Origin of the sequence: Variovorax paradoxus, assembly GCF_040544635.1 — a bacterium.
Lineage (GTDB): Bacteria > Pseudomonadota > Gammaproteobacteria > Burkholderiales > Burkholderiaceae_C > Variovorax > Variovorax paradoxus_R.
Window position 1 is genome coordinate 110167 of sequence record NZ_JBEPKJ010000009.1, and the last position, 57035, is coordinate 167201.

General features: G+C 67.7%; 46 protein-coding genes (2 of these 46 only partly in view). 24 read left to right on the forward strand and 22 right to left on the reverse strand.

The features are described from left to right. The 5 genes in view from mnmH to ABIC94_RS16435 are tightly spaced (at most 31 nt apart) and all read right to left on the reverse strand, a layout consistent with a single transcriptional unit that may run on beyond the window. A protein-coding gene (gene mnmH / locus ABIC94_RS16415; RefSeq protein WP_354374066.1) for a tRNA 2-selenouridine(34) synthase MnmH crosses the window boundary here: on the reverse strand, positions 1-43 show its 5' portion. The gene continues 1037 nt to the left of window position 1, outside the view; 43 of the gene's 1080 nt are visible here — the first part of the coding sequence; its start codon is at positions 41-43; its stop codon lies beyond the left edge, outside the window. Next, on the reverse strand, positions 30-836 hold the full coding sequence (gene phnE, locus ABIC94_RS16420) for a phosphonate ABC transporter, permease protein PhnE (protein ID WP_354374067.1): 807 nt from the start codon (positions 834-836) through the stop codon (positions 30-32). Before phnE ends, mnmH begins: the two co-directional genes overlap by 14 nt. Beyond that, complete coding sequence (locus tag ABIC94_RS16425; protein ID WP_354374068.1) at positions 833-1684, reverse strand: PhnE/PtxC family ABC transporter permease; 852 nt, start codon at positions 1682-1684, stop codon at positions 833-835. The genes phnE and ABIC94_RS16425 overlap by 4 nt, the downstream gene beginning before the upstream one ends. Beyond that, the gene (locus ABIC94_RS16430) at positions 1681-2520 is read right to left on the reverse strand and encodes a phosphonate ABC transporter ATP-binding protein (RefSeq protein ID WP_354374069.1); all 840 of its coding nucleotides are present in this window, start codon (positions 2518-2520) and stop codon (positions 1681-1683) included. The genes ABIC94_RS16425 and ABIC94_RS16430 overlap by 4 nt, the downstream gene beginning before the upstream one ends. Positions 2521-2551: 31 nt before the next feature. Beyond that, positions 2552-3409 (reverse strand): putative selenate ABC transporter substrate-binding protein, encoded by an 858-nt coding sequence (locus ABIC94_RS16435; protein WP_354374070.1) that lies wholly within the window; start codon positions 3407-3409, stop codon positions 2552-2554. Positions 3410-3534: 125 nt separating this feature from the next. Here ABIC94_RS16435 and selD point away from each other — a divergent pair, with 125 nt between their 5' ends. The 7 genes from selD (at position 3535) to ABIC94_RS16470 (ending at position 8322) form a co-directional block, all read left to right on the forward strand. Next, positions 3535-4623, forward strand: coding sequence for a selenide, water dikinase SelD (gene selD / locus ABIC94_RS16440; protein WP_354374071.1), 1089 nt, complete (start codon positions 3535-3537; stop codon positions 4621-4623). A gap of 97 nt (positions 4624-4720) precedes the next feature. Next, positions 4721-5197, forward strand: coding sequence for a hypothetical protein (locus tag ABIC94_RS16445; protein ID WP_354374072.1), 477 nt, complete (start codon positions 4721-4723; stop codon positions 5195-5197). Between the two features lie 13 nt (positions 5198-5210). After that, entirely contained in the window at positions 5211-5654 is a 444-nt protein-coding gene (locus tag ABIC94_RS16450; RefSeq protein WP_354374073.1) for a ribonuclease HI family protein, read from the forward strand. 40 nt (positions 5655-5694) lie between these two features. After that, on the forward strand, positions 5695-5943 hold the full coding sequence (locus ABIC94_RS16455) for a DUF3297 family protein (RefSeq protein WP_021006088.1): 249 nt from the start codon (positions 5695-5697) through the stop codon (positions 5941-5943). A gap of 59 nt (positions 5944-6002) precedes the next feature. Beyond that, positions 6003-6350, forward strand: a complete 348-nt coding sequence (locus ABIC94_RS16460; protein ID WP_354374074.1) for a metalloregulator ArsR/SmtB family transcription factor — start codon at positions 6003-6005, stop codon at positions 6348-6350. A 12-nt stretch (positions 6351-6362) separates the two neighbouring features. Then, complete coding sequence (locus ABIC94_RS16465; protein WP_354374075.1) at positions 6363-7784, forward strand: DUF2867 domain-containing protein; 1422 nt, start codon at positions 6363-6365, stop codon at positions 7782-7784. Between the two features lie 16 nt (positions 7785-7800). Next, entirely contained in the window at positions 7801-8322 is a 522-nt protein-coding gene (locus ABIC94_RS16470; protein ID WP_354374076.1) for an O-acetyl-ADP-ribose deacetylase, read from the forward strand. Between the two features lie 19 nt (positions 8323-8341). On the opposite strand, the gene ABIC94_RS16475 is transcribed toward ABIC94_RS16470, so the two are convergent. Further along, positions 8342-14377, reverse strand: a complete 6036-nt coding sequence (locus tag ABIC94_RS16475; RefSeq protein WP_354374077.1) for an alpha-2-macroglobulin family protein — start codon at positions 14375-14377, stop codon at positions 8342-8344. A 151-nt stretch (positions 14378-14528) separates the two neighbouring features. Here ABIC94_RS16475 and opgC point away from each other — a divergent pair, with 151 nt between their 5' ends. Next, entirely contained in the window at positions 14529-15671 is a 1143-nt protein-coding gene (gene opgC, locus ABIC94_RS16480) for an OpgC domain-containing protein (RefSeq protein WP_354374078.1), read from the forward strand. A gap of 6 nt (positions 15672-15677) precedes the next feature. On the opposite strand, the gene ABIC94_RS16485 is transcribed toward opgC, so the two are convergent. The 3 genes from ABIC94_RS16485 to ABIC94_RS16495 are packed head-to-tail and all read right to left on the reverse strand — an operon-like array spanning position 15678 to position 17884. Beyond that, on the reverse strand, positions 15678-16484 hold the full coding sequence (locus ABIC94_RS16485; RefSeq protein WP_354374218.1) for an SGNH/GDSL hydrolase family protein: 807 nt from the start codon (positions 16482-16484) through the stop codon (positions 15678-15680). A gap of 31 nt (positions 16485-16515) precedes the next feature. Next, positions 16516-17265 (reverse strand): anti-sigma factor, encoded by a 750-nt coding sequence (locus ABIC94_RS16490; RefSeq protein ID WP_354374079.1) that lies wholly within the window; start codon positions 17263-17265, stop codon positions 16516-16518. Positions 17266-17290: 25 nt separating this feature from the next. After that, positions 17291-17884 carry an RNA polymerase sigma factor gene (locus ABIC94_RS16495; RefSeq protein WP_436318031.1) on the reverse strand — a complete coding sequence of 198 codons (594 nt, stop codon included), beginning with the start codon at positions 17882-17884 and terminating at the stop codon, positions 17291-17293. A 147-nt stretch (positions 17885-18031) separates the two neighbouring features. On the opposite strand from ABIC94_RS16495, the gene ABIC94_RS16500 reads away from it, so the two are divergent. The 3 genes from ABIC94_RS16500 (at position 18032) to ABIC94_RS16510 (ending at position 20526) form a co-directional block, all read left to right on the forward strand. Further along, complete coding sequence (locus ABIC94_RS16500; protein ID WP_354374081.1) at positions 18032-18577, forward strand: DUF3455 domain-containing protein; 546 nt, start codon at positions 18032-18034, stop codon at positions 18575-18577. 95 nt (positions 18578-18672) lie between these two features. Then, on the forward strand, positions 18673-19209 hold the full coding sequence (locus tag ABIC94_RS16505) for a hypothetical protein (protein ID WP_354374082.1): 537 nt from the start codon (positions 18673-18675) through the stop codon (positions 19207-19209). A 15-nt stretch (positions 19210-19224) separates the two neighbouring features. Beyond that, a complete protein-coding gene (locus ABIC94_RS16510; protein ID WP_354374083.1) occupies positions 19225-20526 on the forward strand; it encodes a tetratricopeptide repeat protein in 1302 nt (433 codons plus the stop codon). Positions 20527-20539: 13 nt separating this feature from the next. Here ABIC94_RS16510 and ABIC94_RS16515 read toward each other — a convergent pair whose 3' ends face one another. After that, the gene (locus ABIC94_RS16515) at positions 20540-22018 is read right to left on the reverse strand and encodes a rhomboid family intramembrane serine protease (RefSeq protein ID WP_354374084.1); all 1479 of its coding nucleotides are present in this window, start codon (positions 22016-22018) and stop codon (positions 20540-20542) included. Between the two features lie 12 nt (positions 22019-22030). Beyond that, on the reverse strand, positions 22031-23428 hold the full coding sequence (gene argH / locus ABIC94_RS16520) for an argininosuccinate lyase (protein WP_354374085.1): 1398 nt from the start codon (positions 23426-23428) through the stop codon (positions 22031-22033). Positions 23429-23450: 22 nt separating this feature from the next. On the opposite strand from argH, the gene ABIC94_RS16525 reads away from it, so the two are divergent. The 3 genes from ABIC94_RS16525 to ABIC94_RS16535 are packed head-to-tail and all read left to right on the forward strand — an operon-like array spanning position 23451 to position 26538. After that, positions 23451-24551: a sensor histidine kinase gene (locus ABIC94_RS16525; protein ID WP_354374086.1), complete on the forward strand. Its 1101-nt coding sequence runs from the start codon at positions 23451-23453 to the stop codon at positions 24549-24551. After that, positions 24548-25294, forward strand: coding sequence for a LytR/AlgR family response regulator transcription factor (locus ABIC94_RS16530; protein ID WP_354374087.1), 747 nt, complete (start codon positions 24548-24550; stop codon positions 25292-25294). The genes ABIC94_RS16525 and ABIC94_RS16530 overlap by 4 nt, the downstream gene beginning before the upstream one ends. Next, complete coding sequence (locus ABIC94_RS16535) at positions 25291-26538, forward strand: AI-2E family transporter (protein WP_354374088.1); 1248 nt, start codon at positions 25291-25293, stop codon at positions 26536-26538. The genes ABIC94_RS16530 and ABIC94_RS16535 overlap by 4 nt, the downstream gene beginning before the upstream one ends. A gap of 31 nt (positions 26539-26569) precedes the next feature. On the opposite strand, the gene ABIC94_RS16540 is transcribed toward ABIC94_RS16535, so the two are convergent. Both ABIC94_RS16540 and ABIC94_RS16545 read right to left on the reverse strand, forming a co-directional pair. Further along, entirely contained in the window at positions 26570-27826 is a 1257-nt protein-coding gene (locus ABIC94_RS16540; protein WP_354374089.1) for an MFS transporter, read from the reverse strand. Beyond that, positions 27813-28340: a GNAT family N-acetyltransferase gene (locus ABIC94_RS16545; RefSeq protein WP_354374090.1), complete on the reverse strand. Its 528-nt coding sequence runs from the start codon at positions 28338-28340 to the stop codon at positions 27813-27815. The genes ABIC94_RS16540 and ABIC94_RS16545 overlap by 14 nt, the downstream gene beginning before the upstream one ends. 49 nt (positions 28341-28389) lie before the next feature. Between ABIC94_RS16545 and ABIC94_RS16550 the strand changes: the two genes are divergently transcribed. Continuing rightward, positions 28390-29355: a LysR family transcriptional regulator gene (locus ABIC94_RS16550; protein WP_354374091.1), complete on the forward strand. Its 966-nt coding sequence runs from the start codon at positions 28390-28392 to the stop codon at positions 29353-29355. Here ABIC94_RS16550 and ABIC94_RS16555 read toward each other — a convergent pair. The 5 genes from ABIC94_RS16555 to ppc form a co-directional block, all read right to left on the reverse strand. After that, entirely contained in the window at positions 29315-30574 is a 1260-nt protein-coding gene (locus tag ABIC94_RS16555; RefSeq protein WP_354374092.1) for an MFS transporter, read from the reverse strand. The genes ABIC94_RS16550 and ABIC94_RS16555 overlap by 41 nt on opposite strands. 157 nt (positions 30575-30731) lie before the next feature. Continuing rightward, positions 30732-31271, reverse strand: coding sequence for a hypothetical protein (locus ABIC94_RS16560; RefSeq protein WP_354374093.1), 540 nt, complete (start codon positions 31269-31271; stop codon positions 30732-30734). A 48-nt stretch (positions 31272-31319) separates the two neighbouring features. Next, positions 31320-39530 carry a GH36-type glycosyl hydrolase domain-containing protein gene (locus ABIC94_RS16565; RefSeq protein ID WP_354374094.1) on the reverse strand — a complete coding sequence of 2737 codons (8211 nt, stop codon included), beginning with the start codon at positions 39528-39530 and terminating at the stop codon, positions 31320-31322. A 94-nt stretch (positions 39531-39624) separates the two neighbouring features. Next, positions 39625-39843 (reverse strand): hypothetical protein, encoded by a 219-nt coding sequence (locus ABIC94_RS16570; RefSeq protein WP_354374095.1) that lies wholly within the window; start codon positions 39841-39843, stop codon positions 39625-39627. A gap of 183 nt (positions 39844-40026) precedes the next feature. Further along, positions 40027-42873, reverse strand: a complete 2847-nt coding sequence (gene ppc, locus ABIC94_RS16575; RefSeq protein ID WP_354374096.1) for a phosphoenolpyruvate carboxylase — start codon at positions 42871-42873, stop codon at positions 40027-40029. A gap of 81 nt (positions 42874-42954) precedes the next feature. Between ppc and hemC the strand changes: the two genes are divergently transcribed. The 4 genes from hemC to ABIC94_RS16595 are packed head-to-tail and all read left to right on the forward strand — an operon-like array spanning position 42955 to position 47049. Next, the gene (gene hemC / locus ABIC94_RS16580; RefSeq protein WP_354374097.1) at positions 42955-43881 is read left to right on the forward strand and encodes a hydroxymethylbilane synthase; all 927 of its coding nucleotides are present in this window, start codon (positions 42955-42957) and stop codon (positions 43879-43881) included. A 17-nt stretch (positions 43882-43898) separates the two neighbouring features. Then, positions 43899-44675 (forward strand): uroporphyrinogen-III synthase, encoded by a 777-nt coding sequence (locus ABIC94_RS16585; protein ID WP_354374098.1) that lies wholly within the window; start codon positions 43899-43901, stop codon positions 44673-44675. Beyond that, positions 44672-45763, forward strand: coding sequence for a uroporphyrinogen-III C-methyltransferase (locus ABIC94_RS16590; protein WP_354374099.1), 1092 nt, complete (start codon positions 44672-44674; stop codon positions 45761-45763). Before ABIC94_RS16585 ends, ABIC94_RS16590 begins: the two co-directional genes overlap by 4 nt. A gap of 2 nt (positions 45764-45765) precedes the next feature. Then, the gene (locus ABIC94_RS16595) at positions 45766-47049 is read left to right on the forward strand and encodes a heme biosynthesis HemY N-terminal domain-containing protein (protein WP_354374100.1); all 1284 of its coding nucleotides are present in this window, start codon (positions 45766-45768) and stop codon (positions 47047-47049) included. A gap of 200 nt (positions 47050-47249) precedes the next feature. Here the strand turns inward: ABIC94_RS16595 and ABIC94_RS16600 are convergent, their stop codons facing one another. Next, positions 47250-50477, reverse strand: a complete 3228-nt coding sequence (locus ABIC94_RS16600; protein ID WP_354374101.1) for an Rne/Rng family ribonuclease — start codon at positions 50475-50477, stop codon at positions 47250-47252. A 559-nt stretch (positions 50478-51036) separates the two neighbouring features. Between ABIC94_RS16600 and ABIC94_RS16605 the strand changes: the two genes are divergently transcribed. From ABIC94_RS16605 to ABIC94_RS16620, 4 genes are read left to right on the forward strand one after another with little or no spacing between them, the layout of a single operon-like run. Then, positions 51037-52149 (forward strand): RluA family pseudouridine synthase, encoded by a 1113-nt coding sequence (locus ABIC94_RS16605; protein ID WP_354374102.1) that lies wholly within the window; start codon positions 51037-51039, stop codon positions 52147-52149. Beyond that, entirely contained in the window at positions 52142-52813 is a 672-nt protein-coding gene (locus ABIC94_RS16610) for an HAD family hydrolase (RefSeq protein ID WP_354374103.1), read from the forward strand. Before ABIC94_RS16605 ends, ABIC94_RS16610 begins: the two co-directional genes overlap by 8 nt. A 14-nt stretch (positions 52814-52827) precedes the next feature. Continuing rightward, entirely contained in the window at positions 52828-53199 is a 372-nt protein-coding gene (locus ABIC94_RS16615; protein WP_354374104.1) for a Rieske (2Fe-2S) protein, read from the forward strand. Between the two features lie 2 nt (positions 53200-53201). Beyond that, positions 53202-54245, forward strand: a complete 1044-nt coding sequence (locus ABIC94_RS16620) for a S49 family peptidase (RefSeq protein WP_354374105.1) — start codon at positions 53202-53204, stop codon at positions 54243-54245. Between the two features lie 16 nt (positions 54246-54261). On the opposite strand, the gene ABIC94_RS16625 is transcribed toward ABIC94_RS16620, so the two are convergent. From ABIC94_RS16625 to ABIC94_RS16635, 3 genes are read right to left on the reverse strand one after another with little or no spacing between them, the layout of a single operon-like run. Then, positions 54262-55413 carry an MFS transporter gene (locus ABIC94_RS16625; protein WP_354374106.1) on the reverse strand — a complete coding sequence of 384 codons (1152 nt, stop codon included), beginning with the start codon at positions 55411-55413 and terminating at the stop codon, positions 54262-54264. Between the two features lie 2 nt (positions 55414-55415). After that, positions 55416-56177 carry an SAM-dependent methyltransferase gene (locus ABIC94_RS16630; protein WP_354374107.1) on the reverse strand — a complete coding sequence of 254 codons (762 nt, stop codon included), beginning with the start codon at positions 56175-56177 and terminating at the stop codon, positions 55416-55418. After that, positions 56174-56755 (reverse strand): Maf family protein, encoded by a 582-nt coding sequence (locus ABIC94_RS16635; RefSeq protein WP_354374108.1) that lies wholly within the window; start codon positions 56753-56755, stop codon positions 56174-56176. Before ABIC94_RS16635 ends, ABIC94_RS16630 begins: the two co-directional genes overlap by 4 nt. Before the next feature lie 82 nt (positions 56756-56837). Here ABIC94_RS16635 and ABIC94_RS16640 point away from each other — a divergent pair, with 82 nt between their 5' ends. After that, positions 56838-57035, forward strand: partial view of a YceD family protein gene (locus ABIC94_RS16640; protein ID WP_354374219.1) — the start only. The gene runs 360 nt beyond the window's last position; only the first 198 of its 558 coding nucleotides appear in the window; it begins with the start codon at positions 56838-56840; the stop codon falls past the right edge of the window.

Here is a 57035-nt window from a genome sequence, read left to right on the forward strand (position 1 = left end):
GCGTGGGCTGGTGGCGCGGGTTGTCGTGTTCACGCATGGGCATGCCCCAGGTTGCGCCGCAGCCGCCCGCTTGCCAGGTCGACAAGGGCCACCAGAACGAACATTGCAATCAATACGGTCATGGCCTGCTGCTGTTGAAAGATCGACAAGTGAAAATAGAGAAGCTGCCCCAGGCCGCCGCCGCCGACGAAGCCCAGCACCGCGGCCATCCGGATGTTCATTTCCCAACGATACAGCGCATAGGCCACCCATTGCGGCAGCACGAGCGGCAGGCTGCCGTAGCCGAAGGCCACCGCCGCGCCGGCGCCGCTGAGCGCCAGCGCCTGCTCGGGCTCGCGCGGCGCGTTCTCCAGGCTTTCGGCGAACAGGCGGCCCAGCACGCCCGTGGTGTGCAGTGCGAGTGCCAGCGCGCCGGCAAACGGGCCGATGCCCGCGGCCAGCACCATGAGCGCGGCCCACACCAGCTCGGGCACGCTGCGCAGAAAGTTGAGGACAAAACGGCAGCCCTGCCGTACCAGCAGGCCTGACCTGCCCGAGGCCGGCAATGCCAGCGCGGCAGCGCCCGCGGCCGCCAGCAGCGTGCCGAGCGCCGACACGGCCAGGGTTTGCAGTGCGCCCCACGCCGTCTTGGCAAGAAAGGCGCTCGACAAATCGGGCGGAAAGAACTCGGCGATGAACTTGCCCATGAAGCCTATCGACTCCGCTGTGAACAGCGCGCGGTAGTCGATGGCCAGGTAGGCGAAGCTCGCCACCACGGCCGCCAGCACCAGTGCCGATGCCATCCAGCAGCGGATGCAGCGCGGCGGCTGGGAAAATTGCGCGGTGCTGTTCGTCATGCCAGCAACCGCCGCAATGCATTGCTCAGCGCATCGGCGAGCAACACCAGCACCAGGAACACCAGCAGGATGCTGCTGGCTTCGCCGCCGTTGAGCATCTTCATCGACTGGTCCATGAGCTGGCCCAGGCCGCCCGCGCCCACGAAGCCCATCACGACGGAAGCCCTGACGGCGCATTCCCACCGGTACACCGTGTACGAGATGAGCTCCTGCGCGCAGTTGGGCAACAGGCCGTACACCAGCGCGGCCAAGCGGCCGCTGCCGCTTTCCAACAACGCGCGGGCGGGCCGCGTGTCGGTCGATTCGAGCACCTCGGCGTACACCTTGCCGAGCATGCCGCCATAGGTGATGGCGAGCGCCAGCACGCCGGCTGCGGGGCCCAGGCCCAGCGCGCGCACGAAGACCAGCGCCCAGACGATTTCGGGAATGGCGCGCAGCACCATCAGCACGGAGCGCCCGGCCTGCCGCACCATGCCGGCCCGCGCACGGCCCGGGCCGGGCCCGATGCGCGACACAGAGAGTGCGCGCGTGGTCACGAAAGCCAGCGGCGCGCCGATGACGAACGCCAGCGCTGTGCCCGCAGTGGCCATCGCCAGCGTCTCCAGCGTGGCCTTGCCCAGCATCGCGAGAAAGTCCGGTGCGGTTTCGGGCGGCAGAAAGCCGGCCAGGAAACCGCCGATCACCTGCAGGTTGCCGGGCGCGAACAGGGCCGAGGGCGCAAAGCCCGACAGCTGCAGCATGGGCCACGCAATGATGAGCGCGGCCAATAGCCACACCAGGCGGCGCCGCGCCAAAGGGTCGCGCAGCGCGGGCGGCGTATGCGGCGGCAAAGGCTGCGCGGTGCTCACAGGCAGTCCGGCCGTTCGATGGCGTTCACGGCGCCCGGAGCGAGCGCCCCGGATGCGATGTCGAGAGGCCGTTCCCGTGCCTGCATCGGCAGTCCGCCTTCGCTCGCATAAAGCGCGGTGAGCATCGACTCGGTCACATTGCCCACGGGCTCGTCGAACACCACCTGTCCGTCGCGCATGCCCACGATGCGCGGAAACCAGCGCAGCGCCAGGTCGACCGCATGCAAGGAGGCCACGAGGGTGGCGCCGGTGGATTCGCTCTGGGCCACCAGCTGCTGCAGCGTGGCATCGGCCAGCGTCGGGTCGAGCGCGGACACCGGCTCGTCGGCCAGCATCAGCGCGGGCCGCTGGTAGAGCACGCGCGCAATGCCCACGCGCTGCAGCTGGCCGCCGGAGAGGCGGTCGCAGCGGTCGAACAACCGGTCTTCGAGCGAGAGGCGCGACAGCACCTCGTGCGCGCCCTCGAGGTCCGAGGGGCGCAGCAGCGAGGCCAGCGCGCGCATCGCGGTCCATTGGCCGAGCCGGCCCGAGAGCACGGCGGTGACCACGCGCAGGCGCGGCGCAATCGGAGGGCTCTGGTGCACGGTGCCGATGCGCGATCGCAGCCGGCGCAATGCCGGCGCGGCCAGCCGCCATGGCGCTTCGCCGAGCAGCTGCACCGTGCCTTCGCCGGGCCGCAGCGCGGCGCCGAGCACACGCAGCAGCGTGGTCTTGCCCGCGCCCGAGGGCCCGATCACGGCCACCCGGTCGCCGGCGCGCGCGGCGAACGACACGCCTTGCAGCGCGCGATGGCCGTTCGGGTGAACCAGCCCGACTTTGTCGAGCGAAAAACTCACGCGACGGCTCCTGTGGCGCGCCGCAACGGCTTCACTTGACCAGGCCCGCCGCCTTGGCGGCAGCTTCGATGCCGTCGTAGTTCGACGACTTGGTTGCAATGAACTTGCTCGCGCGCTGCAGGTTCATGATGTCCTTCATGGCGGGGTTGGCCGGGTCCAGCTTGAGGAAGGCTTCGGTGAGCTTCTTCGTCAGTGCCGGGTCGAGGCCGGGGCGCACCGTCCAGTTGTAGTCGTAATAGGTGGGGGTGGTGGCCAGCACGCGCACCTTGGCGGCGTTCGGGTTCTTGCTTTCGACCAGCTTCTCCCACACCGACGCGTTCAGCACGCCGGCTTCGGCGCGCGAGGCGGCCACGAAAGCCACGGTGGCATCGTGCGCACCGGAAAAAGCCACCGTCTTGAAGTCCTTTTCAGGATCGATGCCGGCCTGCATCAGGAAATAACGCGGCATCAGGCTGCCCGAGGTGGACGAAGGCGCACCGAACGCGAAGGTCTTGCCCTTCAGGTCGGCCAGCGTCTTGGCGGTGCTGTCCTGCGGCACGATGAACTTGCTGGTGAACACCTCGTCTTCGGCGCGCTGCACGATCGGCACCGCGCCGCCGTTGGTGCGAATGCGGGCCTGCACGAAGGTGAAGCCGCCGAGCCACGCCAGGTCGATCTTGTTCGTGGCCAGGCCTTCGACCACCGCGGCGTAGTCGGTCACGGGCGTGAACTGCACGTCCATGCCGGTTTCCTTCTTCAGGTAGTCGCCCAGCGGCGTGAACTTGCGCTGCAACTCGGTGGGCGCTTCGTCGGGAATGGCGGACACGCGCAGCACCTTGTCCTGTGCCGAGGCACCCAGGGCGAAGGCGGACAGCGAAAGTGCAAGGGCGATGCGAAGGAGGGTTTTCATAGGTGGCGCGGCGTGGCGCTGGGAAGAGGGAAAGAGGGACAACCTTCGATTGTAGAAACCCGCGTCGCGGCGCCGTTTTGGGCCTGGCTTCGATAATGGGCAACTGCCCGATCCGAATTGCCCCCATGACCGACACCCCGACGATTTCCCCGCTTTCCGTGCTCAATCCGCTGGCACCGCTGCGGCTCACCAGCTTCTCGCACGGCGGCGGGTGCGGCTGCAAGATCGCGCCCGGCGTGCTCTCTGAAATTCTGAAGAACAGCGGCGGCGGGCTGATTCCGCCCGAGCTGATGGTGGGCATCGAAACCGCCGACGACGCGGCCGTGTACCGCCTGAACGACAAGCAGGCGCTGATCGCGACCACCGACTTCTTCATGCCGATCGTCGACGATCCGTACGAGTTCGGCCGCATTGCAGCCACCAACGCCATCAGCGACGTCTACGCGATGGGCGGCAAGCCGATCATGGCGCTGGCGCTGGTGGCCATGCCGGTCAACCAGTTGCCGGTGGAAGTCATCGGCGACATCGTGCGCGGCGGGCAGGACGTGTGCCGCGCGGCCGGCATTCCGATTGCCGGTGGCCACACCATCGATTCGGTCGAGCCGATCTACGGGCTCGTGGTGATGGGCCTGGTCGATCCGGCCCACGTCAAGCGCAACGCCGAGGCGCGCGCGGGCGATGTGCTGGTGCTCGGCAAACCGCTGGGCGTGGGCGTGCTCTCGGCCGCGCTCAAGAAAGAAAAGCTCTCGCTCGCGGGCTACCGGCAGCTCATCGAGAACACCACGCGGCTCAACACGCCGGGCATTGCGCTGGCCACCATGCCGGGCGTGCACGCGCTGACCGATGTCACCGGCTTCGGGCTGGCCGGCCATGCGCTGGAACTTGCGCGCGGCGCGAAGCTCACGGCCACCATCGAGTGGCCGCGCGTGCCGCTGCTGGACGGCGTGGCCGAGATGGTGGCGGATGGTTTCGTGACCGGGGCCTCCGGCCGCAACTGGGCCGGGTACGGCGCGGACATCGAGCTTGCGGACGGCCTGCCCGCCACGGCGCAGGCACTGCTGAGCGACCCGCAAACATCGGGCGGGCTGCTCGTGAGCTGCGCTGCCGACTCGGCCGACGCCGTGCTGCAGGTTTTCCGGAACGAAGGCTTCGCGCATGCCGCGGTGGTCGGCCGCATGGAGCAAGGCCCGGCGCGCCTGCGCGTCTTGCTTTGAAGGCCGCAGGGGTGCTGCCGCAAGTCCCGAGTTCGGGCCAGAATGCTGCCAAGGGGAAACGCTGCAAAAGACTTCGGCAGCGAACAACGAGGGTCGCATGATGCGCACAACGGTTCTTTTCATTTCGGTCTTTGCTGCCGCGGCCATGGGCGCCCATGCCGCGGACGTGGTTCGCTGCACCGACGCCAGTGGCGGCATCGTCTACACGAACGGCCAGTGCCCGCCCGGGAGCAAGCTCTCGCGCCAGGTGCCCATTTCCGAGCCGCTGACGGTGGTACCGCCTGCTTCGTCGGAAGAAGCGCGCCGCCCGGCCTACACGCCGCCGCCGAGCGCGGCGTTGCCGCAGCCCCCCGTCAGCAATGTGCCGCAGGGCCCCGCCATCATTCCGCGCAACGTCGAAGAGCCGCGCGTGGCCGCCGAGCCACCGCCGGTCTACAGCTGGGGGCCCGATCCGTACTACGACGGTGGCCGCCCGGTCATTCGCCCACGGCCTCCGCGCCCGCAGGACCAGGGGCCGCCTCCGGGCCAACGGCCTTGCCAGAACCTGGCGGGCATCAAGCGCAGCAACTGCTGAGCCGACGGAGCCGATGCAACTTCGCCACTGGACCGTGTATTGCGACGGAAGCGCCATGCCGAACCCTGGCCGCATGGGCGCCGGCGCGGTCATCACCGAGCCCGACGGCACCCGCCACACCCTGTCGCTGGCCAGCCATGCCACCGGCTGCAACAACGAAGCCGAGCTGAGGGCGCTGACCCTCGCGCTCGAGGAACTGAAGGCCAGGGGCGCGACCTCGGTGCTGGCTTATACGGACAACAGCATCCTCGTCGAGCAGCTCGGCGAGCCGGCGGCCAAGCCCATCGCCCGCATGGCCGGCTTGTTCGAAGATGCCCGCGCATTGCTCGGCTCGTTCGAAGAAGCGAGCCTGCGGTGGGTGCCGCGGCACCGCAACCACGAGGCCGATGCGCTCGCGCGCGCCTCGCTGGGGTTTGCGCCCAAGGCGCCTGCCAAACCAACAAAAAAGCGGCGTTAAGCTGCGCGGTTCAGTTTTCAGATAGATAACCGTTTATTCCATGACCGAAGCCAATTCCCTTCCGCCTCTTCCCGATCACCTCTCCACGGACCCGCGCAGCCCGCACCATGTGGCAGCCGTTTTCGAGCACGACATCGGCATCCGCTTCAACGACAAGGAACGCCTCGACGTCGAGGAATACTGCATCAGCGAAGGCTGGATCAAGGTGCCCGCGGGCAAGACGGTGGACCGCAAGGGCAAGCCGCTGCTGATCAAGCTCAAGGGCAGGGTCGAGGCGTTTTATCGATAAGAAAAGTTGAGCCGACAGGAGTGCTTGTATTTAGCTAATTAGCTAAATACAATGCACCAATGAAAGAAGAAAACGTCTTCGCAGCGCTCGCTTCGACGCCCCGCCGAAAAATCCTCTCGTATCTCTCGGAGACGTCGCTGACGGCGGGGGAGATTGCCGATCGCTTCGAGATGACGAAGCCCTCTCTTTCCAAGCATTTGCAGATCCTGGAGCATGCAGGCTTGGTAAAGAGCGAAAAACGCGGTCAGTTCGTTCACTACAGCCTGGCCGACGACAACCTGCTCGGCACTTTGCACAACTACCTCGCGGCGTTCTGCCCCGTCGGCGGTCCGCTCAAGAAGGAAAGCGCCGAGCTGGCAAAGACCAGAAAGCAAGCCATGGCTGGCGGCAATCTCAAGAAGAACTGAGGGATCGATTCCATGACACCCTCCCTTTCGGTGCCTTCGATCCCCGCCACCCAGGTGACCCGCCGAACCGCGACCTTCCCGTTCGTGGCATTGCCCACGCGGCCGGACTGCGTACCCGTCGAAGTGAGCCTGGTTGCCCGCCTGAGCCACGGTTCGGGGACCCAGCTGTTCCACGACGCGCTCGCGCGGCAACGGGCGCACAGCCGGTTTGTCGACGAACTCGACGAGCCCTCTGCAAAGCTTGGCGGCAGCGATTTCTCCAGGGGAGATGCAACCGCTCTTTATTCATTCGGGGTCGGCCGTGGAGGCCACCCTTTCCATCGGCATGCGGGCCATCGCGTCTTCACCGCCATCTCGGGAAGCGGCGGCTCGCAACTGCGCTTTTCGAGCGCGACACCGCAAGAGATCGAGGCAGACCCGGCCAGCTTCGTTCGTGCACTCCGACATGTCGATGTACCACCGGATTGCATCTTCACCGTTCGCTTTTCCGGTGAAACCTGGCATCAGTTCGCACCGTTGGAGCCGGGTTCGCTCCACCCCGCATTCTTTGCGCTGTCGACCCACACCAATGAGCTCGGGGGGCAGCTCAGCGACGAGTTGCGCCTGCAGGTCCTGCAAGACAAGGGAGACATCCCTTCTCTCACGCAACTGCTGCCCCAGGCGGTCATTGATTTGCTGAAGACGTCACCGGTCGAGCGGCGCCAGGTACCGACCACCCAACTGTCGTTGGGCGACCGGCCTGGCGGACTCATGGAGGCCGCCTGCAAGCACTACCGCTCGGCGGCCGGCCATCTTCGCGGCATGCTGGCGCGCGTTCGCGTCCGTCCCGGCTTTATCAGCGAGCCAAGTCCGGCGGCTGTTCTGGAGCAAAGCGAACTTCCCGCGCATTCATTGTTGCGGGCTGAACTGAACGACCGAACGATTCATCACCAGGACCGTTTCTCGACCATCGTGCCTACCGCCGCGCTCGGCGTGCCGGCGGAGGCTGATGCTGCCGGGCTGCTCGCCGGTCTGCTTGGCAGCTTCCTGGCGCATCGGCACCACGGCGTTTCGCTTCTCATGGGTTTCAGGAACCTGGTCGTGCGTCCGTTCAAGCTCCGCACTTCGCCGCTCGCCTGTCCGGTCTCGTCGCTTCTCTCGGAGGCTTCAGGCAGTGTCTTTGCTGGCCGGTATCCGGTGCACTCGTACCGGGTGTCGGAAGACGGGCGTACTGCCCAGGTCATCCTGGGCGCCGACGACAGGCACCTCGTGTTTCGTTCATGCGTGGAGGCGGCCTGCCTGCCGGGCGGACGCGTCGAGTTTTCTCTGTCCACACGTGTCGCTTGCAAAAACCTGTTCGGCCGCGTGTACATGGCGCTCATTTCCGCGGCCCACCGCAAGTACATCGCACCGAGGCTTCTGAGGGTGGCGGTGGAGTCCATGCTCCGGCATTGACGGAAGCAACATGGTCATGCACACATCGCTTCGCGCCGTACGCGGCGACATCACCAAGCTGCAGGTCGACGCCATCGTCAACGCGGCCAATTCGTCGCTGCTCGGCGGCGGCGGTGTCGACGGTGCCATTCACCGCGCGGCGGGGCCCGAGCTTCTGCATGAATGCCGCCTGCTGGCGGGTTGCAAGACCGGCGAAGCCAAGCTGACCAAAGGCTACCGGTTGCCGGCCAGGTTCATCGTTCACACCGTGGGGCCGGTCTGGCGCGGGGGCTCGAACGGCGAGCCGGAACTGCTTGCATCGTGCTATCGAAAGTCGATGGAAATCGCCGGGCAGCAAGGCGTCCGGACCATCGCATTCCCGTCGATCAGCACGGGCATCTACGGCTATCCGATCGAACTCGCGGCGCCCCTTGCGGTAGCCACGGTCCGGTCGGCACTGGCGGAGAGCGCCAGTGTGGAGGAGGTCACGTTCTGCTCCTTCTCGGACGCGGACCTGGCCGTGTACGAAGCGGCGCTTGCGGCAGCGGGGCCTGCCTAGAACAGCAGGCCCGCCGCGCCTACTTCGCCGCTTCTACCTTCACCCGCGCATTCGGCGTTTCGCCGAACATCTCCGGCGCATACATCGCTTCGACGCGGCTCGGAGGCAGCGCGAAGTCGCCGACGTTGTTGAGCCGTACGGTGTATTCCATCTTCACCACGCCCTTGGGCAGGTACTCGTAGTAGCTGCGGAAGGCTTCGAAGCTGCGCTCTTCGAAAGCCGGCCAGCCGGCGCCCGACTTCTTCTCGCCCTGCGTGGCAATCTGCGAATCGCGGCCCAGGCCGGTGCCCAGGATGGTGGCGCCGCCGGGAATCGGGTCGCTGATCACGACCCAGGTCATGTCGGCGCTGGCGTTCACCTCGATGGTCACGCGCAGCACGTCGCCGCGCGTGTACTTGCCCGCGGTGGCTTGCTCGACGGGCGTGATGGTCTTCTTGAGCGCATAGCCGGCGGCGAACGGCGCCTTCAATTGCACGGCGGCAATCGACTGCATCGTGAGCCACGGCTTGCCGGTGCCTTGCTGCGTGACCAGCAGTGTGTCGCGCACCGGCGCGCCGGAAGGCGACGCCGCCCAGGGCAGGAACATGGTGTTGTTCTTCAGGTTGCCCGGCGAGGCGGGAGCGCCGAAGAAGGTGCTCTGGTTGGGCGCGCCGGCCGCATCGGTGGTCTTCACGCGCTCGACCTTGCTCCAGTCGACTTGGGCTTTGGCTGCGCCGAGCGTGGCGGCGGTGACGCCGGCCACCGGCGTGCTTTCGAACACCTTGGAGAACTTCTCGAGCGCGAGCCCGCCCCACAGGTTGGCGGTGGTGGTGTGCCAGGCGCCGTTCTGCTGGCGGCCGATGAAGCCGTTGGCAAGCTTGCCGATGTCGTCCTTCCACGCCGGGTCGTCCATCACGCTGAGCAGCAGCCGCGCGGTGTTGACGTCGCCGTTGGTCATGAGCCACCACCAGTAGTCGTCCTGTTCGGTGCTGAAGATGAGCTTGGTGCCCTGGTACGAGAGGCGCGCCTTCAGCACGTTGTTGGCCTCGTCCAGCCGCTGCTGGCGCTGCGGCACGTCCTGCACGCGCTTGAGGATGTTGAGCCAGTCGATCACGGCGCTGGTGGGCCACTGGTTCGGCGCGATGGTGATGCTGCCGAGCATGCTGCCCTTGGCCGTGCCGTAGCGCGACAGGGCTTCGAGCGCGGCAAGCTTGCGCACGTCCAGGTCCTTGCGCGGGCTCCAGAACTCGCGCTGGATGCGGCCTTCGACAAAAGCGACGAGGCCCGACTCCATCGGCGCGCGCACGTCGTCAGGCAGCGCGAAGGCGGGGTTCAGCGCCGCGGCCTCGTGCGTTGCCGCCAGCAGGTACGACGTGAGAATGTCGCTGCCGCGATTGGCTTCGCCGTCGCGCGGCGGAAAGTAGTTGGCCAAGCCGTCGCTGTCCAGGTAGGTCGGCAGCTGGGCCAGCACGCCTTGCCACATCTTCGCGTCGCGCAGGCCGACCGATTTGCTGGTCTTCTGTTCGAGGCAGATGAACGGGTAGTTCGCAAACCAGTCGCGCACGCCGGGCAGGCCTTCGGCGAGCTTGGGCTGCAAGGCGAGCTTGAGGCCGCCGCGGCCGGGCAGGGCATCGGCGGGCGGTGCCACGTCGATGGTGAAGGGCCCGTCGAGCTGCACCAGCGTGGCCTGCTGCACCGTGAGAGGCACAGAGGGCACGATGCGTTGGCGAACCTTGAGCGCATCGCGTGCGCCGCCCAGTGTGTCCTTGGCTTCGATCTCCCACAGGATGGCTTCGGCGCGCGTTTGCGCAAGCTGCGCGGGAGCGGTCACGGTCCATGCCACTTCACGTGCCTCACCGGCCGGAATGTCCACCGTCTGCGTCTCCAGCGTGAGCAGCGTGGCGCGCGGCGTGGCTTCCACCTTCATCGGCTTCTGCGTCGTGTTGCGGAGCGTGATCTGGGCGCGGAACTGGTCGTCCTCGCGCACCAGCGGCGGCAGGCCGCTGATGATCTGCAGGTCTTGCGTGGCCTGGATGCTGGCCTGGCCCGTGCCGAAGAGGCTGGTGCCCGAATCGGCCACGGCCACGATCTTGAAGGTGGTGAGCGCGTCGTTGAGCGGCACCGTCACCACGGCCTGGCCGTTGGCATCGAGCACCACCTTCGGGTTCCACAGCAACAGGGTGTCGAGCAGTTCGCGCGTCTGGCCCTTGCCGCCGCCGCCGCCCGCGGGCACGGCCTTGCGCCCGTAGTGGCGCCGTCCGACGATTTCCATCTGCGCGGTGGAGGTGGAGACGCCCCAGCTGCGCCGCTGCAGCATGGCGTTGAGCAGGTTCCAGCTGTCGTTGGGCATCAGCTCCAGCAACGCCTGGTCGACCGCGGCCAGGGCCACTTCGGCGCCGGCCGCGGGCTTGCCGTCGGGCAGCTTGGCCGAGATGGTGATCTGCGCCTTGCCGCGCACGGGGTAGCTGGGCTTGTCGCTGGTCACCGTCACGTCGATCTGGTGCGCGCGCGTGCCGACGCGGATCTCGGCCATGCCCAGGCGGTAGGCGGGCTTGCTCAGGTCGACCATTGCGGTGGGCGCGACGTATTCCTTGCCTTCGTACCAGAAGGCGGTCCACCACTCGCGCGGTGCCTTGAAGCCCCAGGTGAAGAAGCTGTACCACGGCACTTCGCGCAGGCGGCCGCGCAGGGCGAGCACGCTCACGTAGGCGTTCGGTCCCCACTCGGGCTTGACCTGCAGGCTCACGGTCGGGTCCTTGCCGTTGAGCTGCACCACGTGGGTTTCGATGATGCCTTCGCGTTCAACGGACACCAGCGCGGTGGCAAAGCGGAACGGGCTGCGCACCTGGAACTTGGCGATTTCGCCGGGCTGGTAGCTCTTCTTCTCGGGCAGCACGTCGATGCGGTCGTTGTCCTCGCCGCCGAACCAGAGTTCGCCCTGCTTGGTCACGTACACCGAGCTGGCGGCGCGGCTGTCGCGGCCTTCGCTGTCGGTGGCGCTGGCCACCAGCTCGACTTCGCCGGCTTCCTTCAGCTCGGATTCGCACAGCAGCAGGCCGCGTGCGTCGCTCTTGCCGCTGCAGACGGTGCCGATGTCCTTGGTATCGGTCTTGTTGTCGTAGGTGTAGAAACCGCCCACCATGCGCTTGCGGCTGGTGGTGGTGATGCGCGCCACCGCGCGCACGTTGAGCGTCACGCCGGCCTGGGGCTTGCCCGAAAGGTCGAGCGCAAGCGCCTGGTACTTGAGCTTCTGGCTGGTCGAAACCCAGCCCTCGGTCTTGATGCCGGCAATGACCGAGGCGGGCCACAGCGTCTGCGTGCTGCGGATGGTCTGCACCTCGCCGTTCGGATCGGCGTAGGTGGCTTCGAGCAACAGCTCGCGCGCGGCCTTGACCTTGGGCACCTTGTCGATCGTGACCTTGCCGGCGCCGTCCTTGTTGAGCGTGAGCGGCAGCTTGTCGGCGATCACGCGGGTGTCGCTGGCGCTGTTGATGTCTTCCTCGCCGCCTGCGGCATCGGCGGCGGGCGTGGCCGCCTGCGCACCGTCGGCCTGCACGCGCGGCGGGTTGAAGCTGAAGGCGTCATGGTCGGCAAAGCTCAGGCTCTTGCCGCGCACCATGGCCGACACGCGCACCGGCAGGTTGGCGGCGCCGCCGCCGGCCACGTAGTTGATCTGCACGTCGGCCGGCACCGAGGCCACGCTCACCAGCGGTTTCTTGTCGGTGGGCGCAATGCGGCCTTCGAGCACGGGCAGGCGGAACTCCTCGACGCGGAACAGGCCGGTGGAGAAGCTGCGGTTGTAGTCGCTGTCGCCGCCCTCGCCACCCTCGCCATCGGATTCGCCGCTGTTGGCGTCCTTGCCCTTGCCGGTACGCAGCATGACCTCGTACACGCCGAGCTTGGCGGCCGGCGGAATGGCAAAGGTGTTTTCCGCACTCAGGCCGCCGGTCGGCGTCTTGCGCCAGGCAAGGGGCTGCGTAAAGCGCTGGCCGCTGCCGGTGTGGGTCACCACCAGCGTGTCCGGCCGGTTTTCGGGCAGGCCGAAACCCTTGCTGGTCTGGGTGCGGATCAGGTGCTTCATCGACACCGTTTCGCCGGCGCGCAGCAGCGTGCGGTCGAAGATGGTGTGGGCCACGCGGTCGGGGTCGGCCTGCAGGCTGGTGGGCACGTTGAAGCGCCAGGGCTCGATGCCGCGCTGCCAGTCGCTCCAGGTGAAAGCCAGGTCTTCAATGCCCTTGTCGTCCTTGGCGCGCGCGCTGACGAACCACGCGCCCGTGTTGTATTCGTCAGGCCCGTTGCAGCTCGGTGCGTCGGGCGCGATGCCCGTCAGGTTGACGATGCCGTTGGCGTCGGTCTTGCCGGTTGCGACGGCGGTGCCGCGGCAATCGGACACGCGGACTTCGGCGTTGGGCACCACCTTGCCCTTGTCGAGCGTGGTGACCCAGGCCATCGAGTTCTCGCGGCCGAGCTTGAAATGCACGGCCAGGTTGGTGGCCAGCGCGGTGGTGCGCACGTACATCGTGCGGCTTGCGCCGTAGCGCTCGTCGAGCAGCGCGTCGCCGAGCTTCTGCGATGCAATTTCGAGCACGTGGAAACCGGGCGTCAGCGGAATGCCGATGACCTCGAAGGGGCGCGGATCGCCGCTCTCTGCCTTGGGCATGTCGAGCGCCTTCACGCCGGGCTGGCCCGCCAGAAGAGACAGCATGCGGGTCTGGATGCGGGTGCGCTCGTTGGTCTCGATGACTGCGGGCAGCGCGCCCTTGATGTCCTTGCGCGCCTGCTCGCGGCTCACCGTGTACTCGTCGTAGCGGCGCACCTTGCGGAACCACGCGATGATTTCCGCGTCGGTCTTCGGATTCATGTCGCTGACCTTGCCGGGCGTCAGCGCCTGCACCATGAGTGCGGGTTCCACGCGGCGCACGGTCACCGGCATCATGGCCGGCGTGCCGGGTTCGGCCAGCCGCTCGACCACGCCGAAAGGCGAGGCGGCAAACTTGGCCAGCGGCGGCATGGCGCCGGTGGCGACCTTCAGCGGAAAAGTGCCGGGCGAGGCCAGCGGCCGGCCCGATGCGTCTTCGAACTTGGCGGGCAGCTCGACCGTGTACCTGGTGTCTTCGGCAAGCGGCGGGCCGAAGCTCGCGGAGCTGACGACGTCGTCTTCGCTCGGCGTGCCGCCGTCGTTCTCGAGCGTGGCGGCAATCGATTTGCCGGCGCCCTTGAGCTGGATCTGCGAAGCCATCTTGCGGGTGACCGGCGCATTGAACTGCAGCTGCATCGGCCGCAGCGGCAGACAGGCGGCCTGTGCGTTCTCGCGTTCGCAAGTGAAAGACACCGCAAACGGCTCGCGCACCTGGAAGCTCAGGCGGCGCTCCACGTTGTTGGCCACACCCGAAGGCGTGGCCACGCCCTTGCCGTAGACGATCTGCACCTTGCTGCCGGGCGTGAGCGTGCGGTTGCACTGCAGCGCAATGAAGCGCAGCGGCTCTTTCGCGGCCTCCTGGTCGCGGCCAAAAGCCTTGAGGAGGCCGGCGCGTTGCTCGCCTTCGAGCAGCCTGACGGGAATGCGCTCGCCGATGCCGTCGGCCGCGCACCAGATGTTCTGGCGCACGCTTTCCACAGTGGCCGCGCCGTTGAGCTCGAGCACGAACATCTGCTGCTCGTCGATTCGCCCGTAGCTTCCGGGCATGAAATTGCGCACGAACGGGCCGCCGCTATTGAATTGATAGCGCTCCGGGCCGGTCAGTTCACCGCCGGCACTCGGCTTGAAGGTGGAGATTCGCGTGACGGTGCAGCGCACGCCGGGCGGCAGGTCGTTCTCGAAGTCGAAGACCCATTGCTTGGCATCGGTCCAGCGGCCCGTTCCCTTGCCCGCACGGGCGTCGGTGCAGCTCACCGTGAGCGGCGCGGGTGCCTTCGGGTCGCCGAAATTGACGGCGGCCTGATCGAACTTGGCGACGATCTGGCGCACGCGCGCCACTTCGCCTTGCGGCGTCAGGCTGGTGATCTGCAGGGCATGGCCCGGGCCGGCAAAAAAAGCGCTGCCGGCCAGAAGCAACGCTGGAATGGTTTTTTTCAATTTTTTTCTCCGCCTTGAAGCACCGCGCAGCGTAGCCGATTTGAAAGGCGGTTCGGCAGTGCCAAGAGTCATATGCCTCGGCGGTCTTCATACAATCGGCACTGTCGTGCGTGCGCCGCGCAGACCGCCACCAAGACCTCGCCGCCGACCGATGAAACGCTACTGGGAAATAGACGCCTTGCGCGGGCTGATGCTCGTGCTGATGACCGTCACCCATTTGCCGACGCGGCTGACCGATCCGCTGGGCCAGCCCTTCGGCTTCGTTTCGGCGGCGGAAGGGTTCGTGCTGCTGTCGGCTTTCGTGGCCGGTTTGGTCTACAGCCGCATCGGCTACGTGCGCGGCGTCGATTCCATGCGCCAGGCCTTCTGGCGGCGCGTGCTCAAGGTGTACCTGTGCCAGGCGGCGATCCTGCTGTTTCTGTTCACGGTGATTGCCGCGCTGGGGCTGCACATCGACCAGCCGGCGGTGAAGAACCTGGTGTCGTATTACCTTGCGGAGCCGCGCGACGGTTTCCTGTTCGGGCTGCTGCTGATCTACGAACCGGCGCTGCTCGACATCCTGCCCATGTACATCTTCTTCATGTTGATGAGCCCCTGGGTGCTGGCCTTCGCCATGCGCCACGGTTGGACGCTGATCATGGCCGCCAGCGTCGCCGTGTGGGCCATGGCGCAGTTCGGCATCAGCGAATGGATCTATGCCCTGGCCGTGCGCTACCTGGGCATTCCGGTGCCGTTCCATGAAATGGGCGCCTTCAACAGCTACGCCTGGCAATTCCTCTGGTTTGCGGGACTGTGCATCGGTGCGAGCCGCAACCTGCCCGATGCGCGGCCGATGCGCTTTCCGGTCTGGCTGTGGATGCCCGCGCTGGCCATTGCGCTTTATGGCTTCTGGTGGCGCCACCATGGCATCAACGGCCAGGCCCCGTTCGGCGGGGACGTGGAGCTGAACCTGCTGTTCGACAAATGGCAGCTGGGGCCGCTGCGCCTCGTGAACCTGGTGGCGCTGGGCATCCTGGCGGTGCGCTTCGGGCCGTGGTTCATGCGCAAGATTCCGCGCCTGCACTGGCTCGAGGCCATGGGCGCGGCTTCGCTGCCGGTGTTCTGCGCGCACCTGGTGGCGGTGCTGCTGGTGCTGGCTTTCTACGGCGACAGCCAGACCGCCCGGCCCTGGTGGGGCGATGGCCTGCTGTTGCTCGCGGTTTTTGCCGGCATGTATGCGGTGGCGCGGTTCACGCGCGGGGCCGATGTGCCGCCGCCGGCGGACGATGTGCCGACCGAGCCTGCGCGGGCCTGAGTCCGCTCAGGGCAGCGAAGCCGCCGGGGCGGTTGCCGGAACCGGTATCGGGGCGATCGGGGCGGCCGCCGCTACAGCCCCCGGCAGGCGCGTCGCGATGACCGACTGCCAGAGCCGGTAGCCCTCGTCCGTCATGTGCAGCCTGTCGCCTCGAAACAGTTCCGGCCGTGGCCGGCCGTCGGCGCCGAGCATGGGCGTGAAGATGTCGATGTATTCGCTGTCGGGCAGCCGGTTGAGGTAGGCCGCGATCACGTTATTGGTTTCGCGCACCAGCGGCAGCAGGTGCTCGCGCGAGGGGCTCGGCTTGACCGAGATGAAGCTGATGCGCGTGTTCGGCAGCTCGGCGCGCACGGTGTTGGCAAAACGCGCAAAGCTTTCGAGCACCTGCAGCGGCGTGCGGCCTTCGGCCAGGTCGTTGTCGCCGGCGTACACCAGCACCTGCCGCGGCTTGTAGCGCACCACCAGGTCGCGCGCGAACAGGCTGCAGTCGGCCATGGTCGAGCCGCCGAAGCCGCGGTTGACGATGATGCCAGGCACCTGGCGGAAATCCTGCGCGAGGCTCTTCCACATGCGCACGGTGGAACTGCCCACGAACACCACGCCGCCGGGCGGCGGAAACTGCTGTTGGTCGGCCCGGGAGAAGGCCGCGAGCTCGTTGTGCCAGCGCGCCTTGGCCGCAAGGTATTCGGAGGAGGTGGAAGCATCCACCGCCGTGCTGTCCAGCGACTCGTAGGGCAGGACGACGTTGTGGTTCTGGGCATGCGTGGCGAGTGCCGCTGTCAGCAGCAGAGCCGCGGCCAGCGCGGTTTTCATCATCGAAGGCATTGGAAAGACGGAACGCAAGTCAGATCGTTTTTTCAATCAGCGCACCCTTGAACAGCACGGGGCCGGTGGGGCCGCGCTCGCTGGGTACGCCCCCCTTGGGCTCGAGGCTGATCGCCAGCGCGGGTACGCGAACATCGGATTCTGACGCAGTCAGCCGCAGCGCCGGTGCGTTGTCGAGCACGCCGAGCGAGCGCGGCGCCCCCCCGGGGGGCAGGGCCCAGAGCTGCAGCGATCTGTCGGCGCCTTCGCTGTAGCTGCCCACGCGCTGCAGCACCAGCAGCCGCTTCTTGGGGTCGAAGGTCACGAGCATCGAGGCGGCGGCCTTGTCGTCGGACAACACGGCGACGTACTGGATGACCGGCGCATTCTGCAATTGGTCGCGCAGGTTCAGTCCGACCACGATCGCCATGACGGTGGCGAGCGCACCGGCCGCGGCGGCGCCGCGCCAGAGCGCCAGGCTGCGCAGCCAGCCGCCCTGCGGCCTGGCCGCGGCATTGGCGTCGCCGCGCTGCCGCTCGATGGCGTGCTGCGACTGCTCGGCATCGATCATGTTGCGGATGCGGGTCCACACCGCGGCGTCGGGAGCGACCGGGCTTTGCAGCTCGGTCATGCTTGCGAGCCGGCTCTGCCAGACCAGCGCCGCGGCGCGCACCGGCGCCTGCTCGCGCGCCAGGGTTTCAAAACGCCGTCGGGCGCCGCCGCGCAGCGTGCCGAGCGCATGGCTCGCGGCCAGCAGCTCGAGCAGTTCGGGGTGGGCGATGAGGTTCATGGAAGTGCGGCCTTTGTCATCGCCACTACGCGAAGCGTCCCATGCAGAGGCGCAGCTTTTCCAGGCCGCGCCGGATCCAGGTCTTGACTGTGCCCAGCGGCAGCTTGAGCTGCTCGGCCAGTTCGCCATGGCTCAGCTCGCGCAGGTAGGCCAGGCTCACGACCTCGCGCTGGCGGGCCTCGAGCTGGCTCAGGCACTGGTGTAGCGCCCAGGCCTGCTCGCTGGCGTCGGCCGTATCGGCGGGGTTGGGCGCATCGGATTCGAGCGTTTCGGCCATCAGCTCGTCGAACTCCTGGGTGAGCTGGGCGCGGTCGGCGGTGCGGCGGCGCAGCAGGTCGAGCGAGCGGCTGCGAACGATCAGGCCCAGCCAGGCGAGCGGCGGACTCAGCGTGCCGCGGTAGTCGCCGGCCGCGCGCCAGACCGTCATGAAAGACTCCTGCAGCACGTCCTCGGCCCATTCGCGCTGCCGTACCACCCGCATCGCCAGGCCCATGAGCTTGGGTGCCGTCCGCTCGTAGAGCAGGCGCAGCGCGGCTTCGTCGCGGCGACCGATTCGATCGATCAGCGCGATCAGTTCGTCGTCGGGGCTGGGTGCTGTCATTCGCGGATTGTGGGGCATTGGCCTGCATGAAAAAGGTACGGCCGGGTCGTGCGGGCGGATTCAATTCCGCGGGGTCGTGAATCCATTCGGCGACGCCCGCCGTACAGGAAGGCGAGACCGTCGAAGCGCACGAAACCGAGCCCATCTGAAGAAAAGGAACCGACCATGACCATCCGCATCCTGACCACCCTTGCCACCGCCGCCGGCCTTGCCGCCTGTTCCGGCATGGGCGCCAAGCCCCCGATGTATTCCCAGGCCAGCCTGCCCGATGCGGTAAAGGTGCCAACCGGCCACGCGGTGGCCATGGAGACAGTGGGCGCCGGCGACATCACCTACGAATGCCGGGCCAAGGCCAGCATGCCCGGCCAGCACGAATGGGTCTTCGTCGGCCCCGACGCCAGGCTGATGAACCGTTCGGGCAAGCAGGTCGGCAGGTACTACGGCCCGCCCGCCACCTGGGAGAGCCTGGATGGCTCCAAGGTCACGGCCACGCAGGTGGCGGTCGCGTCCAACGGCACCGGCAATATCCCGCACCAGCTGGTGAAGGCCAACCCCTCCATGGGCACGGGTGCGATGCAGGGCGTGAGCTATATCCAGCGCGTGTCGACGCAGGGCGGCGTGGCGCCGGCCGCGGCCTGCGGCGCCTCGAACATGGGCCAGAAGCAGGTTGTGAAATACCAGGCCGACTACATCTTCTACCGCGCCATCTAAGCGCTTCCCAGCCCGTTCGCCGCCCTCAGGAAACATTCGGCAACGTATACTGCCCCGCAAAATCGGAGCGGAGCGCACAAGCGTGCGGGTGGGGAATGAAGCAAATAGCGATCGTTGTCGCGCTCTGCGTGGGCGCGTGGTTCTTCTTCATCGGTGGGCGCAAGCTCGACGAGTCCATGGTGCGCAAGTACTACGAGAAAGAGGCGCACGCCATCTACTCGCGCGACGCGGAGAAGCTGTGCAAGCAGCTCAGCAAGAAGGCCGTCATCCAGAGCAAGACCATCATGATGGGCCGCACGCAGGAGACCACCAGCGACCGCGACCAGGCCTGCGACGGCATCCGCAAGTCTTTCAAGATGTTCGAGGTGGTGGGTGAGGGCATGGGCGGCATTCTCACCATCGAGTACGAGTACCACATCGACAGCATCGAGGTGGCGAGCGACCGCAAGAGCGCGACTGTCGAAGGCACCAGCGTGCTGAAGATGGGCGAGGCCGCCATGCAGTTCAAGAGCAGCTTCTCGCAGCGGCTGGAGCGCGAGCTGGGCCAGATGCGGCTGGTGCGCGCCGACGATGTCACGGTGGTGCGCCTCGGTGGGCGCGGTGCCATGAGCCAGAGCGATTTCTTCAAGTAAGCAGGCGTCGCCATCATGCTCGCTCACGACTCGCTGCCGCCCCCGCCGCCTTTCTGGCACCGCCTCAACAGCTTCTTCGCGTTTCCGTTCCAGCTGCGGCCGTTCATGTATGGCCTGGTGCTTGCGTTTTGCAGCCTGCTGTTCGGGGTCATTCCTTTTCTGCATCCCGGCCTGTCGCTGATCGTGATCGAACTGGGCATCGTGCTGGCGGCCAGCCGCTACGGCTTCAAGGTGACCGCGCTCGGTTCGCGGGGCATCTGGCGCTCGGCCGATTTTCCGCGCGAGCTGAATGAGGACTGGGTCAACCTGCCGTGGAAGCTGTTTGCCATTTCGGTGGTGCAGGGCGCGCTGATCGGCTGGCTGGCCTGGTACGAGCCGGTGCTGGGCACTGTCGCGGTGTTCGTGGTGTCGTTCACCTTTCCCGCTGCGGTGATCGTGCTGGTGCAGTCGGGCAGCTTCTTCCAGGCCATGAACCCCGGCCACGTGATGGATGCGATGCGCATCATCGGCTGGCCCTATGCGCTGCTGTGCTTCTTCCTGTTTCTCTTGAGCGCGGGCGCGCAGATTGCCATCGACATGCTGCTGCCGATGATCGACGGCCTCATCGTGCTGCCGATTGCCAATTTCGCCTTCATCTACTTCGGTTGGGTGATGGCCAGTCTGCTCGGCTACGTGATGTACCAGCACCATGACGCCTTCGGCATCGACCTGCTGCCCGGCGGCGGCGTGGACGACGGCGCGCCGGTGGACCGCCGCACGCCCGAGCAGATTGCCGCGCAGCGCACCGATGCCGAAGTGGCGCAGCTGGTGACCGACGGCGACGTGGCCGGCGCGCTGGGCGTGGCCTACGAGGCGCAGCGCGTGGCATCGTCCGACGACCTGGCGGCGCAGCGCCGCTACCACCGCGTGCTGCTGCTCATGCCCGACAAGGCGTCCACCTTGCTCGATCACGCGCGCCGCTACATTCCGCTGCTGCTGCGGCGCGACCTGGCCTCTGAGGCGCTCAAGGTCTTCAGGGCCTGCCGCGAGAAGGACAAGGCTTTTGCGCTCGACGACGCGCCCACGGTCGTGACGCTGGCAAAAGCCGAATGGCGCAACGGCGATGCGCATGCCGCACTCGCGCTGCTGTCGGGCTTCGACCGGCACTTTCGCGGGCATGCGGCCATTCCGCAAGCCTACGAACTGGCGGCCAGGGTGCTGGTGCAGGGGCTCGGCCGCGCCGACATGGCGCAGCCGATCCTGAAGACGCTGGAATCGCGCTTTCCGGACAGCGAGCAGACGCAGGAAGTGCGCTGGCTGCTGCGGCCCACGGCCTAGTTTCCGCCGGCAGCTAGGCGCGCTCGAGGGCGCGCGTCACCATGTCGTTGGGCGCGAGCCGCAGCAGATGCGGCAGCCAGCCCATGGCCATGTCGCGCTCGCCGGCGTGCAGCAATCCGTTGGCACAGGCCGACAGCGTATCGGCCAGTTCGGGATGGTCGGGCGCGGTCTTCAGCAGCACGCGGCACAGCTTGTCGGCGTCCTGGAACTGGCGCACGCGTGTGAAGCGGCGCGCAAGGCGGGCCATGTCGTCGGGCTTCAGGCGGGCGCCGGGCTTGGCCTGGTCGAGGTAGGTGGTGTAGCTGGCGTGCTGCAGGGCCAGCGTGTCGGGGTCGGTGGCGGGCAGGCGGAAGATGCGGCGCGCGGCCTGGTGAAAGTCTTCGCTTGCGGGCTGCAGCCGCGCGGTATTGAACCAGGCGCGCAGCGTGTCGGTGTCGCCGGGGCGCAAAGCGGCGGCGGCGCGCCATTCGGCGGCGGCGGCCTCGAATTTCATGGTGGCCCCCAGGCGGCGTGCCGCGGCCACATGGCCATTGAACTCCTCGTCGCCGTTCGATTGCTCCGAGGCCACGACCTCCGGCGTCTTCACCCGATGCAGCATCATGGCGCCGGCCATCAGCGCCGCGCCGGTCAGAAGACCGCCCAGGTGCGCCATGTAGGCGATGCCCTGGCCGCCCACCGCGTGCTGGAGCAACTCGTTGGCAATCCACGCCGGCAGCAGCAGCAGGGCCGGTGCGGTGACGTAGTTGAAATAGAAGAACAGCTGGTAGAAGAACCGGATGCGCCGCAGCCGGTACATCACGGCGTACATGCCCATGAGCGCCGAGATGGCGCCCGAGGCGCCTACGCCGTGATTAACCTGGTCGGCATAGGCCCAGCCGGCCAGCGCGGAGGCGCCCACGGCACCCAGCAGGTAGAAGGCCAGGTAGGTGCCGCGCCCCAGTGCCAGCTCGACCGAGAAGCCGAACAGGAAGAGGAACAGCATGTTGCCCAGCAGGTGGCTGGTGCTGCCGTGCAGGAAGGCGGCGGTGACCCAGGTCCAGGGCTTGGACGCCGCGCCGTTGGCGTAGTCCTGCGCCCAGCGCGTGGTGAAGGGCGCGGGCAGCATCGTCTCGTACTGCTGGCGGTCGCGCTTCCATTCGCCGTAGCGCGGGTTCGCGGGCGTGACGACCTCGTCGGCTTGCAGCTTCTGCAGGAACTTCCGGTCGTTCTGCAGGACCTGCAGCAACTGCGGATGGGTTTCTTCGTGCGGCAGCATGCGCCGCGCCGCCTTGCCGCGCTTGGGGTCCGTCTTTTCGAGCCACTCCACGAAAGGCGGCAGTTCCAGCTCGGGCAGCACGCTGTTCACGTAGTAGTGGGCCGCGCGTTCGCGCGCGTTCTCCTCGCTGGTCTGCGGCCCCCAGAACACGATCATGTTCACGAGGATCAGCAGCACCGTCATCCACGGTGGATTGCGCCAGCTCGGTTTGTTCTCGAGCGGAATGGCGTAGAACAAGGGGGCTTTCGGTCAGGCCAGCCGGGCGCGATGGCGCGCGATTTGCGCTTTTACCTGCGCGGGCGCGGTGCCGCCGAGGATGTTGCGCGCATTGAGCGAGCCGCGCAGGCTCAGCACGTCGTACACGTCCTTCTCGATGTTCTGGTTGAACTGCTGCAGCACGGCCAGCGGCAGCTCCGCGAGGTCGACCTTGTGCGAGGTGGCGGCCTTCACGGCGTGGGCCACGGTTTCGTGCGCGTCGCGGAAGGGCAGGCCCTTTTTCACGAGGTAGTCGGCCAGGTCGGTGGCGGTGGCGTAGCCGCGCAGGGCGGCGGCTTCCATGGCCTCAGGCTTCACGGTGATGCCGCCGATCATCTCGGCAAAGATGCGCAGCGTGTCCTTCAGCGTGTCGACGGTGTCGAACAGCGGCTCCTTGTCTTCCTGGTTGTCCTTGTTGTAGGCCAGCGGCTGGCCCTTCATCAGGGTGATGAGCGCCATCAGGTGGCCGACCACGCGGCCGGTCTTGCCGCGCGCCAGCTCGGGCACGTCGGGGTTCTTCTTCTGCGGCATGATCGAAGAGCCGGTCGTGAAGCGGTCGGCGATCTGGATGAAGCCGAAGTTCTGGCTCATCCAGAGAATGAGTTCCTCGCTCATGCGGCTGATGTGCACCATGCACAGGCTGGCGGCGGCGGTGAACTCGATGGCGAAGTCGCGGTCGCTCACGGCGTCCAGGCTGTTCTGGCACACGCCGTCCATCTTCAGCGTTCTGGCGACCAGTTCGCGGTCGAGCGGGTAGCTGGTGCCGGCCAGTGCGGCGGCACCCAGCGGCAGGCGGTTGACGCGCTTGCGCACGTCCTGCAGGCGCTCGGCGTCGCGGCTGAACATTTCCACGTAGGCCAGCATGTGGTGGCCGAAGCTCACCGGCTGCGCCACCTGCAGGTGCGTGAAGCCGGGCAGGATGACCTCGACGTTCTTTTCGGCGATGTCCACCAGCGAAACCTGCAGCGCGACGAGCAGCTCGGCAATCAGGTCGATTTCGCCGCGCAGCCACAGGCGCACGTCGGTGGCGACCTGGTCGTTGCGGCTGCGGCCGGTGTGCAGGCGCTTGCCGGCGTCGCCCACCAGTTGCGTCAGGCGGGCCTCGATGTTCAGGTGCACGTCTTCCAGGTCGAGTTTCCACTCGAAGGCGCCCGATTCGATTTCACTGCGAATCTGCGCCATCCCACGTTCGATCTCGGCGTGGTCCTGCTTGGCGATGATGCCTTGGACGGCCAGCATGCCGGCATGCGCCAGGGAACCTTCGATGTCCGCCTGCCACAGGCGCTTGTCGAAAAACACGCTGGCGGTGTAGCGCTTCACGAGGTCGCTCATGGGTTCGGAGAACAGGGCCGACCAGGCTTCGGATTTCTTGTCGAGTTGGTTTTGAGTCATGGGAGCCGTTCGAGAGGCAATAATGGGTTGGTTACCCAATGTATCTGTGATGCGCAACCCGGCGATTTTATCGGCCAGCTCCAACCCCACGCCTCCGGCCCCGCCGGAAAGAGGGCGTTTGCCTGCGCGCGGCAGTTCCGGGCTGTTCGACGCCTGCCAGATCGGCGTGGTCTTGCGGGCGGTGCTCTTCGTGGAGGCGTTGGTAGCGGCCGCCACGCTCTTCGTGTCGTCTTCCCCGAGCGAATGGCTGGTGCAGACCGCCACCGTCACGGGCGGCGCGCTGCCTGCCACCCTGCTCTGGCTGGTGGTTGCCTGCGCGCTCAAGAAGCCGCTCGGGCGCCTGCCGCGGCAGGCGCAGTACGCAGCCGGTGCCGCGCTGGGCGCCATTTCCTCGCTTTATGGCTGCGGCCTTTTGCGCCTGACCGGCGTTCTGGGCACGGCGCCGTGGCTGGCCAGCGCCGTGGCGGGCGCCTTCATCGCGGGCATGGTCATGGCCGCGATGGTGCTGCGCGCGCGCGGCCAGACGCCGGCCGCCATGACGGCCCGGCTCGAGGAACTGCAGTCGCGCATCCGCCCCCACTTTCTGTTCAACACGCTCAACAGCGCCATTGCCCTGGTGCGCGAGGAGCCGGCCAAGGCCGAGACCATGCTGGAAGACCTGGCCGAGTTGTTTCGCCAGGCGCTGGCCGACCCCGGGGAATCGGGCACGCTGGCCGACGAAATCGCGCTGGCCGAGCGCTACCTCGCCATCGAGCAGGTGCGTTTCGGCGACCGCCTGCGCATTCGCTGGGACCTCGATGCCGCGGCCAGCAGCGCGCGCCTGCCGCCGCTGCTGCTGCAGCCGCTGGTGGAAAACGCCATCAAGCACGGCGTGGAGCCCAGCCCTGAAGGCGCCAGGCTGCGCATCCGCACCGAGCGCCGCGGCGATGTGGTGGTGATCGAGGTGGTCAACAGCCTGCCGCCCCTGCGCTGGGCCGACGAGCCTTTGCCGCGGGGCCACGGCATTGCGCTGGACAACGTGCGGGAGCGGTTGCGGCTGCTGCACGATATGCAGATGCAGTTCAGCGCCGGCATGGACCAGAAGAACTACCGCGTGCGCATTGCCATTCCCGCCGAATCATGACTCTCAAGACCCTGATCGTTGACGACGAAGCACTCGCCCGCTCGCGCCTGCGGACCCTGCTGCGCGACTGCCGCTCGCCAGATGCCGAAGTGATGGCCGAGGCCGCGCAAGGCGCCGAGGCGCAGCAATACCTGGCGACCATGGCGCTCGACCTGGTGCTGCTCGACGTTCACATGCCCGGCATCGACGGTATTGAAGTGGCGCGCACCCTGCGCGAGCGGCCGGACGCGCCGGCGGTGGTGTTCGTCACCGCCCACGCGGCCCATGCGGTCACGGCCTTCGACCTCGACGCGGTCGACTACCTGACCAAGCCGGTGCGGGCCGAACGCCTGCAGCAGGCGCTGCAGAAGGCCGAGCGCTTTCTCAAGGAGCGGCGGGCGCTGCAGGCGGCCACCGGGCAGGAAAGCGTGCTCATCCAGGACCGCGGCCGCGCAGAGCGGGTGCCGCTGTCGGAGGTGCTTTACCTGAAGTCGGAGTACAAGTACCTCACGGTGCGCACCGCCACGCGCAGCCACATCCTGGACGGTTCGCTCAACGAATTCGAAGAGCGGTATCCGGGGCGCTTTCTGCGCGTGCACCGCAATGCGCTGGTGGCGCGCTCGGCCATTCGCGCACTCGAGAAATACGACGACGGGGAAGACGCCGAAGGCTGGGCTTTGCGGCTCGACGCGATTCCCGAACCCGTCGCGGTGTCGCGGCGGCAACTGGCTGCAGTGCGCGAAGTGCTGAAGGAAGCGCGATGAACGACGACAAGAAAACCGCCGACGAGACAACGGCAGAGCAACCCCCGCCGGAGGCGGAGCTCCCCGCCGAAGTGCCGCCGGAACCCGTGCTGGAGTCTCCGCCGGAAGCCGTGGCGCCGGAGCTGCGGCCGGAACCCGAACGCCTGCTGCTGCACATGCCGGTCGACGTGCGCAGCGCCTCGCTGGTGGTGCTCGCCGTGCTGGCCGGCGTCTTCGCGCTGCGATGGGGCCAGGCTGTGTTCATCCCGTTGATGCTGAGCCTGCTGCTCACGTACGCACTGTCGCCGCTGGTCGAGCGGCTGCACCGCTTGCGGTTGCCGCGCTGGATCGGCGCAGCGGTGATCCTCGTCGGCCTGTTCGGTGGCCTGGGCTGGACCGGCTACTCGCTCTCGGGCAGCGCCACGCAACTGGTCGAATCGCTGCCGGTCGCGGCCCAGAAGCTGGGGCAAGCCCTCCGCAGGAACAAGAGCGCCAGCGCCACGCCGCTCGAAAGCGTGCAGCAGGCGGCGGCGCAACTCGAAAAGGCGGCCGAGGAAAACTCCGCGCGCGTCGCGGCCCGCAAGGGCGTCGCGCGCGTCGTCATCGAACGGCCGTCCTTCAACGTGCGCGACTACGTGTTGACCGGCACCGTCGGCCTGCTCGCGGCGATGGGGCAGATCACGCTGGTGGCCTTTCTGACCTACTTCGCGCTGTGCTCCGGCGACACCTTCCGGCGCAAGCTGATCAAGATCACCGGCCCCAGCCTGCAGAAGAAAAAGGTCACCGTGCATGTGCTCGACGACATTACCCGCAACATCGAGCGCTACCTGCTGGTGCAGATACTCACCAGCGTGCTGGTCGGTGTTGCCACGGGGCTGGCGTTCTGGGGCCTGGGGCTGGAGAACGCGGCGGTGTGGGGCATTGTTGCAGCGGTGACCAACCTCATTCCGTACATCGGTTCCGTCATCGTCATGGCCGCCGCGGGGCTGGTGGCCTTCCTGCAGTTCAATACGCTTGAAATGGGGCTGCTGGTGGCCAGCACGTCGCTGCTCATCCACACACTGGTAGGCAACTTGCTGCTGCCGTGGCTCACCAGCCGCACCAGCCGCATGAACCCGGTGGCCGTGTTCGTCGGCGTGATCTTCTGGGGTTGGCTCTGGGGGGTGTGGGGCCTGTTGCTGGGCATTCCGATCACCATGGTGCTCAAGGCGATCTGCGACCGGGTGGAAGATCTGCAGCCGATCGGGGAGCTGCTGGGGGAATAGGCGGCGTCGCCGGCTACCGGAAGACGACACATCAACCGGGTTGCGCGTGGGCTTTGCGCAGCTTCGCGAAGCGCACGATCATCCACGGCCCCAGCAGCGCGCCGAGCCCGACGGAGCTCCAGGCCGCAACCCAGCCGTAGGTGCTGCCGAAGCCGAAGCGCGACTGCCCCCAGTCCAGCGCCAGGCCGAACACCCAGGGGCTCAGCGCGCCCGCGCCGAAGCCCATTACCGAGCGCACCGAATACGCCACGCCCAGGCGGTGCGGCGCCACCACGTCGGCCAGCGCGGTCGAGTAGACCGACGAGTCCGCGATGGCGAGCAGGTTGTAGATGGCCGCCATCGCGGCCAGAAGCCAGAGCGGCCAGGTCCACATCCAGCCGAAGGTGAAAGACATGCACAGGCTCGCAAGCGTGGCGGCCATCATGATTCGCGCGCGGCCGAAGCGGTCGGATGCGGCGCCGCCCGCGATGCTGCCGAACACGCTCGCCAGATGCGCGAGCGCCGCCAACGCAATGCCCGCGCCTTGCCATAGCACGGCGCCGCCTGCGGAGGCGACGAGATACGCGGGCAGCCAGGCCCACAAGGCCATCAGCTCCCAGCAATGAAAGGCATAGGCCCAGTTGCCGGCCATCGCGGGCCTGTCGCGCACCGTTTCGCGCAGCGCATGCCAGGTGCCTTCGTGAGGTGTGCCTGCGCCGGCGGAGGGCGCGGGCGGCCTCATGCGCCGCAGCGCGGGCCCGGTCAGCAATGCACCCGCGAACGTGCAGCCCGCCGCGACCCACAAGCCGAGCCGCCAGTGCTGCAGGTGGCTGAAGGCCGCCACCACCCCGAGCGACATTGCATAGCCCAACGACGCCGCACCGAGGAACAGCCCCATCGCCCGGCCGCGTACGGCGGGTTCGGTGTTGCGCGCCAGGAGCTGCAGGCCCGGCGTGTACGAAGCGCCCGCGCACAGCCCGGCCAGGCCGTAGAGCAGCATCGCGGAAAGGTGGTCGTGCGCGAACACAGCGAAAGCCGCCGCCGCGACCGCGCTGATGGCGCTGCCGATGAAGAAGACGCGGTGCGGGCCGAAGCGGTCGGCCAGCAGCCCCACGGTGAACAGCGAGCTCATGTAGCCGACGTGCCAGGCGCTCTGGATGGAGCCGGCCTGCGCGGCCGTCATGTGCCAGTCGGCCATCATGAAAGGCAGCACGCCGGAGTAGGCGGTGACGATCATCGCCTGCAGCAGCCGGCTCGCGCACAGCAGCGCCAGCCAGCCGCGCGCGGGCGCCGGCTCAGCGCAGCGCACGTTGCATGAGCACGGTGTCGACCCACTGCCCGAACTTGAAGCCGACGTTGCGCAGCACGCCCACCATTTCGAAGCCGAGGCTTTCGTGCAGGCGCTGCGATCCGGCGTTGGCGCTGTTGCCGACCACGGCCACCATCTGCGTGAAGCCGCCGTGGGTGCAGCGCCGGATCACTTCCTGGAGCAGTGCCTTGCCGATGCCGTGGCCCTGCATGCCTTGCGCGATGTAGACCGAATCTTCCGCCGTGTGGCGGTAGGCGGAGCGGCTGCGGTAGGGGCTTGCATAGGCATAGCCGGCCACCTTGCCATCTTTCATCGCCACGAGGTAGGGCAGGCCGCGTGCAAGCACCTCGGCGCGCCGCGCCTGCATCTGCTGGACGGTGGGAACCTCTTCCTCGAAGGAGCAAAGATCGTGCAGCACATAGTGGCTGTAGATGGCCTGCACAGCCGTCATGTGGTGCGGCTCGGCGTCGAAAATTTCAACAAGGGCGGAAGCAGGAGAGGTCGATGAGGGCATGCCGTGAATCTTGACGATCCTCAGTCGATAAGTGAAGCTTGGATCATCTATGCAAAGCATAAGAAATACTTTGGAAAAGACACTGAACCTCGACCAGCTGAAGTCTTTCGGGCTGGTGATCGAAACCGGCAGCTTCTCCGCCGCGGCCGACAGGCTCGGCCTGACGCAGCCCGCGGTGAGCCTGCAGATCCGCCAGCTGGAGCGCAAGCTGGCGGTGCGACTGGTCGAGCGTGTCGGCAAGCGCGCCAAGGCCACGCCGGCCGGTGCCGAGCTGCTGCGGCACGCCCACCACATCGAGACCGCGGTGGAGAGCGCCATCGATGCATTGGCGGACCATGCCAGCGGCGTGACCGGCCGGGTTCGGTTGGGCACCGGCGCCACGGCCTGCCTCTATTTCCTGCCGGGCTTGCTGCGCGGCCTGCGCGAGCAGTTTCCGGCGCTGAGCATCGTGGTCAGCACCGGCAATACCGACGACCATGTCCGCAAGGTGGAAGAGAACAGCATCGACCTTGCGCTGGTCACGCTGCCCGCGGCGGGACGCTCGCTGAGCGTGATGCCGGTGCTCGATGACGAGTTCGTCGCCATCGGCCGCAGCGACCTCGCATCGCTGAAGGCGCGCGTGGCGCCTGCCGATCTGGCCGCGCTGCCGCTGGTGCTGTTCGAGCCCGCAGCCAACACGCGCAAGCTGGTCGACCGGTGGTTCGCCGCCGAAGGCCTGCAGCCGCAGCCCGTCATGGAGCTGGGCAGCGTCGAGGCCATGAAAGAGATGGTGGCCGCGGGGCTGGGCTACGGCATCGTGCCGCGCATGGCCATGGCGGGCCGCGGCGCCCACCCCGACTTGCAGACCAGCCGCCTGAACCCCCGCATGCACCGCACGCTGGCCGTGGTCATCCGGCGCGACAAGCCGGTCAACAAGGCCCTGCGCGTGGTGCTCGATGCAATTCTTGCGGCGGGCAAGAAGGGGAGTCCGGCCGTTATTCCGGCGAAAAGGTCGAAGAAGACGCCGAGGACGTAGCCAGTGGAGCGCCGCCGCGCGCGCGGCCCAAGGTGCCGACGATGAGCGCGGCAATCAGCACCAGCACGCCGCTGAGCACCATCGCGCTGGAGATGCCGTAGTTGTCGACCGTGACGCCGCCGATCAGCGCGCCCGAGGCAATCGCCACCTGGAAGCCGCTCACGAGCAGCGCCTGGCCGGCTTCGGGCGCGTCGGGCACCGCTTCCATCATCCAGCCCGTGAGCGCGACCGGGATCAGCCCGAACGCCACGCCCCAGATGAAGACCACGACCGCGCCTGCCACGATGCCGCTGCCGATCACCGTGGACAGCAGCAGCGCCGTCGCGAGCATCAGTGCCGCCAGCAATGTGGTGCCGCGCACGCTGCGCGCCACCAGGCTGCCGCCGAGGAAGGTGCCGATGAAGCCCACGGCGCCATAGACGAGCAGCAGCGTCGAGACCGCGTGCGGCGCCAGGCCGAACACCTGCTGCAGCAGCGGCTTCAGGTAGGTGTAGGCCGCGAAATGGCCGGCAATGAAGAACAGCACGGCAAGCAGGCCGACCTGCGCCATGCGGCGCGTCAACGGCGTGAGCAGGTCGCGTGCGCCGATGGCGCGCACCGGCGGTATCGCGGGCAGCAGCCACAGCTGCACCAGCAGCACGACCGCGGCGAGCGCGCCGGTCACCGCGAACGAGGCGCGCCAGCCGAACAGCGTTCCAAGCAAGGAACCGGCGGGCACGCCGAGCACCGTGGCAGCGGACACGCCTGCCAGTACCAACGACATGGCCCGCGCCTTCGAAGCCTGCGGCACCAGCTGGGTGGCTGCCGCCGGTGCAAAGGTCCAGAAACCGCCCACGCACAGGCCCAGCATGAGCCGCGCGACCAGCATGGTGGCGAAGTTGGGCGCAAAGGCCGCCAGCAGGTTCGAGGCGATCAGGAGCGTGGTGAGTGCGATCAGCACAGTGCGCCGGTCCAGGCGCCCCGACGCGACGATCAGCCCCGGACCGGCGAGGGCCGCCAGCACGCCGGGCATGGTGATCATGAGCCCGGCCGTGCCGTCGGACACATTGAGCCCGCGGGCGATGTCGGTCAGAAGGCCGATGGGCATGAACTCGGTCGAAACCATTGCAAAGGTGCCGACGGCAATCGAGCCGACGGCCAGCCAGGCCGAGCGGGTCGTCTTGACCGGCTCGGGCGCCAGATCGTCGATGCAGGGGTTGCTGCTGGGTGAATTCATCATGGGAAGGGTCCTGGAGGCGCACCGGCGAAAAAGCGCGCGCCGGTGCGTTGTTGCGAGAGGCCGTCCAGTGTCGAAGCGGACAGGTCTTTCACAAAGGGGCTTGCCGGCAGTAGTCAGTTTCCCGAAGGCGAACAATCGCCCGTTTTTCGGCGCAGTCTTAGACGGCTGCCGGGCGAAGCTGCAGAACCCGCCCGTCGGCGATAAAGGAGTCGCCCACAAGCACACGAAAGGCCGCACCCTCGGAAAATCGTGCACTCGCGATGTCTGGCGTCAGCAGCTCGACGTCGAGCGTATGCGGCTTTCCTCTTTCGAGCTGCTCGCCGTGCGGCACGAACCAGCGCGCGGAAAAACCTTCGTTGTCGACCACCAGCGCGCAGCGGTACTCGCCAGCGGCCAGCGGCACGTCGTGCGAAGGCAGCGCCGGCGGGCGCAGCGTGAGCTCTACCCGAAGGTGCGGCGTGAACGCGCGCGCTGCGTCGAAGGTTGCGGGCTCGGCCGGCGGTGCGCGCCGCGGCAGCTTGCCGATGAGCCAGGCAATGACGTTGCCGATGATGGGCACCCACAACACCATCAGCAATGTGCCGATGTCGCGCGTGGTCGAGCCGGGTGTTGCGTAATGCCTGACGACGGCGCCCCCCACGGCCACGCAGAGCAGGATGGCGACGATGAGCTTGCGGCGGGACTGGATGGTGGTCATGAAGGGAAGGAGGCGGTTGGCTGCGAGTGCCTGCGGGCACTGCCGACGTTAACTCACCCGCAGCACCGCATTGGCCGGCAGCGCCTGCCAGTCGATCCATTCGCCCACCGCAATGTGGTGCGTGGGCTCATCGGTCGTTTCGGCCGCCTCGGGCGTGCCCCATTGCAGCGCGAGGCTTCGTTGCCCGAGCCGCAGCGCAATTTCGAAGCCCGGCCAGTGCGCCGGCACTCGCGGCGTCAGCGAGAGCATGTGGCCCTTCACGCACAGGCCCAGCAGCGTTTCGACCGCGGCGCGGTGCAGCCACGCGGCCGAGCCGGTGTACCAGCTCCAGCCGCCACGCCCCACATACGGCGCGGCGCTGTAGATGTCGCCCGCCATCACATAGGGCTCGAGTTCGTAGGCGGGCCCGCGCTCCGGATGCGCCGCGCGGTGCGCCGGGCTCAGGCCTTCGAAGCTCTGCCATGCCGCTTCGTTGTCGCCCTGCAGTGCCTGCGCCATCAGCGCCCACACGGCACCGTGCGAATACTGCCCGCCGTTCTCGCGCACGCCGGGCGGGTAGGCCTGGATGTAGCCGGGGTTGTTGGTCGAGCGGGCGAAGGGCGGCGTCAGCAGGCGCAGCAGGCCGGCCGGCTCGTCGTGCAGGTGCTTCTTGATGGCGGCCATTGCCGGAGCGGTGTGGGCGTCGTCCGATGCGCAGGACAGCACCGACCAGGCCTGAGCGATCAGGTCGATGCGGCATTCGTCATTGGCCGACGAGCCGAGCGGCGCACCGTTGTCGAAGAAGGCGCGGCGGAACCAGGCGCCGTCCCAGCCGGCGTCGTGCAGCGCGGCGATCCAGCCGCGCCGGGCCTCGTTCCAGCGCGCGGCGCGCTCATGTTCGCCACGGGCCTGCGCAATCGGCGCGAACTGCTCGACCACGCTGCACAGGAACCATGCGAGCCAGACCGATTCGCCGCGGCCTTCGTGGCCGACGCGGTTCATGCCGTCGTTCCAGTCGCCGGTGCCCATCAGCGGCAGGCCGTGCATGCCTGTCTTCAGGCTGCGGTCGATGGCGAGCGCGCCGTGTTCGAACACGGCGGCCATGCGGCCGCTGTGTTGCGGCGCGTAGTAGGCGTCTTCGGCGCCCTCGGGGATCGCGGGGCCTTCGATGAACCCGACCATATGGTCGAGCAGCGCCGCATCGCCGGTCACCTTGACGTAGTGCGCGGTCGCGAAGGGAAGCCACAGCAAGTCATCCGAAAAATGCGTGCGCACGCCGGCGCCGCCGGGCATGTGCCACCAGTGCTGTACGTCGCCTTCGGGGAACTGGCGCGCCGCATTGACCAGGATCTGCTCGCGCAGCCGCGACGGATCGGTGAGTGCAAAGGCCATGGCGTCCTGCAGCTGGTCGCGAAAACCGAAGGCGCCCCCGGCCTGGTAGAAGCCGGCTTTCGACCAGAGCCGGCAGACCAGCGTCTGGTAGATGAGCCAGCGGTTGACCATGGCGTTGAACAGCGGATCGGGCGTGCGCACCTGCAGGCGGCCCAGCAACTCATCCCAGAAGCCGCGCGCCTGCGCCAGGGTTTCGGGCACGTCGCGCTGCCGCCAGCGGCGTGCGAGCTCCAGCGCCGCATCGGCGCTGCCGGCGTGGCCGAGCACGAAGCTGAACTCCGCCGTCTCGCCCGCACCGATGACGAATTCGCCGCCGATGGCCGCACACGCGTCGAGCCCGCCGCCCGCGCGCCGCGCCAGCGTGTCGGGCACTTCGACGATGCCGCGCCCGGCGAAGAACTCGTTGCGGTCGCAGGTCCATTGCGTGGCGCTCGGCGCTCCCGCCAGCAGCAGGAAAGCCGTGCTGCCGCCGAAGCCCGTGCTCGATTCACGCTGCTGGCCGAACACCGCGGGCTGGTCGTCGGGCTTCCAGCAACGAACGGTCCGCCTTTCGCCGCGCGCCGCGCCGAGTTGCCACTCGACCATGCCCAGGGCGCGCAGGCGCCGCTGGCCGGAGCCCTCGTTGCGCACACGCACGTGCACCAGCTTGACGGCGTCGTCGCGATCCGCGAAGAAGGTGGTCTCGAGTGCCAGGTTCTCCTGGCGGCATTCGAAGACCGTGTAGCCCTGGCCGTGGCGCACTCGATGGCGCACCTGATCCCCGTGCCCCGCGCCCTGGCCGGCCGGCGTGAGCGGCAGCAGGGCGCGCGAGGCGAGGTCCTGCAGCAGGTAGTGCTCGAAGGCCGGGTCCTGCACCGGATCGTTCGACCACGGCGTGACCTGGTGCATGCGGCTGTTGCCGGCCCAGGTGAAGCCGGTGCCCCATTCGGACACCTGGAAGCCGAAATTCGCATTGGCGATCACGTTGATCCACGGGCGAGGCGTGCGATGGCTGGCGTCCACCTCGAAGCGGAACTCACCGCTTTCGGCATCGAAGCTTCCCACCGGCGCTTCCGCCGAAGGTGCCGACGCGGGCCGTGCCAGCAACGCGACACGCGTCGATGCCGCCGGCGCCTCGGCGTCGCCGTCGGTCGCGGCGTCGACCCGCGCTTCGTGCAGCGCCGCCACCTGCATTTCGAGCGAGCGCCCGTCGGCGGTAAACACCACGCGTGCCAGCTTCGAGAGCGCGGCCTTCTCCGAAGGCGCCACCTCGTGGTCGCGCAGCAGGTAGAAGCCCGCCGTGTCGTTGCGCGGAAAACTGTTCTGGGTCTGGTGCGCAACGCGCAGGCGAAGGGCCTCGATCTCGCGCTGCAGCGGCATGAGGTAGGAGTTCGGCTCGCTGTTGAGCACCACCAGGTCGCAGGCCACGCCGCCGAAGCCCCACCAAGGCTGCGCCCGCAGCAGCGCGTTGATGAGCCCCATGCCGTTCATCGAATGGATGGCGACCAGCACGATGGGTTTGTCGCCCGAGATGCCGAAGCGCCAGATCTGCCGCAGGTCGACGACTCCGCGGTCCTTCATCACGCGTGGCGTGGTGTAGGTGAGGATGGTCGTCAGGTCCTGCAGCGCGAAGGTCTGCGCGGGCGCAATGCTCAGGTCGCGCAGCCGCACCTGCGCCAGCGTGGCGGCCATGCGCGTGGCGCGTTCGACGTGCATCGGCTCCAGATAGCGGTCGATGCTGGGCATCAGCGCCTCGATGCTCTCGTCGGCGGCGGTCGCGAAGCACAGGCGCGCGGTGGTGCCCGGTGCGATCGACAGGCGCACGCGCAGGCATGCGATGGGATCGAGCCCGTTCACCGGCGTGCCGTCGGCGGCGAGCGGTTGCGCATCGAGCGCGGGGCTTGCGAGCGAGCGGTTGCGGCCGATGAAGGCGCGCCGGTCGGTCATGCAGTCGACGGAAAGCACGTGCGCGTCGACTGAGGCGAGAAAGTGCACGGCGGCCACCACGGGGTCGCCATGCAGCCGCGGCTTGCGCGTCATCAGCAGCGCCCGCCATGCAGGCTCCCAGCGCGATTCGACGAACAGGTTGGCGAAGGCCGGATGCGCCTCGTCGGCCTTGGGGTTCGACAGCACCGGCTCGAAGTAGGAGACGAGTTCGAGCGCGCGGGTTTCTTCGCCGGTGTTGTGCAGCGTGATGTTGCGCAGCTCGGTGTCGTCTTCGGGGCTGATCAGCACCGTGGTGCGCACTTGCAGGCCGTCGCCGGCCGCATCGAACTGCACCTGCTCGGCGAGAAAGCGGGTGCGGTAGCTCCAGCCTGTGCCGGGCGCGGGCAGCGCGGTGAGCGAGACGGGGTCGTGCCGGCCTCCCTCTTTTTCGGTATTGCGCAGGTAGAAGAAGGTGCCGTGGCTGTCGCGCAGCGGATCGTCGCGCCAGCGGGTCACGTTGAACGCGTGCCAGCGGCTCACACCCGCGCCGTTGGCGCGCAGGGCCACCGTGTAGCGTCCGTTCGACAGCAGGTGCGTGGGCTGGAAGCCGGGCCCTGTCGGGTCCACCGCGCGGGGCTGGAACAGCGGCGCCAGTTCGGTCTGGCTGGGCTCGGGTGGCGTGCGCGGGTCGGCGCTGCCGATGATCTGCCGCGGTGTGCGTTCGTGCAGCAGCGACTCGTGCGCCTGCACCAGCGCGGCGCTGCCGAACCAGCGGCGCGGGGCCTCGGCGCGCAGCACGTGGCACAGCGCCACGAGCGACATGCCCTGGTGGTGCGCCATGAAGTTGCGCACCACGGTGAAGTCCTGGCCCTCGGCCTGGCGCGAGGTGGTGAAGTCCACCGCGTCGTGAAAGCCGAACTCGCCGCGCGCGCCGAGCGATTCGAGCAGCTCCAGGTTGACCACCGCCGCGGCCGGTGCAAGCACGGCGGCCATGGCGCTCGCATAGGGCGCCACCACGCGGTCGGTGGGGGGCGTGCGGCGCAGCGCGAGGCGCGGCACGCCGAAGGGCGAGTACTGGTAGGCCAGCGAATGGTCCTGCGCGAAGTAGGCCGACTCCGAAACGCCCCAGGGCAGGTTCAGCAACCGGCCGAAGGCCTGCTGCTCGGCGATGGCCGCGGTGTTGGCCACCTGCAGCAGGCCGTCGTCGGGCTCGGACATCACGAGCGCGGGCATCAGGTACTCGAACATCGAGCCGGACCACGACTTGAGGCCGGGCTGGAAACCCACCAGCAGGAACGGCCGGCCCAGCGCCATCCAGTGGCGGCGGGGTACATCGCCCTTGGCAATCGCCAGGAAGCTCAGCAAGCGCGACTCGGAGGCCAGCAGGTCGTAGTAGCTTGCATCGAGCACGTTCTCCTCGACGCGCAGGCCGATGTGGAACAGGTGCCGCTTGGGATCATAGAGGCCGCTGAAATCCATGCCGGTGTGCAGCGCGTCGCAGCGTTGTGCCAGCGCCTCCAGAGCGGGTTCCTCGTGGCTCTGGCAACCTTCCGCGGCGAAGGCCCGGCACGCCTGGGCCACAGCCACCAGGTGGCCCGCGAAGTTGCCGCTGTCCACGCTGGACACGTAGGCCGGCGGCAGCAGCTGCAGCGTCTGCGTGTCGTACCAGTTGAAGAGATGGCCCTGGTGCTTGTGCATGCGGTTGACGGTGTCGAGTGTGGCGGTGATGCGTGCGAGCAGCCCCGCGGTGTCGATCCAGCCAAACTCGCGCGCGCAGCAGATGGCCAGCAGGTACATGCCGATGTTGGTCGGCGAGGTGCGGTGGGCGATGGTCGGCTGGGGGTCGAGCTGCAGGTTGTCGGGCGGCAGGTGGTTGTCTTCCGGGCCGACCACGTGCTCGAAGAACTGCCAGGTGTCGTGCGCCAGTTTCTCGAGGTAGCTGCGCTGCTCGGTGCTCAGCGGATCGGGCACTTGCGCATCGACGCGGCTGCTCCACCAGGCCGCGAGCGGCGCCAGCGCCCAGACGATGAACAGCAGCGGTCCGCCCATCGGATAGGCACTCCAGCGCGCCGCCGCGGCGGCCAGCGCCAGGCAAAGCACGCTGCTGACCGCCGCATTGCGCAGGAACGGCGGCAGTTGCTGGCTCGACTGTGCCTGGGCCTGCGCTGTCGTGGTCCATTGCAGCAGATGCCTGCGGCTGACGGTCAGCCGCCATGTCGCCAGGAACATCGCATCGAGCAGCAGGCGCGTCTGTGCCGCCAGTTGCACGAACTGCCAGGCCGCGCCGGCCATGGCGCGCAGCAGCTCGATCGCGCCCACGTCGAAGAAGTGGCGCAGCTCGATGGCGCGGCGTGTCGGCACCAGCCCGGCCAGGGCGCCGAGCAGCGGCCCGAGCGTGAGCGCCGAGGCAACCGCGGCCAGCGCCCATCCGAGCGGCATGGCCTGCGTGAAGATGACGAGCACCAGCAGCGCGAAAGAAGCGGGCACCACCAGCGAGCGGCGCAGGTTGTCGCCCATCTTCCAGAGGCCGAGCGCATCGATGCCGAAGTGCCTGGCGCGCCACAGCAGCGGCAGCAGCTGCCAGTCGCCGCGGACCCAGCGGTGCACGCGCGATGCGGCCACGCCGGAGTGGTGCGGGTGGTCTTCGATCAGCACCACGTCGCTCACCATCGCGCAGCGCGCAACCGTGCCTTCGAGCAGGTCATGGCTCAGCACCGCGCCTTCGGGCAGGCGCTGGTCGAGCGCGGCGTGCACCGCGCGCACGTTCAGCAGGCCCTTGCCGGTGAAGGAGCCGCTGCCGAACACGTCCTGGTAGATGTCGGACGCGCCGCTGCCGTAGGGGTCGAGCCCGCACTGTCCGGCAAACATCCAGTGGAAGAACGAGCGTTCGTTGCGCATCGGGAACGGCGTCACGATGCGCGGCTGGAGGATGCCGAAGCCCGCGACCACGCGCCGCGTTTCCGCATCGATCTCGGGCGCGTTGAGCGGGTGGGCGGCAATCGACACCAGGTCGCGCAAGGCGCCCGGCGGCAGGCCGGTGTCGCTGTCGAGCGTCAGCACATAAGGCGTTAGTCCCGGAGCCAGCTGCTGGCCCGGCGCGAGCGGCAGAAAGCCGCTGGCGTCGCCGGTTGCCAGGAGGCGCATCAGCATTTCGAGCTTGCCGCGCTTGCGCTCCCAGCCCATCCAGCGTTCTTCGGTTCCGCTCCAGCTGCGCGGGCGATGCAGCAGCAGGAAGCGCGAGGCCGCGCCGGCGGGCGCCGGATACTTCGCGTTGAGCGCATCGATGCGCCGAACGGCATCTTCGAGCAGCGACGCGTCCTCCGGCAGCGAAGCCTGGGGGGCGTCGGCCCAGTCGGTCAGCAGCGCGAACTGGGCGTGCTCCTCGCGGTTCGCGAGCCAATGCAGTTCGAGCCGATGGGCGAGCTGCGCAGTGTTCGCGGGCGAGCTCAGCAGCGTGGGAATGACGACGAGCGCGCGATGCCGCTCGGGAATGCCGGCCGCGAAGTCGAGACGAGGCAACGCCTGCACCCGCACCGACTCGGCCATGATGCGCTGTGCCAGGGCGATCAGCGCCTCCGAGAGCGGCCATGCGAGCAATGCCATCGCTGCGACCGTGCTCCAGCCGCGAGGCTGCGGCAGGCCGTGCGCCACGGCCGCCAGCAGCCAGACGGTACCCAGGACGATGGAGAGCACATAGGCAGGCAGGCGCCAGCCGCGGCTGCGCAACGGCCGCATCCGTGGCGGGCGGCCGGCGCGGCCCCCCGCCGTGTCGGCCCGGAGCGCCGCAACCAGCGCGGCGCGCCCCTGGCCGAACAGGTAGTAGCCGGCAGTGCCGTCGGCGCGGTCGCGGTGGGCGGTGTGGGGTTCGGCGTCGTCGGCCGGCGCGGCTGCCGCCAGTTGCACCACGGCCTCTGCCACCTCGCGCTCGGAGCGGCCGCTGTCGCGCGCGACCCGCTCCATTGCGTACGTGATCTGCTGGCGCGTGAGCTCGCTTTCGTCCACGAAGCTCGGCAGCTTGCGCAGTACGCGCAGTGAGCGGCTGACGGGTTCGATCAGGTCGCTCCACTCGACCTGGCCGATCATGCGCAGCGTGGTGATGATGTTGCCGACGGTAAGGTTGGCCGCGGCCTGCGCGTTCTGCGCCTCGCCGATCAGCGCCGGCCCGTTGGGGCAGTGCTGTTCGGTCCAGCGCACCAGCGCGGACATGCTCTCGCCGTGCTCCACCGGCAGGCGCTGCCAGAGCTGCGTGAGGTAGGCGTCCTGCAGGTTGTGGCTTTGCAATGCGCGGTACAGCGCGTCGAGGTCTTGCGTCGACAGATGCGGCGCCGCGTCCCAGACGGCATGCGCTATTTCGCGCGCAACCTTGTTCTCCGCAATGCTCTCGGCCACGCGGCGCAGGTTTTCGAGCAGCACCACGCGCAAGGTGGTGGGCAGCGCCCAGAGCTCGCCGAGCGTGAGCTCGTCGATGTCCTGGTAGGCGTTGAGAAAAGCAGTGAACAGCGACTTGTTGAGCACGCTGTCGGTGTGGGCCACATAGGCCCACGCAATGCCGTAGACGCGCGGCAGGCCCGCGAGCGGCGGTGTGGCGAGCTTGGGCAGGCGCGCGTAGTAGCTGCGCGGCACGCCCTCATTGATCTGCTGTAGCTGCGCTTCCACGAGGTGGAAGTTGTCGAGCAGCCATTCGGCCGCCGGAGACACATAGCGCCCGCTCTGCGAGATCAGCGCGATGTAGTCGAAGGCATTGCGCAGGGATTCGAGGTTCTCGTCCACGCGCGGGAAAAAGGGCGCTCCCTCGCGCGCGCGGCGAGGATCGATTTCGACCACCTGCGCCCGCGCCAGGCTGTGGCCGTGCTGTTCGAAGCGCTGGGCTCCGAAGAGTTCGGCGCGGATCGGCGGCGCTACCGGCTCGTGGGGCGCAAGAAGCAGTGCGCGCGCGTACGAACTGAGATCTGCGAGCCGACCAACGACAAAGGCGGCGCTCATTGCGCCGCCTTTGTCGGGAATTCGAGGAGGGTGCTGTCTATTTGTCCCCTGTCGGGGAAAGCTGCAACCCGGGTCGGTTCAGGGTCGGCCACCCTCAAGCGACGGCGAACAGCCCGATACCAAAAGCAGCCGCAACGCAAGCCAGCGTGACAATCCGGCCCGCAGCGAGTGCGCGCACCCGCTGCATGTGGCTTCGCACCGAGAACCATCGCCCGTGAGCCCGTGCGCAATGGCGCATGTGGGAAGCCAGCGCTTCGAAATCGTTATTGACGAAATCGATCTGCGAGTGGGTGAGAGACTGTGGGTTAGACATTGCAACGGGCTCCTGAATACGACTCGAGCTGCCGCGCGATTGCGAGAGATAGCGAGAAACTTTGAACGTCCCCGACCCTACTCTCTTAATTGACCTTACAGATTGCTATTGCGCGATTGTTTGCGTAGGAAAAGGCGCACAAGGCGCCTTTCTAGGCCTTTCTCCCTAATCGATTTCGCGCGCTCAACCGGTGTTGCGCAAGCCGGCCGCAACCCCGTTGATGGAGATGTGAATGCCGCGCTGCAACCGCTCGCCGCCTTCGCCCGCGCGATAGCGCCGCATCAGTTCGACCTGCAGGTGATGCAGCGGGTCGATGTATGGAAAACGGTGGCGCACCGAGCGCTGCATTTCAGCGTTGCCTTCGAGCCTTTGCTTCGCGCCGGTGATCAGCGTGAGCGCATCGGAGGTGCGGTGCCATTCGGTGTCGATCATCGAGAACACCTTCTGGCGCAGCTTGCGGTCGGTCACCAGTTCGGCATAGCGCGAAGCCAGTGCGAGGTCGCTCTTGGCAAGCACCATGTCCATGTTGGAGAGCAGGGTGCGAAAGAACGGCCACTGCGCATACATGCGGCGCAGCAGCGCGATGCGTTCCTTGCGTGCGGCCGGCGTTACGGCTGACGCCAGGAACTGCTCCACGCCCGAGCCGAAGCCGAACCAGCCCGGTATGGTGAGCCGGCACTGGCCCCAACTGAAGCTCCACGGCACGGCGCGCAGGTCGTCGATCTTGTGGCTCGGGTTGCGCGACGCGGGGCGCGAGCCGATGTTGAGTTCGGCAATCTCGCGGATCGGCGTGGAACCGAAAAAGTAGTCGCCGAAGCCCGGGGTTTCGTAGACCAGCTTGCGGTACGCCGCCATGCTCGCGGTCGACAGCTCTCCGGCCGCCGACAGAAAGGTGGCGGGTGCGGACTTGCTCTGCGGCAGCAGCGTGGCTTCGAGCGTGGCGGCCACCAGCGTCTCGAGATTGCGCCGGCCGATCTCGCGGTTGGCGTATTTCGAGCCGATGACCTCGCCCTGTTCGGTGAGGCGGATCTGGCCGCGCACCGTGCCCGGAGGTTGCGCCAGGATGGCCTGGTAGCTCGGGCCGCCGCCGCGCCCCACCGTGCCGCCGCGGCCATGAAACATGCGCAAGCGGATCGGGTTGGTTTTCTTCTTCTTGTTGAGCTCGTCGAACAGCGCCACCAGCGCAATGCCGGCGCGGTAGAGCTCCCAGTTGCTCGTGAAGATGCCGCCGTCCTTGTTGCTGTCGCTGTAGCCGAGCATCACGTCCTGTTCGGCGCCCGAGCGCTCTATCAGTTCGGCGATGCCGGGCAGGGCGTAAAAGGCGCGCACGATGGGGGCGGCGTTGCGCAGGTCTTCGATGGTTTCGAACAGCGGCACCACGATGAGGTCGCAGGTCGCGTTGCTGTCCATCGCGCCGCGCAGCAGGCCCACTTCCTTTTGCAGCAGCAGCGCTTCCAGCAGGTCGCTCACGGTTTCGGTGTGGCTGATGATGTAGTGGCGGATGGCTGCCGCGCCGTAGCGCGCACGCGCGCTGCGCGCGGCCGCGAAGATCGCGAGTTCGCTCTGCGCGAGCGGCGAATATTCCGCATCGGGCACGCGCAGCGGACGTGCGTCGTCGAGCAGCTTGAGCAGCAGTTGCTGCTTGGCTTCTTCGGCCAGCGACGCATAGGAGGGCTCGATGCGCGCGGTGGCCAGCAGCTCGGCGATCACGGCCTCGTGCTTGTCGGAGCTCTGGCGCAGGTCGACCGTGGCCAGGTGAAAACCGAACACCTCGACCGCGCGGATCAACGGCCGCAGGCGTGGGGCGGCCAGCACGCTGCCGTGCTTTTCGTTGAGCGACTCTTCCACGGTATGAAGATCGGCCAGGAATTCTTCGGCCGCGGCATAGGGGTTTTGCGGCGGCACGGCATGGCGCGCGGCCTCGCCGCCAGTCAGGTCGCGCAGCGTGGCCGCAAGGCGTGCATACACGCCGGTGAGTGCGCGGCGGTATGGCTCGTCCTTGCGGTGTTCGCTGGTGTCGGGCGAGCGCTCGGCCAGTGCCTGCATCTCGACCGACACGTCCACCAGTGTGGCCGAAAGCGAGAGCTCTCCGCCCAGGTAGTGCACCTCGGTGAGGTAATGGCGCAATGCCAGTTCGGCTTGGCGGCGCAATGCGTACTCGAGCGTTTCGGCCGTGACGTTGGGGTTGCCGTCGCGGTCCCCTCCGATCCATTGGCCCATGCGCAGGAAGGGCGCCACCGAGGGCACCACGCCGCCCTGGCTCAATGTTTTTTCGAGCTCGGCATAGACACGCGGAATCTCGCGCAGGAAGGTGGCTTCGTAGTAGCTCAGCGCGTTTTCGATTTCGTCGGCCACGGTGAGCTTGGAAAAACGCAGCAGGCGCGTCTGCCAGATCTGCGTGACGCGGATGCGCATCTGCGTTTCGTTCTCGGCAAATTCGAGCGGCGTGAGCGCGTCCTTGCCGCCCGCGTAAGCGTTCTGGCGCAGCTTGATTTCATCGCGCGTGGTGAGCAACTGCGCAATGGCGCGCTCGGCGTCGAGGATGCTCTTGCGCTGCACTTCGGTCGGGTGTGCGGTGAGCACCGGCGATACATAGCTGTGCGCGAGAGACGCCACCACCTCGTCGGGCTTGACGCCGGCCTTGCGGATGCGCGCAAGGGCAGTCTGCAGATCGCCGTCGGCGCTTTCGCCGGCACGCTCGGCCTCGGTGCGGCGGCGGATCAGGTGCCGGTCTTCCGCCAGGTTGGCCAGATGGCTGAAGTAGGTGAAGGCGCGAATCACGCGCACCGTTTCGGCCGCACTCAGGCCCTTGAGCAGGTTCTTGAGCGCGCGGTCGGCCGCATGGTCGGCATCGCGGCGGAAAGCCACCGACAGGGTGCGGATCTTCTCGACCAGTGCATAACTCTCCTCGCCCTCCTGCTCGCGAATCACGTCGCCGAGGATGCGGCCCAACAGCCGGATATCGTCGATCAGTGGCTGGTCTTCGGCTTGCCGGCGCTTGGGAGGCGCAGGTGTCTTGCTGGCTTTCATTCGATGTTTTTCCTGAACTAGAAAGGAGACTTCGCCTGCGTTGCTGCGGCGCAACATGCTAGCATTCCAGAGGTCTGAAACATGTACTTTTTGGGAGCGATCTTGAGCAATATCGTGATCGCCACGCGCGAGAGCCGGCTGGCCCTGTGGCAAGCCGAACACGTGCAAGCGCTGCTGCAAGAAAAAGGCCATACCGTCAGCCTGCTGGGCATGACCACCCGGGGCGACCAGATCCTCGACAAGTCGCTCAGCAAGGTGGGCGGCAAGGGCCTTTTCGTGAAGGAACTCGAACTCGCCCTGGAAGAAGGCCGCGCCGACATCGCGGTGCATTCGCTCAAGGACGTGCCGATGGATTTGCCCCAGGGCTTTGTCCTGGCCTGCGTGCTGGAGCGCGAAGACCCGCGCGATGCGCTGGTGTCCCCCCGTTATGCCTCGCTGGAAGAATTGCCGCAGGGTGCGGTCGTCGGTACCTCCAGCCTTCGGCGCGTGGTGCTGCTGCGCGCCATGCGGCCCGACCTGCGCATCGAGCCGCTGCGCGGCAATCTCGACACCCGCCTGCGCAAGCTCGACGAAGGCCAGTACGACGCCATCGTGCTCGCAGCGGCCGGGCTCAAGCGGCTCGGCCTCGAAGAGCGCATCCGGGTTGCGTTCGATCCCGACACCATGCTGCCGGCCGCGGGGCAGGGCGCGCTCGGTATCGAGGTGCGGGCCGACCGCGCCGACCTGATCGCATTGCTCGCCCCGCTGTCGCACAGAGGCGACTGGCTGGCCACTGCCGCCGAGCGTGCGGTGAGCCGGTCGATGGGCGGCAGCTGTTCGATGCCACTGGCGGCGCATGCGCGCTGGCAAGCCGATGGCGCGCTGCGCATCGATGCCGCCTGGGGCGATCCGGAAGGCAGCGCCACGCTGGTGCGGGTTCATGCGCAAGCCGAAGCGGCTGATTTCGCCCAGGCCGGCGCACTCGGCGAACGCGCCGCCGCCTTGCTGCGCGACGCCGGCGCGCACTGAGCGCTGACTCAAGAAAAATGGCCGCAAAGCCCGTCATCGTCACGCGGCCGGCGCGCGAGGCCGCGCAGTGGGTGGACGAATTTCGCGCGGCGGGGCTCGCTGCAGCGGCACTGCCGTTGATCGTCATCGAACCGGCGGCCGACGCCGAACCGCTGCGCGCTGCCTGGGGCCGGCTTTCGGACTATGCGGCGTTGATGTTCGTGAGCGCCGCGGCGGTCGAGAATTTCTTCCTTCACGCAGAAAAGAAGAAAGTCATCGCGACGGGGCCGCGCTTCTGGGCCACGGGGCCCGGCACGTCGCGTGCTCTGCGGCGCGCCGGCGTGCCGGACGAAGCCATCGACGCACCGCCGCCCGACGCCGAGCGATTCGACTCCGAGGCGTTGTGGGAACGGGTGAGAGGCCAGGTCTCGCCAGGCGTGCGCGTGCTGATCGTCCGCGGCGGCGACGCGGCGGGCAACCCGACGGGGCGCGACTGGCTCGCCAACGAGATCGAAGCCGCGCAGGGCCTGCGCGACACGGTGGTTGCCTATCGCCGCCTGCCGCCGTCCTTTGGCGACAAGGAACGTGCGCTGGCACTCGATGGTGCAGCGGGGCGTGCGGTCTGGCTGTTCAGCAGTTCCGAAGCGATCGCCAATTTGCGGCTGGCAATGCCCGCAACCGGCTGGCAAGCAGCCAGTGCGGTGGCAACTCACGCGCGCATCGGCGAAGCGGCGCGGGCAGCGGGATTCGGTTCGGTGCGCGTGTGCACGCCTCTGCGAGAGGCCTTGATCGCGTCGATAGAATCCTTCACATGAGTGCCGCGTCTCCGTCCGACGACTTCTCCCCCCCATCTGCCGCTGCGCCGGTGCCCGCAACCCTCGCGGCGCCTCAGTCGCCGGAGTCATTGGCGGCCGCCGCGACGATGCTTTCCCGCATCGGCTTCGGCCTGTTGGCGATCGTGGCCCTGGCGGCCCTGGTGGTCGCCATTTCGCTCTGGCAGAAGGTCAGCGGCATGCAAGAGCAACTGGCCCGCCAGAGTGCGGATGCGCAGGCCCAATCGCTCGAGGCGCGCACGCTCGCCCGGCAGGCGATGGACACCGTGCGTGACACCGCCGCGCGCGCCGCCCTCACGGAAACCCGCGTTGCCGAAGTCGCGTTGCAGCGCTCGCAGCTCGAAGAACTGATGCAGAGCCTCTCGCGTTCGCGCGACGAGAACCTCGTGGTCGATATCGAATCGGCCGTGCGTCTGGCCCTGCAGCAAGCCCAGGTCACGGGCAGTGTGGAGCCTTTGCTTGCGGCGCTCAAGTCCGGCGATTTGCGCATTGCGCGCGCCGCGCAGCCCAGGCTGGCGCCGTTGCAGCGCGCCATGCAGCGCGACGCCGACCGCCTGCGCAGCAGCACGAGCGCCGACAGTGCCGAGGCGCTGCAGAAACTCGACGAGCTGATGCGCAGCGTGGACGACCTGCCGCCGCTCAATGCCGTGGCCATGCGCGGCTCCGGGCTCAACGCCTGGCAGCCCGAACCCATTCCGGCCGATGCGGCCTGGTGGGAGCGGGCGCTGCTGACGGTGCGCGCCGAACTGCGATCGCTGGTGCGCGTCGGCCGCATCGAGCGGCCCGAGGCGGTGCTGCTGGCGCCCGACCAGACTTACTTCCTGCGCGAGAACCTCAAGCTCAAGCTGCTCAATGCACGGCTTTCGCTGCTGTCGCGGCAGGTGGATGCCGCGCGCAGCGAACTCGCCACGGTTTCCGCAACACTGAACCGTTATTTCGATCCCGCATCGCGGCGCACGCAAGCGGCCGCCACGCTGCTGCAGCAGCTCCAGGCACAGGTGAAGACCTCCGAACCTCCGCGCATCGACGACACGCTGGCCGCGCTCGCAACGGCAGCGGCAGGGCGCTGATCATGCGGGCGGCACTCTGGCTTCTGGCGCTGTTCGCCATCGCCGCGGCGGTGGCGCTGTTCGCCGGCAACAACCAGGGCACGATCACCGTGTTCTGGCCCCCGTGGCGCGTCGATCTTTCGCTGAACCTGGTGCTGGTGATCCTGCTGGGCGCCTTCGCGCTGCTGCACCTTGCGCTGCGCGGCCTGGCGGCGCTGTTCTCTCTTCCGACCCAGGCTCGCCAGTGGCGGCTGCAGCAAAAGGAACGCACGCTGCATTCGGCCTTGCTCGACGCGATGGTGCAACTGCTGTCGGGGCGCTTCTCGCGTGCACGCAAGGCCGCGCAAGCTGCGCTGGTGCAAGAGAAAACGCTGGCGGCCCTGGGCGCAGACCTGCCGCAGGCGCAGCAGGTCCGCGTGATCTCGCATCTGCTGGCCGCCGAGAGCGCGCAGGCGCTGCAAGACCGGCCGGCGCGCGATGCCCATCTGCAGCAAGCCCTCAATGAAAGCGTCGACCGCACCGTGCTGGCAAGCCCCGAGACGCGCGAGGGCGTGCAGTTGCGCGCCGCGCGCTGGGCGCTCGAAGACCGCGATCCCGCAGGCGCGATGGCACGGCTCGAAGAGCTTCCGCAAGGCGTGCAGCGGCGAACGCTCGCGCTGCGTATTCGCCTGAAAGCGGCCCGCCAGGATCGGCGCACGCTCGAAGCGCTGGAAACCGCGCGCCTGCTCGCCAAGCATCGTGCCTTTTCCGACGCGGCGGCGCAGAGCATCGTGCGCGGGCTGGCCACCGAGCTGCTGTCCGGCGCGCATGACCCGGCGCAACTGCTTCGCGCCTGGGCCGAACTCGATGCGGCCGAGCGCGAAATGCCCGAGGTGGCGATTCATGCGGCCCAACGCATGGTGGCCCTGCGCGGCGACCTGGCGCTGGCGCGCGGCTGGCTGTTGCCGGCATGGGAACGCATGGTGTCGCAGCCGCGCGGTCTCGGGGATGCGTTGCGCATCAAGATGGCTCGCGCGCTCGAGGCGGGGCTCGATTCAGTGGATGCCGATTGGCTCGCCCGCATCGAAACGGCGCAACGCAACAACCCGAGCGATCCGAACCTGCAATATCTTGCCGGCATGGCGTGCATGAAGCGCCAGCTTTGGGGCAAGGCCCAGCAGCTGCTCATGCAGGCGGGCCTGGGCCTGCAGGACACCGAGCTTTACCGCCGCGCATGGCTGGCGTTGGCCGAACTGGCCGAGGCACGCGGCGATGCGGAGCAGGCCGCAGCAGCCTGGAAGCGCGCGGCGCAGACCGAGAAAGCCTGAGTGAGCTGAGCTGAGCATTCGTCGGTGCTGCGTTGCTGCAGGCCGGCCGTTGCCGGGGCAAGGCGGGGCAGGCATCTGCTGTTCCTGCCGCCCCTTCTGACATCTCCCACTTCCCCCACTCCCAATAAGAACGCAATAAAAAACGGCGCCAATGGCGCCGTTTTTTAAAGCTTGCAGGCCCGGAGGCCTGATGAGCTTCTTCAGTTCACGCCTTGCGCGTCGGACGGTGCCTTTTCGAAAGGCAGCGTCATTGCGCTGAGCTCGCGGCGGGTTTCAACCAGCACCAGCGGGCCTTCATCGAGCGTGATTGCGGGCGGGCGTTCGCGCGGCACGTGCACCGGCTTCGGCTCGGCCGCGATGGCTGCGCGGGCCTGTGCAATGCGCTCGGCATCCGAGTTCACCCACTGCAGACCCGAACTCTCGGCGATTTGCGCGAGTTCGTTCAGGGGCAGTTCGAAGGGCTGCACCTTCGGCAAGGCACGACCGTTGGCGGCGGGCTTGCTGCTGCTCTTCTCGACGGCAATCGGTGCCACGACGGGAGCAGGGGTGAACGTTGCCACCGGTGCAACGGTTTCCACGGGTGCTACCGGGGGCGCAACCGGTGCAGGCACCGTTGCAGGACGGTCGAAGTAGCTCCGCGGTGCGGGTGCGCGCGATTCTTCTTCTGCGGGCACTGCAGCGCGGGCTTCGTTCGGCTCGGCCAAGGCGTTGTCGGCCGATGCGCCAGCCACATTGGCTTCGCTTTCGTCGCGCGGACCGCGTTCGCGGCGGTCGCGGCCATAACGGTCGCGCGAACGGCCGCGGCGCTCTTCGCCTTCACGGCGCGGTGCCTGATCGTTGGCATCGGTTTCGCCTTCAGCGCCCGAAGCGACGGCAGTTGCCTCGTCGACAGGTGCCGGTGCTTCGCCGTTGGCGAAACGTGGCTGGCCTTCATTGCGGCGCTCACGGCGGCCGTCGTTGCGATCGCCACGCGGACCGCGCTCTTCACGGCCGCTGCGCGGTGCGCGCTCGGCTTGCGAGCCGTCCTGCGGGGCGACGTTGTTGTCGTCGCCGGACGCTTCGCGCGGCGCATCGGTGCCATTGCGCTGTTCGTTGCGCTCACCGCGTTCGCCACGGTCCGCACGTTCACCGCCACGTTCCGCACGCTCACGGCGTTCGCCGCGGGCGCGGGGTGCGCGTTCCGCCGGAGCATTGCCTTCGTCGCCGGTGGGCGCGAGTTGTTGCGCTTCGAGGTTGCCGTCGATCAGCTCGGCCGATGCGGGCCGTGCTTCGCGGCCTTCGCCTTCGCGGCGCTCACCGCGGCCGCCGCGGCGCTGTTCGCCCTCGCGCGGACCGCGTGCTTCACGGGGTTCGCGTTGCTCACGTGGCTCGCGTTGTTCGCGGGGTTCACGTTGCTCGCGCGGTTGCACGGCTTCGTTGCGGACTTCGCTGCTGCGTCCTTCGCGCGGCTCGCGTCCTTCACCACGGCGCTCGCCACCACGTCCGCCGCGGCGTTCGCCGTCGCGGCCGCCGGAACGGCCACCGTTTTCGCTGCGGCCTTCGCCGCCGCGGCCACCGCGGCGCTGCTCGCCGTCGCGGGCGCCACGTGCTTCGCCGTCACGGCCGGAGCGGCCGCCATCGCGGCGCGCGGGCTTCGGTGCTTCGATGGGAATCACGGCCGGTGCAGGGGCCGGTGCCGACGTGCCGCCGAACCAGCTCTTGATGCGGGCGAAGAAGCCCATTTCGGCGGGTGCCGGTGCGCTCGCCACAGGCGGCGCGACCGGTGCCGGGGCAACGGCGGCAGGCGTGCGCACTGCTTCGGGCCTGGGCGGCACCACGGGCGCCGGCGCGTCGGGCAGCACGCCCTTGATGACCGGCGTCTGCTTGTTGGTGGGTTCCTGCGAACGGCGGGTGACGGCCGTCGGGTCTTCGACTTCGTCGGCCATCTTGTAGCTGGCTTCGATGTGGTCGAGGCGCGGGTCGTCGTGCTTCAGGCGTTCGAGCTTGTAGTTCGGCGTTTCGAGCGTCTTGTTGGGCACCATCAGCACGGTGACGCGCTGCTTGAGTTCGATCTTGGCGATTTCGGGGCGCTTTTCGTTCAGCAGGAACGACGCCACTTCGACCGGCACCTGCACGTGCACGGCGGCCGTGTTGTCCTTCAGGCACTCTTCCTGAATGATGCGCAGGATTTGCAGCGCGCTCGATTCGGTGTCGCGGATGTGGCCCGAGCCGCCGCAACGGGGGCAGGGGATCGACGAGCCTTCGCTGAGCGCCGGCTTCAGGCGCTGGCGGCTCATTTCCATCAGGCCGAACTTGCTGATCGAGCCGAACTGCACGCGGGCGCGGTCTTGCCGGAGCGCGTCGCGCAGGCGGCTTTCGACTTCGCGGCGGTTCTTCGACTCGTCCATGTCGATGAAGTCGATGACGATCAGGCCGCCCAGGTCGCGCAGGCGCATCTGGCGGGCCACTTCGTCGGCGGCTTCGAGGTTGGTGCGGGTGGCGGTTTCTTCGATGTCGCCGCCCTTGATGGCGCGGGCCGAGTTCACGTCGACCGAGACCAGTGCCTCGGTGTGGTCGATCACGATGGCGCCGCCCGAGGGCAGCTGCACGGTGCGGGCGTAGGCCGATTCGATCTGGTGCTCGATCTGGAAGCGGCTGAACAGCGCCGCGTCGTCGCGGTAGCGCTTCACGCGGGCGGCATGCTCGGGCATGACGTGCGCCATGAACTGCTGCGCCTGGTCGTAGATGTCGTCGGTGTCGATCAGGATGTCGCCGATGTCGTGATTGAAATAGTCACGAATGGCGCGAATGACGAGCGACGATTCCTGGTAGATCAGGAAGGCGCCCTTGCCGCCCTTGGCCGCGCCGTCGATGGCGGTCCAGAGCTTGAGCAGGTAGTTCAGGTCCCACTGGAGTTCGGGCGCCGAGCGGCCGATGCCGGCGGTGCGCGCGATGATGCTCATGCCCTTCGGGTACTCGAGCTGGTCCATCGCCTCCTTGAGTTCGGCCCGGTCGTCGCCCTCGATGCGCCGGCTTACGCCGCCGCCGCGCGGGTTGTTGGGCATCAGCACGACATAGCGGCCGGCCAGCGAGATGAAGGTGGTGAGGGCCGCGCCCTTGTTGCCGCGCTCTTCTTTTTCGACCTGGACGGTCAGTTCCTGGCCTTCCTTGATGACGTCCTGGATGCGTGCCTGGTTGGCGGAAACGCCTTCGGCGAAGTATTGCTTGGAGATTTCCTTGAACGGCAGGAAGCCGTGGCGGTCTTCACCGTAGTCGACGAAACAGGCTTCGAGCGAGGGCTCGACGCGCGTCACGACGGCTTTGTAGATGTTGCCCTTGCGCTGTTCGCGCCCTTCGATCTCGATTTCGTAGTCGAGGAGCTTTTGCCCGTCGACGATGGCCAGGCGGCGTTCTTCGGCCTGCGTGGCATTGATCAGCATCCGCTTCATGATGCGTTGTCCTTATATGTATCGTTCTACAGGCCCATGACGGGCCAACGATGCACGGACGACGCCCGCGAAACGAGGGGAATTGCCGCTTGGCCCCGGATGCTGTCACTGCCGCGGCAAGCGCGAGCAGGCCTCTTGAGCATCAGCTCAAGAAGACAGCCGGGGTGGGGGCGCGTGGATGGGCGCGAGCCAGATTCGGTGTTGAGCAGCTATCTTATTGATAGCTGGTTGCGCAATGGTGGCGCGCGGTGCGGATGATTCAATGCCTGAGGCCGCTGGCAAAAGCCAGGTGGGCCAACGCAGGCACAGTTGAATCAGCAGCATCAACACAAGGGACTCGCTTCGATCCGCTTGCAGCTTGGAAGCTGCAGGCTGGGTATTCCGTATCGGTGTTTCGTGGGTGTCGGCTTGACTTGGGCGCAGGGGCTGCCACTTTGCGCAATTGCGCGGGGTTTGCAGTCTCGGCGCCAAAGCGGCATCGACCTCGCAGCGTTGTCCTGGGCGTTTGACTGCAGTGATCTAAACTTCTGTCTAATCAAGCACTTACACGACCGCGCTGGTGAAAAACATTATAGGTGCGAAGCGAAGCCCCGCGGCCGCTCCAAATCCCGCAGTTCCCGATCCCGCAGTTCAAAAGGCTGCGGTCGAGGCCGGGGCGCCGCACGCCTCCATCAAATTCATTACCGTGGATGCGGAATCCGCGGGCCAGCGCCTCGACAACTTCCTGTTCCGCCATCTGAAGGGCGTCCCCAAGACGCATGTCTACCGGATCATCCGGTCGGGCGAGGTGCGCATCAACAAGGGGCGGGTGCAGGCCGAAACCCGCATCGAGGCCGGCGACGTGCTGCGGCTGCCGCCGGTGCGGATCTCGCCGCGCGCCGAGGAAGGCGCCACGCCGCCCGCGCCGGCGCGCGAATTTCCGGTGCTGCTTGAAGACGAGGCGGTGCTTGCCATCGACAAGCCCGCCGGCGTGGCGGTGCATGGCGGCAGCGGCGTGAGCTTCGGGGTGATCGAGCAATTGCGAACCGCCCGGCCGGCCGCGAAATTCCTGGAGCTGGTGCACCGGCTCGACCGCGAGACCTCGGGCATTCTGCTGGTGGCGAAGAAGCGCAGCGCGCTCGTGGCCCTGCAGGACCAGTTCCGCGAGCGTGAGACGGGCAAGACCTATCTCGCGCTGGTCGAGGGCGCCTGGCCCGCCAACAAGAAGGTGCTCGATGCGCCGCTTGCCAAATATCTGCTGCCGGGCGATGGCGCAGGTGCCGGCGAGCGCCGCGTGCGCGTGGTCGCCAAGGACCATCCCGATGCCATGCGCGCCATAACCCTGGTGCGCGTGCTGGCACGGCTCACGCTGCCGGGCGACGCGACGCCGCTGTCGCTGCTCGCGGTCACGATCAAGACCGGCCGCACGCACCAGATCCGCGTCCATCTTGCATCGGCCGGCCATGCGATTGCAGGAGATGACAAATATGGCGATTTCGAACGCCAGCGCGTGTTGCAAAAACTCGGACTCAAGCGCATGTTTCTGCATGCTTGGCGATTGCAGTTCAGCCACCCCGTGACCGGTGAACGCGTGGCGCTGCAGGCCGGCCTGCCGCCTGAACTGCATGCGTTGATGCCGCCCCAGGCGCTCGAGGCGCTTGCCCAACACCCCACTCCCACGGCCAATGACTGATTCTTCCCGACCCCTGCGCTTCGACCTGATCGCCTTCGATTGGGACGGCACGCTTTACGACTCCACGCGGCTCATCGTGCGCTGCATCCAGGCCGCCGTGATCGACGTCGGCGGCGCCAAGCCGAGCGAGAACGACGCCGCCTGGGTCATCGGCCTGGGCCTGGCCGAGGCCCTCGCGCGCGCAGCCCCCGATGTGCCGAAGGAAAAGTACGCCGAGCTCGGCGCGCGCTACCGCTATCACTATTTGCAGCACCAGGACGACCTCGTGCTGTTCGACGGCGTGCTGCAGATGCTCGACGCCTTGCGCGCGCGCGGCCACAAGCTCGCCGTGGCTACAGGCAAATCGCGCCGCGGATTGAACGAAGCGCTGAAGTCGGTCGCGCTGCGCGACCGCTTCGATGCCTCGCGCACCGCCGACGAGACATTCGGCAAGCCGCACCCGCGCATGCTGCTGGAGCTGATGGAAGAGCTCGAGGTACCCGCCGAACGCACTTTGATGATCGGCGACACCACGCACGACCTGCAGCTGGCGCTCAATGCCGGCTGCGCCAGCGTGGGCGTGAGCTACGGCGCACACGAGTCCGAAAGCTTCGACGAGCTGAAGCCATTGTTCGTCGCCCATTCGGTGGCCAGCCTCGAGACATGGCTTCTGGACAGCGCCTGACCGAAAATCCGGCCATGAGCGCAGAAGAGCCCATTCCCCTGTGCAACGCGTCGGACCTGGTCGAAGGCCGCCGGGCCGTGCCTTTCGATGTGGTCTACGGCGGCGAAACCTGCCGCGCTTTCGCGGTGCGCTTCGAAGGGCAGCCGCATGCCTACCTGAACCGATGCAGCCACGTGGCCATGGAACTGGATTTCCAGCCCGACCGCTTCTTCGACGACAGCGGCCAGTGGCTGCTCTGCGCCACCCACGGCGCGGTCTACAAGCCGGACACCGGCGAATGCGCCGGCGGCCCATGCCGCGGCGGCCTCGTGAAGATCGCCCTCAGCGAACGTGACGGCGTGGTGCACTGGCATACTGACTGGAACCTCCATCCCCTGACCTTTTGACAATGACCGACCCGAACCGCACGGAACCCGAAGGTTTTGATCCTTTTGAGCCGGCCACTCCCATTGCGTCCTCGCAGGGCGCGCCCCGAAACATGGCCAAAGACCCCACGCAGCGTCCCGGGTGGGAGCGCGCAACGCTCGAAAAGCTCGCCTTCGCTTCCCTGAACGAACAGAAGGCCGCACGCCGCTGGAAGACCTTTACGCGTCTTTCATGGCTCGCCTTCTTCATCTTCCTGGTCTGGCTCGCGATGTCGCGCAGCACGCCCAGCACCGCCAAGACCACGGCCCACACGGCGGTCGTCGAGATCAAGGGCGAAATTGCCAACGGCGGCGATGCGAGCGCCGAATTCGTCATTGCCGCAATGAAGACGGCCTTCGAGGACGAAGGTGCCAAGGGCATCGTGCTGCTCATCAATTCGCCCGGCGGAAGCCCCGTGCAGGCCGGCATCATCAGCGACGAGATCAAGCGCCTGAAGGCCAAGCACAAGAAGCCGGTGTACGCCGTGGTCGAAGAAACCTGCGCTTCGGCCGCCTATTACATTGCCGCCGCCACCGACAAGATCTACGTCGACAAGGCCAGCATCGTCGGCAGCATCGGCGTGCTGATGGACGGTTTCGGCTTCACCGGCGTGATGGAAAAGGTCGGCGTCGAGCGCCGTCTGCTCACGGCCGGAGACAACAAGGGCTTTCTCGATCCGTTCAGCCCCATGAGCGATGCGCAGCGCGCCCATGCCCAGACCATGCTGAACCAGATTCACCAGCAGTTCATCAACGTGGTGAAGGCCGGGCGCGGCGACCGGCTCAAGCTCGACACCCCGGGTCTTTTCAGCGGACTGTTCTGGAGCGGCGAGCAGGCCGTCGAATTCGGCCTGGCTGACCAGTTGGGCAACGTCGACTACGTGGCGCGCGAAGTCATCAAGGCCGAAGAGGTCACCGACTACACGCGGCGCGACAACGTGGCCGAAAAGCTCGCCAAGAAATTCGGCGCCGCGATGGGCGATGCCACCGTGCGCTCGCTGCAGGCCGCCACGCCGGCGCTGCGCTAAAAGGCCGTCGGCCGGTTCAGGCCGGGTCGCCGCTGCCTGTGAAGCGGGCCGAAGCGGCCAGTGCCACGGCGAAAACCACGACCACATAAAGCGCGGCCGTCAGCGAACTGACCCGCGCCAGCAGGCCGATGACCGCCGGGCCGGCCATGAAGCCCAGGTAGGCGACGGCCGAGACGGCAGCGATGCCGGTGGCGGGCTCGACGCCGGGCACGCGCGCCGAGGCGCCGAACAGAATCGGTACCACGTTCGCGAAACCGATGCCCACGCCCGCAAAGCCGATCAGCGCCAGCCAGGGGAGGTCGGTCAGCAGCACCAGCGTCATGGCCGCCGCTGCGAGCATGCCGCTGCCGAGCAGCAGCGCAGCCGGTGAAAAGCGGGCGCGCATCGCATCGCCGCCGAAGCGCGCGGCCGCCATGGCCGCCGAGAAGCTCGCATAAGCCAGGGCGGCCTGCTTTTGGGGGCTGCCGAGTTCCTGCTGCATATAAAGCACGCTCCAGTCGTAGATGGCGCCTTCGGCAATCAGGCCCAGAGCCGCAAGCACGCCCAGCACGGCGAGCGCGCCGCGGGGCAGTCGGAACTTGCGGTCGACGGGCGCTGCGTCGCTTGCGGCGGGCGGCTTGGGCAGCATGCGCATCGAAGACACGGCCACCACCAGCGTCATGGCCGCCGCGACCCACAGCAGATGCGCCTGCGCCCCGAGCCCGGCGGCCAGCGCGGCGCTGCCGCTCGCGGCCCCGGCCATACCGCCCAGGCTGAACATGCCATGCATGCCGCTCATCAGAGGCTTGCCGCCGTGCAGTTCGAGTTGCGCCGCCTCGGTGTTGATGGCCACGTCGAACACGCTGGTGACGAGGCCGAAGACCGCCAGCAACGCCAGCAAGGCGAGGTAGCCGGGCATGGCGATCAACCCCGCCAGCAGCAGCGCGTAGACGCAGCCGCAGACAGCAGCCATGCGCCGGGGGCCGTGGTGCCCGATCCAGCGCCCGGCGCTGGTCAGGCCGAACATTGCACCGGCGCCGGCCGCGAGCATGGCCAGGCCGAGCTGGGCTTCGTCGATGCCGTAGTGGGCCTTGACCGTTGGAACGTGCACGCCCCAGGTCGCAAAGATGAAGCCCGAAGAAAAGAACTGCGTGCGCGATGCCCAGCGGGTGCCGGCGGTGACCACCATCGTCAACGCCCGATCGCGAATACCGCAGGCAGGCGTTCGTCCGTTGCGTTCGGCGCCTTGGCGCGCCAGGCTTTCACCGTTTCGCTGCGCACGTGTGCGGTTGCTAGCGTCAGGCCGCGTGCCACCGCAAGCCGGGTGTTGTGCTGCAGCGTTTGCACCAGCGCCTGAAGCAGCGCGGCGTTGCGGTAGGGCGTTTCGATGAACAGCTGGGTCTGGCCCGTCTTGAGTGCCAGGGCCTCGAGTTCCCGGATGCGGCTTTGGCGCTCGCTGGAATCCTGCGGCAGGTAGCCGACGAATGCAAAGTTCTGGCCGTTGAGGCCGCTTGCGGCGAGCGCAAGCAGCAGCGACACCGGGCCGGTGAGCGGCACCACGGCAATGCCCAGGTCGTGCGCAGCGCGCGCCACCGAAGAACCCGGGTCGGCCACCGCCGGCATGCCGGCTTCGCTGAGGAGGCCGATATCGTGGCCCTCCAGCGCCGCGGCCAGTAAAGGCCGGGCATCGAACTGGCCTGCGTGGTCGCCTTTCTTGTGCACTTCGCGCGGCAATTCCCGGATTTCCTGCGCTTGCAGAGGCGCGGCCAGCGGAACGACCGCGTCGATTCGCTTCAGGTACGCGCGGGCCGATTTCGCGTTTTCGCAGATCCAATGGGTGATGCCGGCAGCCGCTTGCAGCGTGCCCAGGGGCAGGGCGTCTTGCAGGGGGGCCTGGGTGTCGCAGCCGAAGTCGAGCGGCGCGGGCACGAGATAGAGCTTGCCTGGGGTCACAACAATTCGACTCCCGCGGAACGCAACATGCGGCAGGTGCGGATCAGCGGCAGGCCGACCAGGGCCGTGGGGTCGTCGCTGTCGATGGCGCTCAGCAAGGCGATGCCGAGCCCTTCGCTTTTGGCGCTGCCCGCGCAGTCGTAGGGTTGTTCGGCCTGCAGGTACCGCTCGATGGCCGCATCGCTGAGTTCGCGAAAAACGACCCGAACGGGTGCCAGGTCGCGCTCGACGAAGCCGGTGGCCTGGCAGACGACCGCCACGGCGGTCTGGAATATCAGTGTCTGGCCGCGCATTTTCCGCAATTGGGCTGTGGCGCGCGCGTGGTCGCCTGGCTTGCCGAGTGCTTCGCCGGCGAGGTCGGCCACCTGGTCCGAGCCGATCACCACGGCCTCGGGGAAGCGGGCAGCGACGGCGCGGGCCTTTTCCAGGGCCAGCCGCTCAGCCAGTTCGCGCGGGGTTTCGCCGCTGAGTGCGGTTTCGTCGACTTCGGGGGGCTGCACGTCGAAGGGCAAATGGAGGCGGGCCAGCAGTTCGCGCCGGTAGCGCGAGGTCGAGGCGAGGATCAAAGGGCGTTGCATGGAGACGATTGTGCGTGAGCTCTGCGAGAGCCTTTGGCCGTGCCCCGCCAATTCCCCCGGCCGGCGCGCTAGACTGGTGCGGATGAAGAGAGAATTTGTTCCCCAGCGGCTCGACGTGGCCGCCTTTGCCGCTGAAGCCGCGGCGCTTTCAGCCGACGATCCGGTTCCGAACTATTTGCGGCTGACGCAAGAGCTGGCGGCGCCGGCGCCCGAAGCCGTGGTGCACTGGGAGGCTGCCGGCGAACAGCGTACCGGCGCCGACGGCAAAGCCGAGCCCTGG

What these genes read in the sequence shown, in the direction of transcription:
- ABIC94_RS16470 (WP_354374076.1), top strand. Translation starts at nt 7,801, where the DNA reads ATGCACACATCGCTTCGCGCCGTACGCGGCGACATCACCAAGCTGCAG.
- ABIC94_RS16490 (WP_354374079.1), bottom strand. Translation starts at nt 17,265, where the DNA reads ATGAACCTCATCGCCCACCCCGAACTGCTCGAGCTGCTGGCCGCGAGC.
- ABIC94_RS16495 (WP_436318031.1), bottom strand. Translation starts at nt 17,884, where the DNA reads ATGCCCCACAATCCGCGAATGACAGCACCCAGCCCCGACGACGAACTG.
- ABIC94_RS16500 (WP_354374081.1), top strand. Translation starts at nt 18,032, where the DNA reads ATGACCATCCGCATCCTGACCACCCTTGCCACCGCCGCCGGCCTTGCC.
- argH (WP_354374085.1), bottom strand. Translation starts at nt 23,428, where the DNA reads ATGACTCAAAACCAACTCGACAAGAAATCCGAAGCCTGGTCGGCCCTG.
- ABIC94_RS16460 (WP_354374074.1), top strand. Translation starts at nt 6,003, where the DNA reads ATGAAAGAAGAAAACGTCTTCGCAGCGCTCGCTTCGACGCCCCGCCGA.
- ABIC94_RS16435 (WP_354374070.1), bottom strand. Translation starts at nt 3,409, where the DNA reads ATGAAAACCCTCCTTCGCATCGCCCTTGCACTTTCGCTGTCCGCCTTC.
- ABIC94_RS16560 (WP_354374093.1), bottom strand. Translation starts at nt 31,271, where the DNA reads ATGACCACCATCCAGTCCCGCCGCAAGCTCATCGTCGCCATCCTGCTC.
- ABIC94_RS16545 (WP_354374090.1), bottom strand. Translation starts at nt 28,340, where the DNA reads ATGCCCTCATCGACCTCTCCTGCTTCCGCCCTTGTTGAAATTTTCGAC.
- ppc (WP_354374096.1), bottom strand. Translation starts at nt 42,873, where the DNA reads ATGAAAGCCAGCAAGACACCTGCGCCTCCCAAGCGCCGGCAAGCCGAA.
- phnE (WP_354374067.1), bottom strand. Translation starts at nt 836, where the DNA reads ATGACGAACAGCACCGCGCAATTTTCCCAGCCGCCGCGCTGCATCCGC.
- ABIC94_RS16445 (WP_354374072.1), top strand. Translation starts at nt 4,721, where the DNA reads ATGATGCGCACAACGGTTCTTTTCATTTCGGTCTTTGCTGCCGCGGCC.
- ABIC94_RS16600 (WP_354374101.1), bottom strand. Translation starts at nt 50,477, where the DNA reads ATGAAGCGGATGCTGATCAATGCCACGCAGGCCGAAGAACGCCGCCTG.
- ABIC94_RS16635 (WP_354374108.1), bottom strand. Translation starts at nt 56,755, where the DNA reads ATGCAACGCCCTTTGATCCTCGCCTCGACCTCGCGCTACCGGCGCGAA.
- ABIC94_RS16450 (WP_354374073.1), top strand. Translation starts at nt 5,211, where the DNA reads ATGCAACTTCGCCACTGGACCGTGTATTGCGACGGAAGCGCCATGCCG.
- ABIC94_RS16535 (WP_354374088.1), top strand. Translation starts at nt 25,291, where the DNA reads ATGAACGACGACAAGAAAACCGCCGACGAGACAACGGCAGAGCAACCC.
- ABIC94_RS16595 (WP_354374100.1), top strand. Translation starts at nt 45,766, where the DNA reads ATGCGGGCGGCACTCTGGCTTCTGGCGCTGTTCGCCATCGCCGCGGCG.
- ABIC94_RS16570 (WP_354374095.1), bottom strand. Translation starts at nt 39,843, where the DNA reads ATGTCTAACCCACAGTCTCTCACCCACTCGCAGATCGATTTCGTCAAT.
- ABIC94_RS16465 (WP_354374075.1), top strand. Translation starts at nt 6,363, where the DNA reads ATGACACCCTCCCTTTCGGTGCCTTCGATCCCCGCCACCCAGGTGACC.
- ABIC94_RS16625 (WP_354374106.1), bottom strand. Translation starts at nt 55,413, where the DNA reads ATGGTGGTCACCGCCGGCACCCGCTGGGCATCGCGCACGCAGTTCTTT.
- ABIC94_RS16505 (WP_354374082.1), top strand. Translation starts at nt 18,673, where the DNA reads ATGAAGCAAATAGCGATCGTTGTCGCGCTCTGCGTGGGCGCGTGGTTC.
- ABIC94_RS16455 (WP_021006088.1), top strand. Translation starts at nt 5,695, where the DNA reads ATGACCGAAGCCAATTCCCTTCCGCCTCTTCCCGATCACCTCTCCACG.
- ABIC94_RS16585 (WP_354374098.1), top strand. Translation starts at nt 43,899, where the DNA reads ATGGCCGCAAAGCCCGTCATCGTCACGCGGCCGGCGCGCGAGGCCGCG.
- ABIC94_RS16530 (WP_354374087.1), top strand. Translation starts at nt 24,548, where the DNA reads ATGACTCTCAAGACCCTGATCGTTGACGACGAAGCACTCGCCCGCTCG.
- hemC (WP_354374097.1), top strand. Translation starts at nt 42,955, where the DNA reads ATGTACTTTTTGGGAGCGATCTTGAGCAATATCGTGATCGCCACGCGC.
- ABIC94_RS16620 (WP_354374105.1), top strand. Translation starts at nt 53,202, where the DNA reads ATGACCGACCCGAACCGCACGGAACCCGAAGGTTTTGATCCTTTTGAG.
- ABIC94_RS16590 (WP_354374099.1), top strand. Translation starts at nt 44,672, where the DNA reads ATGAGTGCCGCGTCTCCGTCCGACGACTTCTCCCCCCCATCTGCCGCT.
- ABIC94_RS16615 (WP_354374104.1), top strand. Translation starts at nt 52,828, where the DNA reads ATGAGCGCAGAAGAGCCCATTCCCCTGTGCAACGCGTCGGACCTGGTC.
- ABIC94_RS16525 (WP_354374086.1), top strand. Translation starts at nt 23,451, where the DNA reads ATGGGTTGGTTACCCAATGTATCTGTGATGCGCAACCCGGCGATTTTA.
- ABIC94_RS16510 (WP_354374083.1), top strand. Translation starts at nt 19,225, where the DNA reads ATGCTCGCTCACGACTCGCTGCCGCCCCCGCCGCCTTTCTGGCACCGC.
- selD (WP_354374071.1), top strand. Translation starts at nt 3,535, where the DNA reads ATGACCGACACCCCGACGATTTCCCCGCTTTCCGTGCTCAATCCGCTG.
- ABIC94_RS16485 (WP_354374218.1), bottom strand. Translation starts at nt 16,484, where the DNA reads ATGAAAACCGCGCTGGCCGCGGCTCTGCTGCTGACAGCGGCACTCGCC.
- ABIC94_RS16610 (WP_354374103.1), top strand. Translation starts at nt 52,142, where the DNA reads ATGACTGATTCTTCCCGACCCCTGCGCTTCGACCTGATCGCCTTCGAT.
- ABIC94_RS16565 (WP_354374094.1), bottom strand. Translation starts at nt 39,530, where the DNA reads ATGAGCGCCGCCTTTGTCGTTGGTCGGCTCGCAGATCTCAGTTCGTAC.
- ABIC94_RS16550 (WP_354374091.1), top strand. Translation starts at nt 28,390, where the DNA reads ATGCAAAGCATAAGAAATACTTTGGAAAAGACACTGAACCTCGACCAG.
- opgC (WP_354374078.1), top strand. Translation starts at nt 14,529, where the DNA reads ATGAAACGCTACTGGGAAATAGACGCCTTGCGCGGGCTGATGCTCGTG.
- ABIC94_RS16555 (WP_354374092.1), bottom strand. Translation starts at nt 30,574, where the DNA reads ATGATGAATTCACCCAGCAGCAACCCCTGCATCGACGATCTGGCGCCC.